The sequence below is a fragment of the Salegentibacter salegens genome, assembly GCF_900142975.1.
GTDB classification, from domain to species: Bacteria; Bacteroidota; Bacteroidia; order Flavobacteriales; family Flavobacteriaceae; genus Salegentibacter; species Salegentibacter salegens.
Genome location: NZ_LT670848.1, coordinates 1,382,237 through 1,439,907, shown reverse-complemented (window position 1 = coordinate 1,439,907; position 57,671 = coordinate 1,382,237). Strand labels below are relative to the sequence as shown.

The following is a 57,671-nucleotide window of genomic DNA, read 5'->3' as shown; positions in this document are numbered from 1 at the left end:
ACGGGGAGATCGTGGGTATGTTAGACGATGTAGCCTACCAGTCCAATACCCAGGAATTCTGGAATTCCTGTTCTAAAATTTGTGACGAAAGCGATTATCGTATGTTCGGATCTTTCTTTGACGGAAAAGGCCAGCCTTCTCAGGTTAGCGCTGTTTCCCATGGAAGTTCAACCTCCAGATTTGATGGCGTAAACGTGATCAATACGGGTAGAAGTGTTTAATAACTAACTGGTTTACTAAAAAGAAATATAGAAATGGCAATATATACAAAAGAAGAAGCCAGGCAAATTATGGAAAAAGCATTGAGCTTTTCTACTGCAGATGCCTGCGTAATTAATATGGGTGGCAGCGAGAGCGGAAATATTCGTTATGCTCGTAATACGGTTTCCACTTCAGGACACCGTTCTAACCAAACATTGGCAGTTGAAGCTAGCTTCGGAAAAAAATCTGGAACGGCTACTGTAGATGAATTTGATGATGAATCTTTGGAAAGTGTGGTGAAAAGAGCCGAAGAATTGGCACAACTCGCCCCGGAGAATCCTGAATTTATGGCGCCACTTGGCCCGCAAACTTATGATGAGTCGGTAAGTTTCGTTGAATCTACAGCGAATATCACTCCGGAATATAGGGCTGAGGTTGCCGCTAAAAGTATTAACCCTGCGTCTGAAAAAGACGTGACCGCTGCCGGTTTTCTTAATGATTCTAACGGATTTAGCGCGATGTTAAATTCCAGCGGACTTTTTGCCTACAACCAATCTACCGATGTTGATTTTACGGTTACTATGCGAACTAATGACGGCACTGGCTCAGGTTGGGTTTCCCGCGATTTTAACGATGTCAAAAAATTTGATCCTGAAGAAGCCGCAAAAGTAGCTATAGATAAAGCAGTAATGTCTCGGGAAGCCAGGGCGATAGAACCGGGGAAATACACGGTAATTTTAGAACCCGCAGCTTCTGTAGATTTACTGCGGAATATGTCTCGTGCATTTAATGCCCGTACTGCCGATGAAGGCCGAAGCTTTATGTCTAAAGATGATGGCACCAAAATGGGCGAAAAGATCGTAGACGAACGCGTAAATATTTGGAGCGATCCTCTACATCCCGATGTGCCAACTTCAACCTGGAATGGCGAAGGAATGCCGCTTAAAAAGATGAACTGGATTGAGAACGGTGTGGTTAAAAACCTGGCTTATAGTAGATATTGGGCAGAACAAAAGGGCGTGGACCCTGTGCCTTATCCATCTAATTTCATTATGGAAGGTGGCGATGCCTCTCGTGAAGAACTTATAAAAAGTACCAAAAGAGGAATCTTGGTAACCAGGTTATGGTATATTAGAAGTGTAGATCCGCAAACTTTACTTTATACCGGACTTACCCGCGACGGAACTTTTTACATAGAAAACGGGGAAATAAGATATCCGGTTAAAAACTTCAGGTTTAATGAAAGTCCGATAATTATGCTGAATAACCTGGAAACCCTTGGAGAACAGGTGAGAATAAACGGAAATTTAATTCCGTATATGAAAGTAAGGGACTTTACTTTTACCAGCCTTTCAGACGCAGTTTAAAACGTATAGATCTTTAAAAACTGGTTGTAGTGGAATTTTCATTACAGCCAGTTTTATTTTTTTGAAATTTATAAAATACAAAAGGTTTAGGTTTGTTTGTAGACCTACAAGGTTTCTAAAACCTTGCAGGAGGATAAAGTCGAATTGCCAAATAAATTGAAATCTATTTTTTACTTTTTGAGAGATGCGGAGTCTAATTTTAAAAGTGATTTCGATGTGCGGAATTTATTGAAACAAGATTGATCTTACGTAATTACTAAATATCCCGTCAGTTCGACTAGGGTTTTTAAGCGAAAGCTATAAAAAACCGTATCGAGAACATTTGAAACCTTTAACACACTTCTCGATACATCCCTATAAAGATCGGGACACTCGAAGTGACGATTTCCATTACTGGCACAATAGCATATATTTGTAAATCAAGATTAGTGAATTCGTGGCAACAAAAAATTATACACTATACAATCTACATTATACAATAAAAAATGAATAGTTTTTTCTTTACCAGGCTTCAATATGAATCGGGAGATTGGGATGTGGATCAAAGGATGCCCTCCAATTTGCTGAATTCCCTGGTGGAGTATACCACGCTGGAAGTAGATACCCGGGAGAATATTGTTCCGCTAAGTAGCGATGAGATTTTTAAATGCCCGTTTTGTTATATTTCAGGACATAAATTGGTACAGTTCACGGCTAAGGAAAAAGAGAATTTTGAAAAATATGTGAAAAATGGAGGTTTCGTTTTTGCCGATGATTGCAACCACGATATCGACGGACTTTTTGCTAAATCTTTCGAAAGGCAAATGGAAGAGATCTTTGGTCCGGGAGAATTGGACAAGATCCCAAACAATCACGAAATTTATAATGTGTTTTTTGAGTTTGAAAACGGTCCGCCAACTACTTCCCAGGAATTAAACGGTTGGGGAGACGATCTGGTGCACGAATATTTAAAGGCAATTGTTATAAACGGAAGAATTGGCGTGCTTTATAGCAACAAAGATTACGGTTGCGAGTGGGATTATGATTTTAGAAACAAACGATTTTATAAAATAGATAATACCCGTTTTGGGGTGAATATCGTGATGTATGCCCTTACATCTTAACCAGCAGGCTGCTGGACACAATATTAGCAATATTGAAGGGCAATGATTATAAAACCTATTACAAGTTCACCCTTTGAGTAAACTACCTCGGAACAAGCCCACAAGGCATAAAGTGGAAAGTTTTTGATTCGAGACAAGCCTCGGAATATTTAAATCTCGATTATCGAGTAAATTTAAAATAAGATGAAAATATGGATCAGCAATTAGCCGATTTAGACCAGGAAGTAAAAATCCTTACCGGGAAACTTAAAGACCTAAAAACCGAGATCGCTAAGGTAATTATTGGGCAGGAAGAAACCGTAGACCAGTTACTTATTACATTTTTGGCAGGTGGGCATGCGCTTTTAGAAGGTGTTCCCGGTTTGGCCAAAACTTTAATGATAAGAACGCTTTCCCAGGCAATAGATTTAAAATTCAAGAGAATTCAGTTTACGCCAGATCTAATGCCTTCCGATATTATTGGGACTGAAATTCTCGAGGAAGACCATACCACGGGGAAGAAATTCTTTGAATTCAATAAAGGACCGATTTTCGCAAATATTATTTTAGCCGATGAGATTAACCGAACCCCACCAAAAACCCAGGCGGCGCTTTTGGAGGCGATGCAGGAGTTTGAAGTGACTTATTCCGGGAAAACCTACGAACTAGAGCGTCCGTTCTTTATTTTGGCAACGCAAAACCCGATAGAACAATCGGGAACCTTTCCTTTACCGGAAGCGCAACAGGACAGGTTCCTTTTTTATATTAAAATCGGCTATCCTACAGAACTTGAAGAAAACCAAATTTTAAAACATACCACGGGATCTAAGAAGACGACGATAAACCCAATTCTTAGTGGCGCTGAAATCTTAAGACTGCAGCAATTGGTGCGGGAAGTTCCTATAAGTGATGAGTTGATTTCCTATGTTAATAAACTTATTCGGGCCACTCGTCCTGAAACCAGCAGCAACGAATTTGTAAAAGAATGGGTGAACTGGGGGGCAGGACCAAGAGCAGGGCAGGCGATGATCCTCACTGCGAAAGCCAGGGCTTTACAACAAGGCAGATTGGCTGTAACTCCCGAAGATCTGGAACATTGTGCTTACCCGGTTTTGCGCCATAGGGTGATTGTGAATTTTAAAGCGGAAGCCGAAGGAATAACTTCAGATGAGGTGACCGCCGAATTACTAAAATCAATAATACCGGCAGAAAAAGCAAGAAAATAAAATCAAGAACCTCGGGCAAGTCCACGAGGTATGAGTCGGAAAATTATTCTTTTATTCGAGGCAAGCTTTGGAGCATTTAAATCTCGATTATCGAGTAAACTGCCTCACAGCAAGCTCAAGAGACATTTATAGTGAAGAATTGTTTAATTTTCGAGGCAAGCCTCGGAGCTCCCGATAGTAATCGGGATAAATCTCGATTATCGAGTGAAGCAGGATTATCAGCAGTTATTAAAACCAGAGATCATCAACAGCGTGAGTGGTTTAGCACTTATCGCCAGGGTGACGGTAGACGGCTATCTTTCTGGCCTAAACCATAGCCGAAGGCTGGGACCCGGAATGGAATTTAGCCAGTATCGCGGTTACGAGCCGGGAGATGATATGCGATTGCTGGACTGGAAAATGCTGGCTCGTTCGGGTCGATATTACATCAAACAATCTGAAGTAGAAACCAATATTTCGATAAAATTTATTCTCGATTCCAGCAGGTCTATGCAACACGAGGAAGATGGAATAACCAAAATGGACTATGTTCGGGTTTTGGTCGCTTCTTTGGCCTGGTTGGCGCAGGGACAGGGAGATGCTGTTGGGCTCTTTGCATTGAACGATCACCAATTGCACGCCCTTTATCCACAAGTTCAGAAAAAGCATTTTAATAGGTTATTGCTGGAATTGATCAACATTAAAACTGAAGGGAAATGGCCTAAAAATCCGAAAGCCGCTGAAAAACTTAACGATAGGAGACACAAAGAACTTATATTTTTTATTTCAGATCTACACGAAGAAACTTCAGAATTAACTAATGTTATCACCAAGTTGAAAACACCCAGAAATGAAGTGGTGGTTTTACATCTTCTGGGAAAAAATGAATTGGAATTTAATCATAAAGGTTCGCTTACTTTTGAAGACCTGGAAACCGGTGCGCGAATGAAGATAGATGCCAAAGAAGCCCGGAAGCAATACCTGGATTCCCTGGAGAAATCGATTAAAACAACTAAAGAAATTATGCTGGCCAATGCTATTACCTATCAACTTTTTCGGCTTGATGAACCGATTGGAGAGGCGCTTCAATTGTTACTGAAAAAACGTAATAATTTAATGTAGTATGTTTTTTCTAAATCCTTCATTTTTATGGGCTTTACTGGGACTCGTCGTTCCGGTAGCGATTCATTTATGGAGTAAAAAAGAAGGAAAAACCATTAAAGTTGGGAGTATAAAATTCCTACAGGAATCTGATTCCCAAAAAAGCAGTAGCATTAAACTGAACGAATTCTGGTTGTTGTTGCTAAGAATGTTGCTCATCACGATTTTGGTGTTTATCCTGGCCGAACCACGTTTACATTATAAAACCGAAAATTCACCGATCACCTATTTGGTTGAAAAATCTTTGCTTTCTTCTTCGGAAGTAAAAACGCTAACAGATAGTTTAAACAATACCGTTGAGGTTCGGTTTTTAGAAACCGATTTTCCGGAATATGAACCTGAAATTGTAAAGGATACTTTTTCTGAAACCCCGAATTACTGGAAACTCGCCAGGGAAGCGGAAACTTTAAAAACCGATAGTATAGTGGTTTTTACCAATGCTTTTGTTAGCGGAATTAAAGGAAAACGTCCTGAAATTAGCAAAAATATTCATTGGATTAACCTGAATCCGGGAACTGTAAAAACCAATTTGGTGGGGGCGATTAAAAGAGGAGAAGAAATCGAACGCATTTCAGTGATTAGCGATACTGAAGAATTTAAATTTCAGAAGGAAAAGCAAAATTTAAGCACTTCAGAAATAGAAACTGAATTCGTAAATATTCCGGTGGTGGAATTGGATACTTTGCGGGTACAAATATATTCCGAAGAAGAATTTCGGTCGGAAAATAAGTATATCAAAGCTTCGTTTTTGGCTTTGGGAAAGTACCTGGAACAGCCTATTGAAATTATAAATTTTGAAGAAGAAAATTTTAATTCAAATTCCGGAGAAATATTGATCTGGTTGAGTGAAGAACCTTCACCAAAAACTGAAGGAAAAGTTGTGAAGTTCCGAAGGGATTCTTTGGCAAATTCAATTATTGAGCCTGGAAACTTCGAAAATGAATATCATTTAACCGGCCAACTAAATTCAGAAAATATTGTTGAAGAACATCTCGCCGAACAGCTTTTGGAAATGTTCAACCTCTATACCGAAATTAATAAAGAAGCTGAAAAGTATGATTTTCGGGTGATGAATTTGGCACTTTTAAAGCCAAATTTTGGAGAAGCTTCAGAATCGACAAAAAACCGGAATGGCAGAGATATTTCTAAATATTTATGGATATTATTAAGCATACTAATCTTATCAGAAAGAGCCTTGTCGCGATATAGAAAACAATGAGCAAAACCGGAAAAGACATATTAATCAGGTTTCAAAAGCGCTGGCAACTATTACTTTGGCTGGAGGTATTTCTCTATGCTACTGTTGCTGCGGTTTTTATCTGGTTCTTTTCTTTCAATTTACTCATCTGTATTTTTAGTTTCGGAATTGTTTTTATTGTGGCTGCTTTTCTCAAAAGGCCGTGGAAAATCGATTTGCAGAAAGTCAGCAGTTTTATTGATCGCAAATCCAATAAACTGGAATATAGCAGCGGATTATTACTAAAACCAACCGAGGAGCTGTCTGGTTTAGCAAAACTTCAGCAGCAAAAAGTAGCAAAAGAAGTCGAAGCCGAGAGCAAAAAAATTCAGCCTGAGCATAAACTGGGAAAAGCCGCAATTACTTCTGTAGTAATGATTACTATTGGTTTTTTTGCGTTTTATTTCGGGTTAACTGAAAATTATTTTTCAAAGGAAAATGAAATTCCGAAGGAAGAAATTATAGTTTTTCGGCCTACAGATTCTACTGAAGTGAAATCTAAAGCGCCGATTTTAAAAGAGCAGCAACTAACAATCAATTATCCCGGGTATACCGGTCTTGCAAATTCCACGTCATCCAAAATGGACATTAAAGCCGTAGAAAGTTCCCGGGTAACCTGGAAGCTTGGTTTTGAAGGCGCAGTAGATAGCGTAAGCCTGGAAAGTATGGGCAGGCGCCGGCCGATGAAAGAAAATAATGGAACATACACAGGAACTTCGGTTTTGGAAAATTCAGGTTTCTATAATTTTAGGTTTACCGATAAGGCTGGCGCGAGTTATGTTTCAGATCTTTATGCGATTGAAGTCACTAAAGACAAAGCACCGGTGATTATTTTGGAGGGTTTAAAGCAATTCAATTCTTTTAATTATGATGATGAAAAACGCATCAATTTTAGCGCTTCCATAACCGACGATTTTGGACTTGCAAATGCTTATATTATCGCTACAGTAAGTAGGGGAACCGGGGAATCGGTAAAATTTAGGGAAGAAAAATTGAGTTTTGATAATGCTGTTGAAAGTGGAAATAAAAGCCTGAATTTGACCAAAAATATAGATTTGGATAAAATGGAAATGGAGCCAGGGGACGAGCTTTATTTTTATGTAGAAGCCAGCGACCTTAAACAGCCCCAAGCCAACATTGCCCGTAGCGAAACGCATTTTGCGGTAATAAAAGACACGGTAGATTACGGCCCCGGCGTAGATGGCGGATTCGGGGTAGACCTGATGCCCGATTATTTCAGAAGTCAGCGGCAATTGATTATCGACACCGAAAAACTAATTAGTGAGCGCGGAAAACTTTCTAAAGAAGAATTTAATAAAACCAGTAATGATCTTGGTTTTGATCAAAAAGCGCTTCGGTTAAAATATGGTCAGTTTATGGGGGATGAAGCTGAAGGGGGAATGGAAACCGGGGGTGAGACTTCAGGAGAAAATCACGATCCCGACGAAGATCCTTTAGCAGATTATACCCACGATCACGATGGCGACAATGAGCATAATTTGGTAGAAGAAGAACATAATCACGAAGCCGAAGATGGCGAGGAAGAAGATCCCCTGGCAGAATATTTACACAACCACAGCGATCCTGAATCTTCAACTTTATTTACCGATAATTTAAAAGCGAAGTTACGGCAGGCCTTAAATATCATGTGGGATGCCGAGTTGCATTTACGACTTTACGAGCCCGAAAAATCGCTACCTTTTCAATATGAGGCCCTGGAGCTTATCCAGGAAATCAAGAACAGCGCGAGAATTTATGTGCATCGTATCGGGTTTGATCCACCGCCAATTAAGGAAGATAAAAGGCTTACGGGAGAGCTTGACGAGGTGGGCAATTACCGGAAAAATGAAGAAATTAAGGAAAATGATGAATATCTTTTTATGCGGAAAAGTGTCTTAAGATTAGAAGAATTAAAAACTTCAAATTCAAAAATTACAGAAAGCGATCGGGAGTTGTTTGAAAAGGCGGGAAATGAACTTGCCGAAAAAGCCATAGCTGAACCCGGTAGGTATCTAAAGGTTTTACAGCAATTAAAACAACTTTCTGAAGAGCAACAAATCGCAAAAGAAATTATAATTGAAACACAAAAAGGCTTGTTGAAGGCACTGCCAAAAGCTAATGCTAAACCGCAAAAAAGGACCGGTTTTAGCGGAAAAATCAACGATTTATTATTGAAAGAACTGGAATTGAATGAGCAATAATCTCACTTTTTTAAATGCTTCATGGTTCTGGCCGGTACTTGTCTGCTGCCTTATTTTACTGTTGATTTTTCTTTGGAAAGAATGGTCACAAGCTGGAAAAAAACGTTTTTTTTTCAAAATTTTCCTGGCAATTTTAGCGGTTTCTTCTTTGGCGCTTATTGCTATAAAACCGGCAATTCCTCAGGAAGTTAGGGAAGGGAATGTTTTAATTCTTACTCAAGGTTATAAACAAAATCAGTTAGATAGTCTGAAAAAGGAATATCGAAAAATAAAAGTAATTGATTATCGAAAAGACGAGGTTTTGCCTGAATTGAAAACTTCAAAACAAATCTTTGTATTGGGCCAGGGAATTAGCGCCTATGACTTAAATCAATTTAAAGAGCTACCCGTCACTTATTTGCCGGGTGATACTGTTGCAGGAATTGTAAAGCTCAATTATAATCCGAAAAATCAGGTTGGAAATAAAATTAAGGTTCAGGGGAGATTTTTAAAAACAAAATTAGGAAATCGCCTGGTTTTAGAGGATGCCGGGGGAACTGCGGTGGATTCGATTGTTTTTACTTCAAAAGAAAATAAGAACTTTAACCTGGAAACCGAATTAAAAGTTGCCGGGAATTATGTTTTTAATATCACTTTAAAGGATTCTTTAGGAGAAATTTTAAGCAACAATGCCTTGCCGGTAAAAGTAACTAAAGAAGAAGCTTTACGAATTCTTATTTTGAATAGTTTCCCAACTTTTGAGATCAAATACCTAAAAAACTTTTTAGCCGAATCTGGACACGAACTGGTGGTGAAAAACCGGATTACTACCGGACGATTTAAATTCGAATTTTTTAATACCGAAAACACGAGTTTAGGAAATTTAAACGCAGGAATTTCAGAAGATTTTGATCTGCTTATTTCAGATTCCGGAGCTATTCGTAATCTCTCTTCCGCAGAAAATAGTGCGCTGCAAAATTCAATTCGGGAAACCGGTTTGGGGCTTTTTATATTGGGAGAAGCTAATACGCTGAATTCCTTAGGTGATTTTTCAGTTTTTGAATTAGAACGGGTTTCAGCTACAGAAACTGAGTTGGATAATCTTTCAGAAACTACTACTGCTAAACAACCTTTTCAGCTAAAAGATGAATTTGGTCTGGAAAAAATTCATAGTTCAAATTCGTCAATTTTAAGTGGCTATAAACGATTAGGGCAGGGCAGGATCGGTACCACTTTGTTAGAAAATACCTGGCAATTACAACTGGAAGGTAAACAGGAAGCTTATCAACTGGTTTGGTCTCAGCTGATGGAACAAATAAGTAAGAGAACTTCGGCCACGGCATCCTGGAAAGCGAAAACCGATTTCGCATTTAAAGATCAAGCTTTTGAGTTTCAGATAAGGACTTCAGTAGAAAATCTAAGAGTAAGCAATGAAAATGGACATTTAATTCCGTTAAAGCAGGATTTAAATAATCAGGAATTATGGAGCGGTAAAACCTATCCGCAGAAAGCAGGATGGCAGGAATTAAAAATGGAACAAGATTCTACTTCGGTTTTTAAATATTTTGTTCATCAAGCTAAGGACTGGCAGGCTTTAAAATCTTACCAAACCTCACAGGAAAATAATAGATTTTTTCAGCAGGAAATCTTAGAAGAAGAGTCGGTGAAAATGCCAATTGCCATTAATCCGTTGTGGTTTTTTGGAATATTTCTTATTTCGATGGGCGGTTTATGGCTGGAGCCTAAGTTATGAAATTATTTATTCTTTCTGGAAGGTCTGTAATTTTTAATCTTCTTCATTTTTTCACTTTTCGAAACCACAGCCAGGCTTAAAGAGACCAATACAGAAATAGCTGCAGTAGTACCCAAAGCGCCGCCATAACCTTTAAAAAACGGACTCGCATTTAGGTAGATAATAGAAAAGATAAATCCTGAAAAACCTACCAATAAATAGCTGGGAAGTATTTTGGAAGAAACCATTCCTATAAAAGTAGCGCCAATAAAAACTATAGGGATGTTTTTGGTTAAATATGGATTAAAAATATCAGGAAAAGAATAGAAAAATAAACCCACCAAAAGCGAGAGGCTTGCTGAAGCACGAACAGCACCCTGCTTGTACTTGTTATTAACTACATAAGTTAGGATGGCAGAAATAATACCGGTGAGAAAAAGAATGCTTATTTCCATTAAAACAGGGTATATAAAATGGCTGAAGTGATGGCAATACTACCAAAAGCGATAGTTCCCAGTTTACCACCAAATCCGTTAAAAATATTTTTAGAAAGAATAAGAATGCTACCTGCGATAATACCGGCCAGTAGAATAAATTTTAAATTGGGCGCTACACTGGCTGAAGTCATTCCCACAAAAGCACCGCAGTAAATGGCGGGTGGCGCTTCTTTTAAAAGATTTGATTTTCTGTTTATTGACGGCACAAAAGAAGCCAGGGTTCCTATAAAGCCAGCGGCAAGTACCGGGCCAAATTTAAGTTCAATATTTATAAAAAATGTGCTTAGGGCACCGGTCACCGCAAAAAGAATAAGATAAAGATCTTTTATAAAATACCTTTCTTCTTGCCGTGGCGCTTTAAAATAAGCAAGACTTATTAATACCGAAATTATCCCCAAAAATAAAAGTACGAGGGGAGCATTCATCTTATCAAAAAATATAGCGAACAAAAATGCAAACTGCATCATGATTAGAATAAAGAAAGATAATCTTCTGAATATTTTCGTCATACTTCAGGCTTGGTACTTTTAAGTCGGCAAAACTACTAAAACTATAAACTTTAGGCTGTTAGATTTTAATAATAAAAGGGCTTTTATTTTGACTTTTTCAGAATAATCAAGCCGAAAAATTCTTTTCAAAATTTAACGAGGCAGAATAATTTTGAGTTCAAATATTTTATAATTTTGGAAAATATCCTATAAAAAGGAAATAATCCAAATATGAAGAATAAGTCTATTTTACATCTGGATCTCGATGCATTTTTTGTTTCGGTAGAACGTAAGCAAAATTCTGAATTGAATGGTAAACCACTTATCGTAGGTGGAATGGGAGATCGTGGGGTAGTGGCGGCCTGTAGTTATGAAACGAGAAAATTTGGAGTACACTCCGGGATGGCAATGAAAGTAGCCCGGCAGCTTTGTCCGCAAGCTACGGTAATTAAAGGAAATGCCAGTACTTACACCAAGCATTCACACGTGGTGACTGAAATCATCAAAAGCCAGGTGCCCAGTTTTGAAAAAGCCAGTGTTGATGAGTTTTATGCCGATTTGAGTGGGATGGATAAATTTTTCGGCATCAATCAATTTGCCAGTGAGTTGAGACAGACAATTATAAAGGAAAGCGGCTTGCCAATTTCTTTCGGATTATCACAAAATAAAGTGGTTTCCAAGATCGCTACGGGAGAAGCTAAACCTAATGCAGAAATTGTAATTCCACATGGAAATGAGAAGATTTTTCTCGCTCCTTTAAGTGTGAATAAGATCCCGATGGTTGGGAATAAGACTTTTCAAAAACTTCTGAATTTAGGCGTTAGAGAGATAAAGACCATCCAGGAAATGCCGGTGGAAATGTTGGAAAGCGTTTTAGGAAAAGCCGGAAGAACTATTTGGAAACGTGCTAACGGTCTTGATGATACGCCAATTATCCCGTATCACGAAAGAAAATCTATTTCTACCGAGCGCACTTTTGGGCGAGATACTATAGATATGGTACGCCTGCACGCCACTTTGGTAGCAATGGCAGAGAGCCTGGCTTATCAGCTACGGCGGGGTAATAAGCTCACCAGTGTGGTAAGTGTGAAGATCAGGTATTCAGATTATCAAACACATTCTAAACAGGTGAAAATCTCATATACCAGTGCCGATCATATTCTTATTCCTAAAGTTGAAATGCTCTTTAAGCAACTCTATTCGCGTCGGTTGTTGATTAGGTTAATCGGTGTGAAATTCAGCGGACTTGTAGGTGGAAATTACCAGATTAACCTGTTTGATGATTCTGAAGAAATGCTGAATTTATATAATTCTATAGATAAAATTAAAGAGCGTTTTGGAGAACATAGCGTGATGCGCGCGGTGACAATGGGAACAAAAACCATTGGCCGCATGGGAAATCCGTTTAACGGTGAACCGCCAATTGTGTTGGCGCATAGAAAACAATAATGATCTATTTAAACTGCCATACCTGGTATTCGCTGCGCTACGGGACTTTTTCGGTAGAAAAACTCTGTGAACTCGCCCGGGAATTTAAAGTTGAAGCTTTAGCGCTTACCGATATTAATAATACTTCGGCTTGCTTAAATTTTATAAAGATAGCTTCGGAATATGGGTTAAAACCAAAAGTGGGAATTGATTTTAGAAATGGAGCCGAGCAACAATATGTAGGACTTGCGAAAAATAATGAAGGTTTCAGGCAGTTGAACGAGCATTTATCACAGCAGCTTCATTCAAAAAAAGATTTTAAACCTGAAGCTCCAGAATTACCTGATTGTTTTATTATTTATCCTTTCGAAAAAGTAGTAGCACACAAAAAGACGAATTTCAGAAACGATGAATTCATTGGAATTTCTGTAGAAAGCCTGCGGAAACTTAAATTTTCAAAATACCTGGAATTTAAGGAGAAACTGGTCTTGCAACAAAGCGTGAGTTTCAGAAATAAGCGCGATTATAACGCACACCGGTTGTTGCGGGCCATAGATAATAATGTTTTACTTAGTCAGCTTCCCGAAAGCGAGCAGGGTTCTTTTTCTCATCAAATGTTGTCTTCAGAAATTATCGCTTCGGAATTTGAAGATTATCCGCATATTTTAGAAAATACCCGACAGTTGGTAAAATCCTGCCGGGTAGATTTCAAATTCGGGAAAACCCAAAACCGAAATTTACTGGTATCAGGAAAAACTCCCGAAGCTGATGAGGAACGATTAAAGAAATTATGCGATGAAAATCTAGCAAAACGTTATCCCAAGATAAGTGAAAAGGTTTTGGAACGGGTAGAAAAAGAGTTGAATGCCATTATCAAACTTGGATTTGTTTCTTACTTTTTGATCAATTATGATATTGTGAGTTATGCGCGCACTAAGAATTTTCCGTTTATAGGGCGGGGGAGTGGCGCCAATTCTATTATTGCTTACATTATTGGAATCACCAATGTAGATCCCATTGAGCTGGACCTTTATTTTGAACGTTTTATCAATGAAAGTCGAAGTTCTCCCCCCGATTTTGATATCGATTTCTCCTGGAAAGACCGCAACGAGGTAACCGATTTTATTTTCAAAAAATACGAGTTTACCGCTTTAATGGGAACTTACGTAACCTTTAAACGCCGTGCGGTTGCCCGGGAATTAGGGAAGGTTTTTGGTTTGCCCAAAGAAAATATCGATAAACTTTCGGCAGGATTTTTTAGTATAAATGAGCTGGATAAACTGGAGAAGTTGGTGTTGCGTTATAGTGCTTTAATTGAAGGGTTTCCTAATTATTTAAGCGTGCATTCCGGCGGGATTTTGATTCTGAATGATAGCGTTTATAATTATGCCGCTACTTTTTTACCGCCCAAAGGTTTTGAAACCATCCAGATAGATATGAATATAGCGGAAGAAGTTGGGATTCATAAATTTGATATTCTTGCCCAACGCGGACTTTCGAAAATCACTGATGCGATTGAAATTGTAAAGGAAAATCAACCAAATGCTGAAATTAAGGATATTGAAAATATTAAACTTTTTAAAAAAGACCCGGAAATCAATAATCTCTTGAGAACCGGGGATTGCTTGGGGGTTTTTTATGTAGAATCTCCGGCAATGCGCGGCCTGCTCACCAAACTGCAAACCGATAATTATTTGAATTTAGTGGCTGCGAGTTCTATAATCAGGCCCGGTATTTCCAGCGGTGGGATGAAAGAAGAATACATAAAACGGCATCGTGATCCCGCACGAAGAAAACAGGCTCATCCCGTGATGTTGGAAATTATGGAAGACACGTACGGAGTTATGGTGTATCAGGAAGACGTGATGAAAGTAGCCCATAAATTCGCCGGACTTAGTTTTGAAGATGCCGATGTGTTGCGCCGGGGAATGAGCGGTAAGAAAACCTCTAAAGGCCAGATGCAGCGAATTGAAGCGAAATTCAGGGAAAATTGCAGGCAAAAAAATTATAGCGATAAGATTATTGATGAGGTTTGGGAGCAAATTTCTTCTTTTGCCGGCTATGCATTTCCAAAGGGGCATTCGGCTTCTTATGCGGTGGAGAGTTACCAGAGTTTATATTTAAAGAAATATTTTCCGCTGGAATTTATGGTAGCTGCGCTTAATAATGGTGGCGGATTTTATGGTGTAGAAACTTATATCCAGGAAATTAGAAAATGCGGTGGAAAGGTATATCCACCCTGTATCAATAAAAGCGATCATCCCAACAGTATTTTTGGAAAAGATATTTATTTAGGATTAGGCTATATCAAAGAATTGGAGACTAAAACCGTGCAGCAAATTCTGGAAAACCGGCAGTTTTTTGGAGCTTTCAAGTCGTTTGATGATTTTATAGATCGCGCTTCTATTTCTATAGAACAACTAAGTATTTTGCTGAAAATAGATGCTTTTAGATTCACACAAATAGATAAACATCATTTACTATGGAAAGCTCATTTTAAACTGAATGCCTCCAAACCGGTAGCTAAACAGGAAAAGTTATTTAATACCGCTCACCGGGATTTTGAACTTCCGCAGTTTCAATATTCAGCATTAATAGAAGCTTTTGACCAGATGGAATTATTGGGTTTTCCGCTTTGTTCGCATTTTAAATTGCTTAAAAGTCCTATTAAAAAATCGGTAAGAGCAAAAGATCTAAAACATTATGTGGGAAAGGAAATATTGATCTATGGCGCCCTTATCACCGCCAAAAAAACCGGAACTTCTAACGGAAAATATATGTATTTTGGGACTTTTTTTGATGAGAAGGGTGATGTCTTCGATACTGTGCAATTCCCCGTAACCGCAGAAAAATATCCGTTACGAAGCAAAGGAATTTACAAATGCTACGGCAGGGTAAATAATGAGCTGGATTATATTTCTATTAGCATACAATGGCTGCAACGCCAGGATACCCTAACCGATCCCCGGTTGGTTGGATACCAGTTTTCTTAGGGGTTAGTAATAAAAACCTCTTAACCGTCAATCTGAACTTGTTTCAGGATCTAAGATGTTAGAATCTGAAACAAGTTCAGATTGACGTAATTATGAGCTTTAAAACTCTTATTTCAAATACTCCAGTACATTCTTTTCAATACGCGTTTCAATATTACTGATATCACTTTTCACAAAAGCTTCTCCGGTAATTTTCTCGTATAATTCAATATAACGCTCAGAAACCGATTCGATATATTCATCGCTCATTTCTGGTAGAATTTGACCGTCTTTTCCCTGGAAGTTATTTTCAATAAGCCATTGTCTCACAAACTCTTTAGATAGTTGTTTTTGTGGCTCATCGTTGTCCTGTCTTTCCCGGTAACCATCGGCATAAAAATATCGAGAAGAATCGGGAGTATGAATTTCATCTATTAAAACAATTTCCCCATCAGCATTTTTACCAAATTCATATTTGGTATCAACTAAAATTAATCCTCTCTTTGCGGCAATTTCGGTTCCGCGTTTAAAAAGATTTCGGGTGTATTTTTCAAGAATTTCGTAATCTTCTTTAGAAACAATAGCACGTTTTAGAATTTCCTCTTTAGCAATATCTTCATCGTGATCGCCCTGTTCAGCTTTGGTTGCAGGAGTAATAATTGGCTCCGGGAATTTATCATTCTCCTTCATTCCGTTAGGCATTTCTACCCCACACAGCATACGTTTCCCGGCTTTGTATTCCCGGGCAGCGTGGCCGGCAAGATAACCGCGAATTACCATTTCAATTTTAAAAGGCTCGCAAGCCTGGCCAACCGCAACATTAGGATCTGGAGTGGCTTCCAGCCAGTTGGGTACAAGGTCGCGTGTGGCTTCCATCATTTTTGTGGCAATTTGATTAAGGATCTGGCCTTTGTAAGGTATACCCTTTGGCATTACCACATCAAAAGCCGAAAGCCTATCAGTTGCTACAATTACGAGTTTATTATTTTTTAAAGTATAAACATCCCGCACTTTACCTTTGTAAATATCGGTTTGGCCTGGAAAATTGAAATCGGTTTTTATAATGGTATTGTTCATTAGAATCTATTCTGAATTTTGGAAACTGAATTTTATAAAAAATTGAAATAGGATTTTACTCGATAATCGAGATTTAAATGTTCCGGGACTTTTCCCGAGATGTAAATTATTTATTCTTAATGCTTCCCGGATTTATCCGGAAGTAACTTATTCTGTATGTTCAATTTCTTTATAGGCTGAAATAATCTTTTTCACCAATCTATGGCGAATCACATCTTTATCGTCAAGGTAAATTATTCCTACGCCTTTTACTTCTTTAAGCACGAGTAAAGCTTCTTTTAGACCTGAAATTACCCTGCGCGGCAAATCTATTTGCCCGGGATCTCCGGTGATCATAAACTTGGCGCTTTTCCCCATTCTGGTAAGAAACATCTTCATTTGTGCGTGCGTGGTATTTTGGGCTTCATCCAAAATCACGAAGGCATTATCTAAGGTTCGGCCACGCATAAAAGCAAGTGGTGCAATTTGTATTACTCCTTTTTCTATAAATGAATCCAATCTTTCCTGGGGAATCATATCCCGAAGTGCATCGTAAAGCGGCTGCATATAAGGGTCTAGTTTTTCCTTAAGATCGCCGGGAAGAAAACCCAGGTTTTCACCAGCCTCAACTGCGGGACGGGTAAGGATAATTCTGCGAACCTGTTTTTCTTTTAAAGCTTTAACGGCAAGTGCAACACCGGTATAGGTTTTCCCGGTTCCGGCTGGGCCAATGGCAAAAACCATATCGTTTTTACGCATCAGTTCCACCAGCTTTCTTTGGTTTGCGGTTTGGGGTTTTACCAAACGACCGCCAACCCCGTGAACCAAAACTTCGCCGCTCTCATCTGAGGTTTGATAATCTGAACTTTTCTCGCTGGTAAGCACTCTTTCAATCACATTTTCGTCCAGTTTATTATACTTTCCGAAGTGCTCCATAAGCATCGTGATGCGTACATCAAATTCTTCCAGCATTTCCTCGTCACCAAAAACCTTAATTTTGTTTCCGCGGGCTACAATTTTCAGCTTAGGAAAGTATTTTTTAAGAAGTTCAATATTCTCGTTTTGTTGCCCAAAAAATTCGCGGGGATTAATTTCTGAAAGTTCAATTACAATTTCGTTCAAAGGCTTATGGTTTTAGTTGAAAAACAATGTCAAAATATTTTTATTTATAGTTATTCTTTATTTGTTGCTACTAAGTTTTAATGCTAATTTTGGCAGTCCAAAAGATAAGTTCATGTGCTTGACTTTCTTTTTCGAAAAACCAATAAAACTTAACTTCGCGTACTATACAAACTTACATAAAATAAGCGCTTACAAGTTAAAAAAATATTAACAATCACCTATGGCTATCATTACTTTAACCACCGATTTTGGCGAGAAAGATTACTTTGTGGGAGCGGTTAAGGGAGCTATTTACAGCGAATTAAAAGATGTTAGAATTGTTGATATTTCACATTCGGTTTCCCCATTTCATATTAGTGAAGCCGCTTACATTATAAAAAACGCGTACAATAGTTTTCCCAAAGGCAGTATTCATATCATTGGGATCGATTCAGAGTTTACTCCAGAGAATAAACATTTGGCTGTTTTACTGGACGATCATTATTTTATTTGTGCCAACAACGGGATTTTATCTTTGCTTGCTTCAGAAATAAAGCCTGAAAAAATTGTGGAAATCAATATTCACGATGCTATTGAAACCAATTTTCCTGTTTTAGATGTTTTTGTAAAAGTAGCCTGCCATTTAGCCCGGGGCGGCACCCTTGAAGTTATTGGGAAAAATATTAATGAAATAAAGTACCTGAAACAGTTTGAACCCACTATTAATTCGGAAAAAAACCAGATCGTTGGGCACGTGCTTTATATTGATAACTACGGAAATGTGGTGACCAATATTAGTCGGAAGCTTTTTGATAATGTAGGGAAAGGAAGAAATTATTTAATTAGTGCAAGAATGGTTACTTTTCCGAAGATTTATGAAGCTTATTCCGACTGGATTAATTTTGAAGTTGAAAAAGAAAACAGGGGAGAGGAAGATGGTAAAAAACTCGCCTTATTTAATTCTGCAGGATATATAGAACTGGCAATTTATAAGAGTAATCCTTCTACCGTTGGAAGTGCATCTACACTTTTTGGACTGGAGAACAGGGATACTGTAACTATTAAATTTGAAGAAAAATGATAAACAGAATTGTAAAAATGGAATTTGACCCTGAAAAAGTTGAAAAATTCCTTTCTAATTTTGAAGAAAATAAAAAGAAAATTAGGGCGTTTGGTGGTTGTTATAAGCTACAGTTATTACAGGACCAGCACAATACAAATATTTTTTTTACGTATAGTTACTGGGTAGATGAGCCCTCTTTAGAACGTTACCGCAATTCAGAATTATTTAAAGGAGTATGGGAAAAAACCAAAGTGCTTTTTAACGCAAAACCGGTAGCCTGGAGTACTACAGTAGTGAGTAGTGAAGGGTGAAAAGTGAGGAGTGAAGTGGGAAGGAAATGTCATTAGAATTTCGATTAAAAAAAAGTTTCAGCAGAAAACACACCAAACCAAATACCGATAACTCACAACCGACAACTCACAACTGATAACTGATAACCGAAATTAATGCTGGCCATTTTAAACAAAGAAATAAACTCATTTTTTTCATCACCGATCGGTTACCTTGTCATTGGGATCTTTTTGGTGGTTTGTGGCTTGTTTTTATTTGTGTTTACCGGGGATTACAATATCCTGGATAATGGTTTTTCCGATGTAAAACCTTTCTTCAACCTGGCGCCCTGGATTTTTATTTTTCTTATTCCTGCAATTACCATGAAGAGTTTTTCTGAAGAAAAAAAACAGGGAACAATGGAGCTTTTGCTTACCCGCCCTATTGGTTTTACACAACTTATTCTTGGAAAATATTTTGGTGCTTTAATCCTTGTGCTTTTGGCGATTTTACCCAGTATTTTATACGTAATTACCATTCATCAACTGGGAAATCCGGTTGGGAATTTTGATTTTGGAGCAAGCCTTGGTTCTTACCTCGGCTTAATTTTTCTTGGAGGCTGTTATACTGCTATTGGTATTTTTGCTTCTTCGCTTTCTCAAAACCAGATCATCGCATTTATTATCGCAGTTTTTTTATGTTTTCTAAGCTTTTTTGCTTTTGAAGGACTGGGAAATCTAAACCTTTTTGGAAGCACAAATTATGGTGCAGAATACCTGGGAATAAGTTTTCATTACCAAAGTATAAGCAGAGGTGTGATAGACACCCGGGATATTATTTATTTTTTAAGTTTTATAATTTTCTTTCTAAAACTTACACAGTTAAGGTTAATATCAATTCAGAAAAATTCTTAGGCTGTGAAACATCAAAACACATATAAAGCTGTTTTTTGGTTAATCATTGCGCTGGTTGCTATAAATTTATTAGCTGCCAACTTTTTTGAGCGCATAGATCTCACCCGAGATCAACGTTATACCCTTTCTCCCGCTGCACGGGAAATTGTTTCAGATGCTGATTCTCCAATCATTATTGAAGTTTTTTTAGAAGGAAATTTTCCTGCGGAATTTAGACGACTTCGGAATGAAACCAGGCAAATGCTGGAAGAGTTTTCAGCTTATAACAGTAATATAAAATTCACTTTTACCAATCCGTTAGAAGAAAGTAATGATGCTGAAGCTACTGCACAGGATTTTTACCAGAGAGGGATGCCGCCTGCAAGAGTAAGTGTTCAGGAAAACGGTAAAAGTTCTGAAGCTTTGGTTTTTCCCTGGGCCGTGGCCAGGCTTGGTGAAAAAGAAGTGCAAATTCCTCTATTAAAAAATAAACTTGGCGCTACCGATGAAGAGCGGGTTTCCAGCTCGGTACAGCAACTGGAATATGCTATTGCTAATGCCTTAAACAAACTGATTTACCCACGCAAAAAGAAAATTGCAGTGATGCGTGGTAACGGGGAATTGCCCGATGCGCGCATAGCTAGTTTTATAAAAACCCTGCAGGAATATTATTTTATGGCACCGTTTACTTTAGATTCGGCTGCTGTAAATCCTCAAAAAACGCTTCAACAATTAAAAGAATACGATTTGATTCTTGAGGCAAAACCTACCCAGGCTTTTAGCGAAAACGAAAAATTTGTTTTAGATCAATACACGATGAGTGGTGGAAAATCGCTTTGGCTCACTGAAGCTGTAGCGATGGAAACCGATAGTTTGCTGAATCCTTCAGGTAGAGCTTTTGCTTTGCCACGCGATCTAAACTTGGGCGATTTCTTCTTTTCCTACGGAATTAGAATTAACCCGGTTTTAATCAACGATATCTATTCAGCGCCTATTATTCTGGCTTCAGGGCAGGGAAATAATACGCGGTTTAATCCGTATCCCTGGTTTTACAGTCCGTTAACCACTTCGCCCAACGGCCACCCGATAATCAATAATATTGAAGCGGTGAAATTTGAATATGCCAATCAAATTGATACGCTTCAGAATAAGCTTGATAAAACAATTTTATTAAGCAGTTCGCCTCAAACCAGGCTGGAAGGTACGCCTCGTGAAATTAGCCTTGATATGGTAAGTAGGGAGCCAGATTTGGCTTCCTATGCAGATGGTGAGCAACCGCTGGCTGTTTTGCTTGAAGGTAATTTTACTTCGGTTTATAAAAACCGGATTAAACCATTCGAAATTCAAAATCCTCGAGATGAAAGTCCGGAAACTAAAATGCTGGTAATTGCCGATGGAGATGTGATTAAAAACGATGTTCAACGAGGTGAACCGCTGGAACTTGGTTTTGAACGCTATACCGGGAATACTTACGGAAATAAAGAATTTCTTTTGAATGCTGTAAATTATATGCTGGACGATAGCGGACTTATAGATATTCGTAGCAAGGAAATAAATATCGCATTTCTGGACGATCAAAAAGCTGCTGAAGAGCGGGAAAAATGGCAGGTAATTAATATTCTGGTTCCGTTGATTATCCTGGGACTTTTCGCTTTCGGATTTAATTATTTTAGAAAAAGGAAATACCTAAAATAGCTTTTTCAATGTTTACTTTTCTTAAATTAAAATCAACATATTAACAATTATAAATTTATTATATGCTTTAAATATTTGTTATTCAGATTATTACTTCATATTATAATGTTTTTGATGTTAATAAAAACTCGCCGGTACAAGCTCAATTTTTAATAGATTAAAATATATTTGTACTGATTTCTAATTAATCACAAAGCCGATGAAATTTATTGTATCCAGCAGTTACTTGCTGAAACAGCTTCAGATATTGGGTGGGGTTATTAACAACACCAACACCCTTCCAATTTTAGACAACTTTTTATTCGATCTTAAGCAGGACGAGCTTACGGTTTCTGCCTCAGACCTTGAAACTACAATGTCTGCAAAACTTAAGGTAGAATCAGATTCCGAAGGAAAAATAGCAGTGCCTGCCAAGTTACTTTTAGATACGCTTAAGACTTTTCCCGAGCAGCCCTTAACTTTTGTTGCTGAAGATAATAACACGATAGAATTAAGCTCTAACCACGGTAAATACGCCCTTGCGTATGCCGATGGAGAGGAATTTCCGAATCCGGTGGAATTGGAAGAGCCAAGTAGCACTGTTATAGAAGGAGATATTCTGGCAACTGCAATTAGCAAAACTATTTTCGCTTCAGGAAACGACGATCTTCGTCCTGTGATGAGCGGGGTTTTCTTTCAGTTTACTACCGAAGGGCTGACTTTTGTTGCGACTGATGCACATAAATTGGTGAAATACCAACGTGAAGATGTTTCTGCTTCCCAGGCTTCAGATTTTATTATGCCTAAAAAGCCATTAAATCTTTTAAAAGGAATTTTGGCGGGTAGCGAAAGTGAAGTACTTATAGAATACAACGATTCTAACGCGAAATTCACTTTTGATGATACGCAATTAGTTTGCCGTTTAATTGATGGAAAGTATCCAAATTACGAAGCGGTAATTCCAAAGGAAAATCCGAATAAATTAACCATAGAGCGCAACCAGTTTTTGAGTTCTGTGCGTAGGGTTTCTATTTTCTCTAATAAAACGACGCACCAGGTGAGATTAAAAATTGCAGGTGCCGAATTAAATATTTCTGCAGAAGACGTAGATTACAGCAATAAGGCAGAAGAGCGTTTAACTTGTTCTTACCAGGGCGACGATATGCAAATTGGTTTCAACTCCCGTTTTCTGACTGAAATGTTGAATAATTTAACTTCAGATGATGTTCAATTGGAAATGAGTTTACCAAACCGCGCAGGAATTTTAACACCTGTAGATGGTTTAGACCCGGGAGAAAAAATCACGATGCTGGTTATGCCGGTGATGCTTAATAATTAGTATTGAGTGCTGAGTACTGAGTAGAGAGAATTGAGTAGATAGTAGAGATTGTCTGAAAAGTTTTTTAACTCGTCATTCTGAATTCATTTCAGAATCTAAGATGTGGATAATCAAAACATATTAGAAGCTGAAACAAGTTCAGCTTGACGAAATCATACTTTTCAGACTAAAAAAAACCTCACAGGTTTCAAAATCTGTGAGGTTTTTGATGTTATAGATTTATTTTATAATCTCAATAGATAAGGGATAATGCGGGATTTCCCCGTTGCTTACTTTAATGGCATTTATTATCGGTAGAATAATCATAATGATGGCAATACCTATAAGAGCGATAATTCCAAGTCCGAATAAAAAGATAAGTGGAATACATAATAAGCTGTATATAAACATACTTATTTGGAAATTGATGATCATTTTTCCGTGAAAATCCATCCCTGCAACTTTATCTTTTTGGGTAAGCCATAGGATAAGTGGAACTATAAAGCCGCCAATTCCTGTAACTAAATCCAGCAACTGACTTAAGTGGGTGATGACGAGCATTTGGTTGTCTTCTCTCATTTATTTGGTATCGAGTAATTAGTATTAAGTATTGAGCTGATTAGAACTCCCATAAATAAGACGATAAATTTTAAAAAATGTTACATTTTTTAGCTTTTCGGTTTTTATGGCTTTACAAAGATTTTAAGGGATAATATTTCTTTAAAGAAATACTGCGAACTAAAAACTGCGAACTGCAAACTGATTTTTTATCTTTGCGCTATGAAATTAAACGATACTATTGTAGCGCTTGCCACGCCTTCTGGAGCGGGTGCTATTGCCATTATTAGGGTTTCCGGCCCCGAATCTCTTGCTATTGTTTCGCCACTTTTTAAAGCAAAAAGCAGGAAAAAACTTGAAGACCAGCCCAGTCATACCTTGCATTTGGGAAATTTATTGGATGGTGATCGTACTTTAGATGAGGTTTTAATTTCAGTATTTAAAGGTTCGAAATCCTATACCGGGGAAGAAACTATCGAAATTTCCTGTCACGGGAGTCCATATATTCAGCAGGAGATTATTCAGTTAATGATTAGAAAAGGTTGTCGCTCTGCTGAAGCCGGGGAATTTACAATGCGTGCTTTTCTTAACGGAAAAATGGATCTTAGTCAGGCAGAGGCCGTAGCCGATCTAATTTCTTCTGAAAATCAGGCCTCTCACCAAATGGCACTGCAACAAATGCGCGGCGGATTTTCTAATGAAATTCATCGGTTACGCCAGGAGTTATTAGATTTTGCTTCTTTAATTGAATTAGAATTAGATTTTTCCGAAGAAGATGTGGAGTTCGCTAATCGCGGTCAATTTAAAGAACTTGTAGCCAGGATTCAGCAGGTTTTAAAACGTTTAATAGATTCTTTCGCAACTGGAAATGTGCTTAAAAACGGAATTCCGGTGGCGATTGTAGGTGAGCCAAACGTAGGGAAGTCTACTCTATTGAATTCCCTTTTAAATGAAGAACGTGCCATTGTTTCTGAAGTTGCCGGTACCACCCGGGATTCTATTGAGGACGAAATGAGTATTGGTGGAGTTGGGTTTAGATTTATTGATACCGCTGGAATCAGGGAAACCGAAGATGTTGTGGAAAGCATCGGAATAAAGCGAACTTTTGAAAAGATTAGTCAGGCGCAGGTAGTTGTTTATCTTTTAAATGCAGAAAAGTTTAAAGCCCAAAGTTCAAAATTCAAGGTTGAAATTAAAAAAATCCACAATCAATTTCCTCAAAAACCACTTGTAGTTATCGCTAATAAAGTAGATCAACTTACAGAAAAGGAGAAAGAGAATTTATTTGAAAATTTAAACGAACTGGAAGGTGCAAGTTTGCAGTTAATTTCTGCCAAAACAGGCGAAGGTGTAGAGGAATTAAAAAGTAAATTACTGGAATTTGTAAACACCGGTGCGCTTAGAAATAATAATACGATAGTAACCAACAGCCGTCACTACAATGCACTTTTAAAAGCACTAGAAGAAATAAATAAAGTAGAGGAAGGCTTGAACAGCGATTTGTCCGGAGATCTATTGGCTATAGATATACGAGAAGCTTTGGAATACTTTGGCGAAATCACTGGGCAGGTCACTAATGATGAGCTACTTGGTAATATCTTTTCAAACTTCTGCATCGGCAAATAATTAAGCAATCTTATTGTAAGAGCGGACGGAAAATGCTATAAGTATAATACCATTAAAAGTGCCCCGTTAAAAACGGTCTCCCCAAAGGAGAATGATAGTTTGAGTAAAATTTTTCAAGAGCTGACTTTAGACCAGGCACCATCCAAAGGATTTAGAGTGGATAAATATTTTTAAAATATTCGCAAACTATTATCATTTCCTCATTGAAATCTTCAGGATATGAGGCCATCTCTCTTTTGTAATATGCTTTGTGAACTCTTCTCCAATACGTCAGGGATTTATCGCCTTCTCCTTCAATTGCTGCAAATTCTTTAGTAATTTTATTGAAAGGAACCTGCTCTATCTTTATGGTTTCGACGATAGCTTTGGCGTTTCCATTCCAATCTGTGACAATTTGTTGATTTCCAATTTTGGGCAAAGATTCGTTATTCTTCTTAAACCACCATAAAGACGTAGCAGTAGCTTGTTTTATACCCCTGCCTACCAATTCTGCACACTCGTTCGCGTCTTTTTGATTATCACAGAAATAAAAAGAAATTGGTATCTCTTTTAATTTATTCTGAGGTTTTTGAATAAGAAAATCATTCCATAGATTTTCTACAGATTTAAATTTTTCTCTTTCTCTATTCATAGTTTTTGTTTTTATCAGCAGTTTTGGTGGCTCCTGGAAGACTTGAGTTTTTCTTCCGTTGGTGGTTATTCCAGTTTTAAATAACGCTGCTCTAATAGATCAGAGTATTTTTGCTTGTATTCATTTGATAAGAAGGAGCTTTCTAAAAGTGAGAGTGCCATCTTTTTATTATTAATGAATCTTTTAAATACTCCATCAATTTGCTTTTTGTTCAATTCCAGTTTTTCTCCCAGACTCACAAAATGTTCTTTTGCTAACTTTTTCCGCTTTCCTTCAAGAGTGAGTGCCAGCTCTTCATCATCTTCTGGGTTAACTATAGCCACATTTAAAAGATCATAGGCAGGGGACAAGACCCATTCTCTGCTTCGCTTTATTAAAGAAAAGTTTTTCAGGTGCATATCGTTATTCCCCGTGAGAAAACTAAATACAGCTATTTCAAAAAAATAAAGTTTATCGAGTAAGGTGTTGGAGGAATAATTCCCTATTGCCTTGCCTACTTTCTCCATCGAGCCTTTGTATTTGTCAAAGGCCTCCAGGATCTGGAACATATCGAGCATATGAATTTTTTCATTGCTAAGTGTTCGATCTATTCTCTTTGTGATATAAGCTAACTCTCCAGATTTTAATCTTATTAAACTTGAAGGAACCGTTCTTATTCCAAAGCCTTCTGCCATTCGCATGGTGAAATGTTCGTTTTGGGGCATTTCAGCAAAAGCCTCAGAGGGTGGTTTTAAAATATAATTACCTCCGAGCGCTCCTACCACTGTTAACCTGTTATTTTCCGATGCTAGTGCGTTATCGATGAAGGATAAGGAAAGTTTAGGTTGTACCCCAGGAACTGCTATTCTTCTTTCCACCACATTTTTTGCCAGATCTACCATTTGATCCAGGGAATATTCTAGCTGAGGCGGAATTTCAGTACCAAAAAAATTTACACTGCAATTTGTGTGAAAATCTTTCAGGTCTGTATCTGCCAGTTCCCTATAACAATATAAACATCTATTCTGCATTTTCTGTAACTATTGGGTGAACACTGACCGCACCTATACAATTTTTGCAACAAGCTAAAAGTAGTCCCATTCGGTCATTACGGTTAATTTTCCAGTTTTTTGAGGCTATATCAAGAAGCCATCCTTCCGGAATAAGGCCTTCAAAAAAAGGAAAAAGCCGTTTTTCTACATAGGTTTCTTTTCTAACCGGCATCGTAAACGTGATAAATTGATCTGGATATTTATTAGCGTAATCAATTTCATATTGAAATTGATACTCCCCGTCATCGGTTTCGGTTAAAATACCTGCTAGCACCTCCTGGTAATTAATTTTTGCCTGTCTCATAAATTAAGTTTGAGAAATATCATTTTGGTCTACCGGAGCCAGCACGTGTCCAAACATCTTTAGCACCTGATTTACCTTTTCCATATTCAGATTTTCTTTTCCCTGTTCTATTTTTCTTACTACGGTTAAAGCCACACCAGCCCTTTCGGCAAATTCTTCCTGGGTGAGTTGGTTTTCTTTTCGCTTTTGTTTTAAAAACTCTGAGAGATTATTCATTATATGTAATTGAATATAATTAATACAAATATACTTTAATTATATGTTTAAACGTATATTTTTGAAGGTAATTATAAATTTATATTTTTTTGCATATAAAAATTTGATTGGAATTAATCAGATTCAATTAAACTGATTTTTCATACTTAAAAAAAGAAGTCATACAAGGTATAAATAGTATGACTTTCTTATCATTTCTGATCTTAGTTTAGCTTCAGAATTCGAATAACAAAAGCGCTTTTGTTCATTTTTTAACTTAAAATTTTTCAAAATGAACGAACTAAAAATTTTAGAGCAACTGGGACCGTATAGAAAAATTAGTCCGTGCTCAAAAAGCCGTATTGACCTTTGATCAGGCCTGTGATTATACAGGGATATCAAGAAGTTACATGTACAAACTTACCGCCAGGGGAGAAATTCCATTCTCTAAACCCAGAGGTAAATTGATCTTCTTCTCTCGTGAGAAACTGGATAACTGGTTATTGAATAATAGTCATTCCTCTAAAGATGAAATTAAACGGGGAGCAGTAGAATATACTTTTAGGAATAAAAGGTTTTAAAGCTGGGAGCTATGAAGAAAGTTGAATCCATACTATATCATGTTTCCGAACAAAAGAAAAAAACCATCTATGACTTTGTGGATGAGTATGTGTCTGAGAAATATGATATCCGGTTTAATGAAATATCCCACGAATTTCAGATCTCCATTAAAGAGTCAAACACCTGGGAAGATTTTGAAGTGAATTCTCTGCTTATAGAATTAGCCAAATCAAACATTGAGATCAATCCGGGTAAGTTGGATATTTATCTGCGATCTAACCTGATTTCAAGATTTAACCCGATTGCGGAATACTTTGAAAAACTTCCGAAGTGGGTAGGTGGGGATCATATAAGGAATCTCGCTTCATTTCTTCCCACCAAAGAGCCTGAGCAATTTCTTTATCATTTAAGGAAATGGTTGGTTAGAACAGTTAAGGGTGCACTGGAAAAAAATTATTTCAATAAGCAATGTTTGGTGCTGGTGCATTCGGAACAAAATTCAGGAAAATCTACTTGGTGCCGTTTCCTATGCCCCCCTGCCCTATCCAGGTATTTTGCTGAAGATATGAACACAGATAAAGATGCCAGGAGTCAGCTTACCAGAAACTTCATCATTAATTTAGACGAATTATCTGTGCTGGCTAGAAGAGAAATAAATGCGCTTAAAGCTTATTTCTCTAAAACAATGATCAATGAAAGACTGCCTTATGATCGTAAAAACTCAATCCTGAGAAGGACCTGCAGTTTTATTGGTTCTACAAACAGGGCAACATTTCTAAATGATGAAACCGGTTCTGTGCGTTGGTTATGCTTTGAGCTTATTGGTAAAATTGACTTCGCTTATTCCCGGGAAATAGATATCGATAAAGTATGGGCTCAGGCTTATTACCTGGCATATGTAGATGAACAATTCTGCCCGGAATTGACCCTGGAGGATATTGTTGCAAATGATGAAAGGAACAAGACCTATCGGGAAGCAAGTATGGAGGAAGAATTGCTTGCTAAATATTATCTCAGAAGTTCAGATCCTGCCGATTTTAAAACGGCATCAGATATCGTGCTACAACTCAATTGTATCAATCCACGATTGAACATGTATTATATGGGAAGAGCGCTAAAAGCTCTGAACTATGAAAGGGTAAAACAACGTCAAGGTGGGATATATGGCTACCTGATCAAACCCAGGTTTAAGACCTCTCCTTTAGAAATTTAATAAAAACTATTTACCTAACTACCCTTGAGTCTGGAAGAAGCCATTGGCAGAGGAACGAATAGAGGTAAATAGCCATCTAAAAGTATTTACCCAATCTACCCAGGTAATTAAGGTAGATACAAAAAACAGCAAAAAATGAATTAAAAGCCTTGGTTTTACTGGCCTGGGTAAATAGGTAACTAAAAAATTAAGAAATGAACTTAAATAACTTATCGTGTAAAAGTGCCCGTAATATTTGCATCGTAAAAACGCTTGCAAAATTAGGGCACTTTCCCACCAGAACAACGGAAAAAGAAGCTTGGTTTCTGAGTCCCCTGCGGTCAGAAACGCAAGCCTCTTTTAGCGTCTCTTTAATTAAAAACTTATGGTTTGACTTTGGGTTGGGAAGAGGAGGGAATACCATAGATCTTATTATGCTTATGAAATCCTGGTCAGTAAGGGAGGTCCTGGAATATTTAAAAAATGATTTGGAGTCTTTTTCTTTTAGCCCGCCAAAAACTGAACATCTTTTAAAACAAGCAGAAATTCGAATACTGGACGTTGAATTTATTTACCTGCAGGGATTAATTGATTATTTGAAATCCCGGAATATACCTTTTGAGATCGGAAGAAAATACTGCAGGCAGGTTTGGTATGGCTGTAAAGGAAAACGGTTTTTTGCGATCGGACTTGAAAACCATAAAGGAGGTTGGGAACTGAGAAATAAATACTTTAAGACCTCCAGCAGCCCTAAAACCTATTCTCTGATTGAAAGGGAATCTAAGCATCTGTTGATTACAGAAGGGATGTTTGATTTTCTATCACTGGCAACTATTGATGAAGATCTGGTGGAGCGTTCAGATTGTCTCATTTTAAATTCCCTGGCTTTTTTGAACAGGATTAAAATGCTCCTCCCTAACTATGATAAGGTCTCACTTTATTTAGACAATGACCTCGCAGGAAAAAAAGCAGCCGATTCACTATTAAGGCTTTTTGATAATATCACCGATTGGAGCAATTCCTATAATGGATATAAAGATCTAAATGAAAAATTGACGAGCGGGAAATCCTCGGGTAAATAAGTTTTACTATAAAAATTAAGTTGTATAAATAGAGGCTTACTGCTCAATCTTAGTCACAATATTTAGGAAAGGAAGACAGGAAAGTGGAGTTGGTAAATAGGGAACCCCTATCGGAGAATTTCAGTTGAAAGGGGAAGCAAGATGTGTCATTGTAATGACAATCTTGCTTTGCGCCCGATGGTTGCAAAGGTTTTAAAAAGAAAAAAATGAAAAGGGAATACATCCAGATCCGTTGCTCGATCTACGAGAAGAAGCTGCTCCAAAGAAGAGCGGTCAGGGCAGGAATTTCCCTTTCAGAATATATCCGCGCTTCTGCCTTTCAAAGAAATATTGTGGAACGAATCACCCCGGAACAACTGGAAGCTTATAAAATGTTAATTCAATACAAGAATAATTTCACCCGTATTGGGAATATGTTTAAGAAGCGGGATCCAAAGCTGGCCAGGAATGTAGAAGATCTGGCTAAGGAAATCAGGACACATTTAAAAAACTTTAAAAAATGATAGGGAAAGGACACGCTATAGCTAGCACCAGGGCTTCTATCGACTATGGGTGGAACCAGGAGAAAGAGGCTGCAATTGTATTGAAGGAACATGTGGCAGGCGATACTCCCGCTGAAATAGCGGAGGAGTTTAAGATCATCCAGTCGCAAAATGAACGCTGCATTAGAAATACCTTGAGCTTTATCCTAAGCCCAACGATTGAAGATGGAAAAGACTTAAGCAAAAAAAACCTGGAAGAAATCGCTAAAAGGTTTTTAAAGGAAATGAACCTGCAAAACAATCAATCTATTGCTTTTGTCCACCGGGATAAGGCGCATACTCACGTTCATGTCTATACCAATAGAATAGGCTTTGATGGCAAAGCATACAATGACAGCTTTATTGGAAAACGAAGCCAGGTAGCAGCCGATAATGTGGCCAAGGAATTAGGGCTTACCAGGGTTCGGGAAGTTCAAAAGGAAAAGCTTCACGAACTAAAAGGCTTAAGACAGGGAATCAAAAATATAAATGACCGGGTACTTCAAACCAGACCAAAATCGATTGATGAGTATATCAGCAAAATGAAAGCTCTTAAAGTAGATGTGATCCCAACGATCAATAAAGCCAACCAGCTGCAAGGCTTCCGTATAGCATATAAAGGGGTAAGCCTAAAGGCCAGTGAAGTGGACCGGTCAATGAGCGGGAATAGGTTAATTCCCCAGATATCCCAAAACCGGAGTTATACACGGCTAATGGAAGCGCCAAAAAACATCATGGTCTTAAATAAATCGGTGCAGCTAAGCAGTAACCTGTCAACCAAGATAGCCAAAGAGCTGATAAAAGGAATAGTAAAAACAGTAAGAGATACTGGTATAGGATATGGATATTAAACACTTGAGTTATGAAAAAACTAGACGAAATTATGGAACTGATGGCAGATGAAATGGAGGATTTTAAAGCTGCTGTCCTGGAGCTTAAAAAGCTTTCGGGACAACTGGCTAAGATGAGTATCCCCATTAGCACTGAAGCTTTGGAGAAGAACCTAAGCAGATTCCTGCAAAAGCAGGAAGCGGAAAAGGAAATAACAGATGAAATTCTGAAGGAAATTGATCGAAAATTAAAACGTGCCAGGATTATACCCAATTACCTGCTGATCCTTTTTGGAATTTCAGGGATTATTGCCCTGGGTTCAGTGGGTTATTTTGGATATACCTCAAATGAAAAAGTAGAAAACAATTTTGAGGTCTACCGAACGATTATGGAATCACAAAATAAGTCATACGAAGATTATTTTGCAGCATATCCGGAAATCCAGGAGGCTTATTGTGAGTGGCTAGAGGATGGATACTTGGGTTTGTAATGACAAATGCGCTGGTGCAAAAATTAGTAAAATTGCGTCAAATGCCCTGAAACCCCCAGTAAAATCGTTGAAATTTGCGTCAAAAATTTAGTAAAAAATTTCAGCAAGTTTTTAAATCAGTGGATAATGGGTGGATATTCCAGTAAATGGGCTAAAAGGCCCTGATAACAGGTTGAAATTTACTGGTTTTATAAATATAAGTGTTGCGCCCTATGCTGTTTTTACTTTACGCTTAACTTCCCGTACACTATAAAAACAGCATAGGATCCAGCGCAGTTAAGTTATGGTAGATTTGGGGGCTTGGGTAAAAAAGCAATTCACTATTTATATACTATTATCCTTAATTGAAGATTTCAAGGGAAAGGTTAATATTTATTTTTTCGTAGAAGGATTTATTTCCAAACCATTAAAAATTAATAATCTATAAGATATTCATAAGTCTTAAACGTGTTAAATATTTATATTTGCATACTTAAATATTTAAATTTTTGCTTGAGATATACTTCTATTTTTAATCTATCAGTAACATTCCCAGGTTGTTTATTTATCCCAAATCTTAGCCTATACCATGCCTAATAATAACACGAATACTGAGGGTAGTATCTCCAAAATTTCCCTTGAACAAATTGCGAGAGAATTTAAATTTGTAATAGACCTAATGCCGCATATGGTTTGGGCTACCAGGCCTGATGGCTATCATGACTTTTATAATCAACGATGGTATGACTTTACGGGTCTAACTTATGAAAAAACTAAAGATAAAGGTTGGTCACTTGTGCTTCATCCAGATGATTACAAACGTTCTTGGGAAATATGGCAAAATTCGTTGGATACGGGAAATCCTTACGAAATCGAATATAGGATGAGAAAGTTCGATGGGACTTACAGTTGGTTTCTAGCCCGAGCTGAAGCACTTAAAGATGAAAATGGAAAAATTCTGAAATGGTTTGGCACCTGTACGGATATTCAGGAGCAGAAAGAAATTCTAGAAGAACGAGAAAAAACTAAAGAAGAACTTAGAATCTCAAATAATGAGTTAAACAAATCTTTTGAAGAATTAAGTCGCATTAACCTTGAGCTGGATAACTTTGTTTATTCTGCATCTCACGACCTTAAAACTCCATTAAATAATTTGGAAGGTCTTATTGCCCTCTTAAAACCTACCGAAAATGGTAAAGAAGACCAGGGAGAGTTACTTAACTTAATTGATAAAACGGTGAAGCGTTTTAAGGAGGTCGTGAACGATATGACTTTAATTGCTCAAACAGCTAAAGGAAACAATGGAATGCATAATATAAATTTCCCTGTTTTATTAGATGAAATTGAGAATGACTTAAGTCACATAATAAAATCAACAGGAACCATTATAAGATCTGAAATACAGGTAAAAGATTTTCAGTATCCTAGAAAGGAAATCAGGAGTATTTTGTTTAACCTTATTTCTAATGGGATAAAATATGGGCACCCCCATAGGTCACCTGTTATAACGGTGCGTACAAAGGAAAGTTCTAAAGAAATAATTCTCGAAGTTGAAGATAATAGTAGCGGAATAGCGGCAGAATATCTTCCGGATTTATTCGATAAATACTTTAGAATAAACCATGATGTTGAAGGATCGGGATTAGGGCTATTTATAGTTAAACGGATGGTTGAGAACCGAGGGGGAAAAATAGAAGTGACAAGTAAAGTGGGAAAAGGTTCTGTTTTTTCGGTTTTTCTTAAACCTCAGATATAGTATCAGGAACTGGACGTTTAAGTTTCCGTAAAGTAGGAGTATAAAAAATTCATGTACAAATATTCCAAAAGTTTAATTTAATTCTAAATCAGGAAATCACTCCATTTGTCACTAAATTTGGGATAAAGGACGCGCTATATGGTAGAGGCAATTGATCATAGAAAAGAAAGAGAAACTGTAGCAAAATGGCTGGACCTCAAATCACTTTTTTTGAATAAAGGAAATTCAGCTTTTGTATACCTGAAAGTTTTAAGGGAAGGATCAGCCTATTCGAAAATAAAAAATACCCAGACCTGTGATACTCAATTCGCGAATTGAGTTATTACCTAAACAGTATACTCTAAGTATTCAATGGAAAACGGCATTCGTAATCACATTATAATGTGGATTATAATATATTTTAGGGGGCATAATATAATTACTTTGATTTTCACATTAAAGTGTGTATTTTAATGTAATTTTGATTCCAACTATATTTATGATATTGAATTCCACAGTATAATGTGGGTCTAGAGGTGAAAAATAAAAGAAACTATGGCAGCGATACAAAAGATTGGTCAGCTAATTCAGCAACGCCGCGATAATATGCTGATTACCCAGAAACAATTAGCCGAGATGGCTGATATAGGGATCAATACGTTGTATAAGATCGAGACAGGCAAGGCTAATCCTACCCTGGAATCTTTACAAAGAATAACAGATGTCCTTGGAATGGAGATCACACTGCAGGTCAAAAAAGTATAGATATAAATGAGGCAAGCGACTATATGCTATAAGGGAAAGGAAGCTGGTATTTTGAAACAGCATGACGACGGCAGTTTTACTTTCCGGTATCTTGAAGCCTGGTTGACTGATTCGGAAAATCCATCTATTAGTCTAACCCTGCCAAGATCACAACCGGAATATCACGCTGAATACTTATTCCCTTTTTTCTACAATATGCTTCCGGAAGGGACAAATAGACAAACGGTATGTAAGGCTAACCGATTGGATTCTGATGATTACTTTGGAATTCTTATGACTACCGCTCGTTATGATACTGTGGGTGCAATTACTGTCAAAAAAAATAAAGAGGTTAAATGAAAATAGATCACTGCCCAGGAACTTTAGCAGAAGAATTTAGCACTTATAGCAGAACATGTTTAAAGCGTGTTTTCGATGGACGTAAAGTCTTGCACGTGCTACCATATGAGGCGCCAAACGCTAATCTTAAAACCGATAAACTTTTTGAAGACAATCAAAAACGGATCTCTATTTCCGGGGTACAGGAAAAATTTTCGATCCTGCTGGAAAAAAATAAGTTACGTCTCATCAAGGAAGAGGAGCAAGGCACTCATATACTAAAACCGATTCCCAGAGTCGGCAAGAAGAATTATGAAATGCCAGCCAATGAGCATTTAACCATGCAGATCGCACGCCAGGTATACAATATTGAAACTGCCGAAAATGCGCTTATTTTTTTTGAAAATGGAGCTCCAGCCTATATAACGAAACGTTTTGATGTAAGCCCGGACGGTTCCAAGAAAGCAAAAGAAGATTTTGCCACCCTTGCCGGTAAAACTCCCCAGACACACGGTGAACATTATAAATACGAAGGGAATTATCTCGAATTATTTCAGTTGATGAAAAAATTCCTGCCGGCTTATCGTGTGGAAATCCCTAAATTATTTAAACTACTGCTATTCAATTTTTTGTTCTCTAACGGTGATGCCCACCTGAAAAACTTCGCCATTTTGGAAACCCCTTTTGGAGATCACCGGTTAAGCCCAGCTTATGATTTACTGAATACTCGTATCCATGTAGATGATAGCGATTTTGCTTTGGATGAAGGCTTGTTGCCAAAAAGTATGGGGCAAACCATAACTGCAGGGCAGTTTAAAATTTTGGCTGAACAGGTAGAGCTAAAGCCAAAACAATTTGATCAGATAATGGCAGATATGATGAAGCATTCGGAAGAAGTTATCCAATTAACCCATGCATCTTTTTTAAAGGAGGCTACCCAGCGAAACTATATCCAGGACTATCAATACCGGTTGAAGCAACTGCAGAAAATAAATTCGTAACTGGGATTCTTAAAGCTCGATTAATTAATATTCAAAAGTAAACCAATAAAATTTAAAAAGATAAAGCCAGGCCAACCCCCTGATGGTTCCCTATGAAATTAAAGGTGACCTGGAGGGGGTTGGGCGGTGAAGAATTAACCCGGTTGATTCTTTCTGTTGCTTCAAGCGCCTGATTATTTGACCTTATAGAAATAGGTATGGCTACCCCAATAAAAGCTGCGCCGACGCCTGCTAGTACCCAAGGGGCATCTTGATTAGAAGCCGCGATTCCTATTGGAATACCTACAAAACTAACTCCGATACTTCCTAAAATGGTTGAGATGGTATTATTAGTTCTAGCTTTTTTTATCAAACGTGTAGCTTCCTTGTCCGCGATCATTAATTTTTTCATTGCTTTAAGGTCAAGCCTTTGATTGTTCAAGGTAAACTTATAGCCCAGAAAAACCTTTTCAGATTCGATTTGCTGAGCAGATAATGAAGTGATACTTAAAAATAGTAGAAGTAATAGACTAAGCGCTTTCATTGTAGAGGGGAATTAAATAGAAATCAGTAATTAGTTGCCAATGATCGCAAAATGTTACGTTTTGGTATTTATTTTTTTGTGAATAGGAGTTTATTTAATCGCGCCCTTATAAACCAACATGGCAACATTAGTTTACTGCTTTTTATCATTGTATTATTAATTTCTTATTCGGAATATCAATAGTGATTATTTCACCAATCCAATTGATGCCCAGAATTCCTTCATAAATTAAATCGTCAATAAAAGTGGCTTTAAAAAATCGAGATTTTAGCAATTTTCAATTATGAGTTTTAACTGTTCAATAGGGTTTGTGAGATTCGAGATGGCCCTTTTACCAATATAAAATGGATGAGTGTTTAACTGGTGGACATAGCATTTACAGGCATATTTTTCAGGCTACCGTTTTCAGCTTTTCTATACTCCAGGGTGTAAAAATGAGAATTCTGAAAACCTATGGTTTTTTTATCGTTATTGGTGGGATAAAACTGTAGTTTCCCAATTAGGTGACGTATTTTTTCTAAAGTAATAGCTATACCGTAGAAACGAATTTGGATTTGTAAGGAAGACTCAAAAATTTCATTAATCTCAATGAGATCTTTTGCTTTTATATCGGTAAGAATTACAGAATACTTCGTTTTAGCATTAGTTGCAAGCCAACACTTTCTTCGCTCTACATAGAAAAGGTTTACATTCCAGGCACCTAATTTTCCGGTTTCTATTTTTTCAATACTAGCATCGGTCATTAATCCGCTAATATGTTTTTCTAGTTTTTTGGATGTATAAAGAGGCGTGATCATTTATTTTAATTCTGTCTGTCTTAAAATTTTAGAAATATGGTCTAAATGGCGCTTTTTACGAGATAGAAAAGATGGGTTAATCAAAACATTCCGCACAATCAGGTTCCCCGGTCAGCTGTCCATTTTTATTAATTTCATACTTACAGCATTCATTGAACCTTTGTTTTAAGAGCGATTTAGCGCGCCTAATCCTTGCTTTTACATTTGCCAGACTTATTTTTAGAACTTGAGCAGCTTCTATTTGGGTCTTTCCATCAATATAGACCAATTTTATTACAGATTTATAATGTTCGGGCAATTCTTCAATAAATCGGTTGAAACAGCATATATCTTGATATTTCTCAGCTCCTTTATCTTCTTCACCTTTTAACCTGACCGAATATTTAGCTTCCCGTTTAAAATAATCGGCTATTTCATTCCTGGCAATTTGAAAAACCCAGGATCTTATTTTGATGAGGTCTTCTATTTGATTCAGGTTCTTATGGGTATTATAAAAGGTATTCTGTAAGATGTCACTTGCTGCCTCGGTATCCTTTACCCGTTTAAGAATAAAAAAGTATACTTCTTCACTATGTGCTCTCCATATTTCCTGGGTATCCATATTCAAATTTAAGATATTATAAATAAAAAAGCCGCCTATTTAAAGGCAGCTCTTATTAAGATTTAGTTACAGCAGCTGCAGGTATCACATTCGCATGTGCTACAAGGACAGTTGTTTTCCTGGCAATTGGTACAATTACATTTAGTACAACTACAATTGGTGCATTTACAATTATTCATAATATAAAGATTTTATGGTTTATAGAGTAGACTGGAAAAAGTCTAAAAAGATACTCCTAAACTGAAAAAACTCAGATTTTGATTTGCAAATTATAGTAGGTGAAGGGATATCAATAGCTACGACTAAGCTTTTGCTAATATTATAAAATTTCTTGTACGAAGTAGATCCATTTATCTTTAGAGTTCAATATTTGACTCCAGTGTCTTTTTTATCCCTTTTTATGGTTTGATTTTAACCCAAAAAAAAGACATATATGAAAACACTCACAAAATAAAAGATGTTTAAATTAAGTTTACCAGAAGGTAACTGATAAATAAAATTATACTAAGTTAGAAGATGCGGTTGATGGGCCGGATACCAGTAGCCAACTTGAAAATAATACTATTTAGCATTATTTAGACAACAAAAAAAGACCGTCTTTTCAGACAGCCTCTTTAAGAATTTTTTTATCTGTAAAAGATAAATATAATTTAGAATTAGTCTATAACTTCTACGTCAATAGCATTTAATCCTTTTTTTCCTTGTTCAGTATTATACTGTACCTTGTCATCTTCTCTAATATCATCTTTTAAACCAGAATTATGTACGAAAATGTCTTCGCCTGTTTCTGATGATTTAATAAATCCGAATCCTTTTGAACTGTTGAAAAATTTTACTGTGCCTTCTTGCATTTTTACTTAATTTTAAGTTACTAATTATTTTTTCACAATAAAAATATCCTAGTTATGAAAAGTATACTAAAGAATTATTATAATTAAATTGTAAAAACAATTTATTAACTTAAAAAACTATTGAAAAAGTAATTGGAAAATAAAATTGGAAAGAAGAGAAAACTCTTAAAAACTAATTGTACTATCTACTACATTAAAACTCTATAGGTATCTTTATTGTGTTGCAAATATAATATATTTATGCATTGCTCTCGAGGGTGTAATCTCAAGTCTGTCTAGACTTTGAAAATTAAATTAAAATTTTTAGACTAGATTATGACACAAGAAGAGATTAAGGAATTAAAGGAAAAAGCATTAAAACAATTTTTATCAGGAGAATCCCTAACCGGCAAAAACGGCGCTTTTGCTCCAATGCTTAGGGAGTTTATGGAAGAGGCCCTGGAAGCAGAAATGTCTTCGCACCTTTCCGATGAAGAAAAAGGCTCAAAAGCAGGTAATAAGCGTAATGGCAAAGGCAAAAAGACCCTAAAGAGCAGCCAAGGGGACGTCACCATTAACACGCCCCAGGATCGTAACAGTACCTTTGAGCCGGAGATCGTAGCGAAACGCCAGCGTATCCTGGCCGATAATTTAGAAAAGCAGATTATAGGCATGTACGGGATGGGCAATAGCCTGCGGGATATCTCAGCTCATATAGAGGAAATGTATGATTCCAAGATATCCACACACGTTCTAAGTGATATTACGGACCGGGTGATTCCCAAGGTTAAGGAATGGCAGGATCGCCCCTTGGAGCCGGTATATTGCATCCTATGGCTCGACGCGATGCACTTCAAGGTACGCGAAGAAGGCAAAGTAAAGCACAAGGCCTTGTATAATATTTTAGGAATAAATAAAGCTGGAAGAAAGGAAGTGCTGGGTATGTATATCTCGGAAAGTGAAGGGGCCAATTTTTGGCTTCAGGTGCTGACCCAATTAAACAACCGTGGCTTAAAAGATATTCTGATTGCCTGTACGGATAATCTTACGGGCTTTAGTGAAGCCATTCATTCTGTTTATCCCAAGACTGATATTCAGCTATGTATTGTCCACCAGATCCGCAATAGTATGAAGTATGTGGCCAGTAAGGATCAAAAAGATTTTATGAAAGACCTTAAACTGGTGTACAAGGCTGACACCAAAGACCAGGCTGAATCGGCTTTACTGGATCTGGAAGAAAAATGGGGCAAAAGATATCCCATAGTGATCCGTTCCTGGAATGATAACTGGGACCGATTGAGTGCTTATTTTGAATATACCGCACCCATTAGAAAACTCATATACACCACAAATGCCGTAGAGGCTTTTCACCGGCAGGTAAGAAAAGTAACCAAGACCAAAGGCGCTTTTACCAATGATATGGCACTATTGAAGCTGGTTTACCTAGCTACCAGAAGAATTGAAAAGAAATGGAACGCCCCACTGCAGAACTGGGGTTTGGTAGTTCAACAATTAGCTATTAAATTTGAAGGTCGGCTAGAGTTGGACTTAGCCACCAATGAAACGAAAAACTAAAATTTTCTTCTCCCGGGGGTACCCCCGGGAGAAGAAGCAGACAGAGTTGAGCTAACACTCCCTTGCTCTCTAATAATTTGAAAAAAAATATTTTACATCCATCCTTTTGGAGTAATCACATTCATTTTTAGCTTTTACCTGGCCGGTAAATTATAGTATTTTGCAAACAACTCTAGATCATTTTTTAGTTTCAGATCAATTACACTTTATTAATAGATCTACGGGGCCAAATATAGGTTCTGACCATTTACCGATTAATATGATAATTGGAATAAATTAAACGGGGCAAAAAGAATGTTTAGGCCTAGTTCCAACTGAAACCTCCAGCTCGCCTGCAATTCCATATTTAATTTGAGTATATCAAGCTATATAGATTACACTTATATATAATTGCTTGGAAAGAACATTCAATAATATGATGTAGAATGAATACTCTTTTCAACAATGTTCAAATATTGATGAGCTCACCGGAGAAATCATTAGTGGATCGCACAGGCGAGAATTATAGCAGAGAACTCTGGTGAGCTCAACTTCTAGGTAAAAGTATTGCATCAGCTAACTGGTGAAATAACCGGTGAGCTCACCAAATATGAATTATAAGTTGATAAGTTTCAAATGTTAAAAATAGGGTTTGTACCTATTTTACACCTCATATCCTCGGACTACCAGTGTTTGAGGGATTTGAAAACTTCTGTATTGGAAAATAACCAGAAATATTATTACAAAAAATGGGAATGCTCATAGTTCAAAAATTCAGTTTAATAAGGACAGTGCAAGCTGCAGGGAGTTTTACTACTATTTCATTCAGATATTTTTCGAAAATTATTTAACGATGAAAAAATCTTTGAATCTCTTAATAAAAACACCATAAAGACGTAGCAGTAGCCTGTCTTATATCCTTAACTACTAACTCTGCACATTCGCGTTTTTTTAGATCTTCATCATTTTCGGGGTTAACGATAACAACATTTACAAGATGATAGAATAAGAAAAATCTAGGACACCAGTGTCAAAAACTTTAAAACCAGCATTTAGGAGATTTTCATTAACTTAGAGTCTTATAAAGACTTTAAAATTACGCCTACAGAATTAAGGGTTCTGGTTAATTTCCCCCTCCCCAGAATATATTACTAAGATATTTCAATTACACCCCATCTTTCTTAACCTGCACAGCGCCCTTCTATTTTTTAGATAGCCTCTAAAAATGGAAGAAAAATGCTGTATTCAATTTTTGAAAAAATTATACCTCATATCAAATCTGGGAGGAATTAAATACAAGTGGTAAAATGATCCAACCTATACAAATATTAATAGTTGAGGATGAAATGATTATTGCGGCAAATATTTCGCTGCAGCTTACAGAAATGGGGTATGAAGTTTCAGGTATTATTCCCAGGGGTGAAGACGCTTTGACGCATATAAAAAATAATCTTCCCGATATTGTTTTGATTGATATTCAACTTAAAGGTGAATTGGATGGAATTGAAACTGCGCATAAAATGCTCAAAATTCATAGTAATTTGGCTATTATTTATCTTACCGCCAATGCTGATGAGGCCAATTTCAACAGGGCTAAAGTAACCCATCCTTATGCTTTTATCTCCAAACCATTTAAGAAACTAGACTTACAACGCAGTATTGAGCTTACTATAAATCAGTTAAAATGTAATATCGCGGTTGAAAAAAATGGCACTAAAACAGAAAATTCAACTTTTGTTTTAAAAGAATGCCTTTTTATACGCCACCAGGAAACTATGGTGAAAGTAGATATTAAAGCCATTAGATATATAGAAGCCGATCGCAACTACTGCCGGGTATTTTCTACCGATAAAGAATATTTGCTGGTAACAACCCTTAAGGATATGGATAAAAAACTGCCTCAAAGGCATTTTTTCAGGATACATAGATCTTACATCATCAACCTCTCCAGGATAGACGAAATAGCCGGTACCCACGTTGTAATTGCAAAAAAAGCAATTCCCATGGCTAAAGGCATGCGACCGGAGCTTTTAAAAAGACTGCAAACTATTTAAGTCCCGGTAAATATAATCTCCTTTAGGACAGTATTCTATCCTATTCGTCCTAACCCGCTTGTTTTCAGTTATTTCCTGATGTAAATTGACTTAACAATTAATTTTAAATCAGGAAATTATGAAAAATCTAAAGTTTATCACCTTGCTCTTCACAATTTTATTATTGCAAACCACCAACCTCTTTGCTCAAAATGTTAATCAGGCTTTCTGGATACATGAAGACCAGGTTAAACCTTCTATGCTAAAAGAATATGAAACCGTTACCAAAGATTTTATTAAAGCCTGCAAAGAAAATGATCTTAAAGATGCAGACTGGGCTACGGCAAGCATTAGTGACGGAACCTATTTAAGTATTTCTCCTATTAATAGTATGGCCGATTTTGATAAAAATCCAATGGCACCTTTAGCTGAAAAAATGGGAGAAGAAAACTTCAGGGCGATATTTACTCGTTTTGATAAATGCTACGATACCCACCGCAATTATATGGTGCATTTAATAGACGATATGTCTTATATGCCCAATGGCCTTACCACAAATACTGAAGGAGAAGATTACAGGAAATGGCATTTCTTCCACGTTACACCACAAAATGTTGCAAATCTTAGAAACAAGATGAAGGAGGTTAAATCCCTTTACGAAACAAAAGGTGCTAAACAACATTTCAGGATTTATCGTAATGGTTTTGGAAGTAATGGAGATTATTACCTCGTGGTAATTTCAGCAAAAGATGCACAATCTTACGCAAAAACTTCTGAAGAAACAGACAAACTTCTGGGAGAAGAAGGTGAGAAATTATTTGATGATTTAATGCAATACGTTCATAAATATGAATCTAAAACAGGCCGTATGCGTCCAGATCTAGCTTACACCACCAATTAATTAAAAGAGCAGCTATGAAAATCTTACACCTATATTTCATCCCATTACTTACTGTATTGTTTAATTCAAACTACTTGCAGGGGCAAGAAAATATTGATCAAGATATGGTAAAAGAGCTATATGAAGTTTTGCAAAATAAGAATGCAACTTCAAATGAAATTGCAGCATTAACAAACAGTATAAATTGGGATGAAATAGAAAGTGTAAAGAAAACCAATGACAATATTACGCTTAGCGCGATTATAAAAAATGAATGGCAAAGCATTCTATTTAAAAATCTCAATTTTCAGCTATCAGATAAAAATAAGGTATTAGTTACCGGGATAGTCAAGGGTCGCAAAGCAACAGAATGTGAATACATCTCCACGAGATTTAAGCATTACTGGTCTTTAAAAAATGGTAAAATAATAGGTTTCTTAGAATAACATAAAAAATAAAAGTCATGAAAGAATTAATGTCATTAGGAATTGCAATAGTCATATTTATAGCCTGTAACCAACAAAGCAAACGCTACACCCAGCAATCACCCGAAATAGAAACTTACAAGCAGGTACTGGAAGATTATGAAGATAGGGATTGGGAAGCAATGGTAGCACATTATAGCGACACCGCTAAAATAATGAACAACGTAACGGAAGAAGACGGGAAAAACCTGACGCAATTCTTAGCTGAAAATAAGAAAGATGCCTCTCAATTTTCTCGCTGGGATTTTGTAGACGATGAATCTGAATATGAAATGATCGTAAACGATAAAGGCGAAACCTGGGTGAACTTTTGGGGCCTTTGGGAAGGTACTTTTAAAACAAACAATAAAGTGTATCAAATTCCCACCCATATTACTGCCCAATTTGTTAACGGAAAAATTGTACGGGAATTCGGTTACTGGGATGTTTCAAAAATAATAAGGGATATCCAGCAGGCAGATGAATTAAGTTCTTCAGAAGAAAGGACAGGGAATTAGCTGTTAATACAGTAATGACTTACTAAAATGCTATGATGATGAAAACGGTAGGAATTATAGGCGGTTCGGGCTTTATTGGAAGCTACATAACCAGGAAATTTTTGGAAGAAGGCTACGAGGTAAAAGTCTCGGTCACCAATATTCATAAAAGCGAAAAATATCAGCATCTTTTTGATCTTCAAAATTCAGAAAACCTCAACATCAGGGCATTCAAGCTGGAAGATCTGGATCCTTTAAAAGATTTTATAAAGGATTGTGACATCGTAATCCACAGTGGAACCCCGTTTCAACTGGATGTTAAAGACCCACAGGCTGAACTTTTTGATCCCACCATAAAAGGAACCCAAAATTTTCTCGAAGCCATAAGCGAGGCTTCGAATATTGAAAAAGTGGTTTTTATCGCTTCGGTTGCAGCCTGGAATACCAATTTCCCTATGCCTGCGGGTGGCAAAAGTTTCACCGATACTTTTGATGAAAAAGAGGACAGGTACACCAGTGAAGATAGTCATCCATACTCTCAAGCCAAATTTATTGCCAACCAGGTCGTAGAGGAATTTATTGCAAATAACCCGGAACTACCATTTGAAATTTGTTCTGTTTCCCCCGTCATGGTTATGGGTAAATCTTTGTCTAATAGAGAAGACTCGACCTCTAACGGCCTGCAATTTCTTATAAAAAACAAGATAGCGCCAGATGATTTTATTCAAAGGCTCTACGATAATAATGTTCCTTTTGCCGTGGTAGATGTTGAAGATGTGGCTAATGCCACGTACCAGGCGGCCACGAAAAAGGGTTTACACTGCAAGGATTACCTTTTAACGAGTGAAACCTATAAAGTATGGGATATTCATCAAATGTTGAATCATAAAGAACCCAAAGAAAAAGCACAAATCGTCTATAAAAACGATCTCGCGAAAACGGATTTAGGAATTCAGTTCAGGCCTGTAAGAGAAACCCTAAGGGGTTACTCTAAATGAAAAATTACCGAATTTAAAACATATTAATCATGAAAAAGTTACTAATTATTATGGCATTGATGCTGGTTAGCAATACCGGTATAGCCCAGGACAAACTTTATTTAATTTTCGAATTTATGAAAGTAGATAATGAGCAGGAACAAGCTTATATGGAAACCGAAGCATTCTGGGAAGAAATTCACGTACAACGCGTTAAAAATGGAGATATTCTGGGCTGGGACCTTTGGAGTTTACAGCCCGGAGGTGAAGATCAGGGCTATCAATACCTAACGGTAAGCATTTATAACGATCCGTTAAAAATGATGAGCAGTGCCGGAGATTTTGAGGCCGCTTTAAATGCAGCTTATCCAGACATGCCAGAAGATGATCTAAATGAAAAATTCTACAACACCGGAAAATCAAGAGATCTGGCAAAGCGAATATATCTAGAACAAATAGCGGTCACAAAAGGGGATTTTGAAATGCCCCTGGGAACAGTTGCAGCAATTAATTTAATGAAAGTCTCACAGGAGAATTACAGCATCTTTGAGCAAAATGAATCAGAACTTTTCCTGCCCTTGCATCAAAAAGAAGTGGATGATGGCTTCAGGGCAAATTGGGATTTACTGCGTTATATGTTGCCTGCGGGAAGTGATGTTTATGCAACCCATATCACCGTAGATATGTATGAAAATTACGAACAACTTTTTAGCTCCTGGGCTAATCAGGGACCAGCTTTATCTGAAGAACAGATGGGAAAAATTGAAAAAGCATTGACGCTGCGTGATCTAAAATATAGATACATGGCTACGCTTCAAAGAAAGGTGCGATAGAAATGAAAACATCTATTATTCAATGAATTTTAATTATGGAAAAGTCAAACCAAAAATCTGAATATTTTTTGCTCAGGCCGGAAGTAGAAAAATCCTATGGCTATTCACACGCAATGAACTACCTCGGGGGAAGCTCACGAGGCATTTTATAAGAAAAACATTTTGATTCGAGACAAATCTCGGAGCATTCAAATCTCGATTATCGAGTAAAAATTGGGAACAGCATAAAAATTTCCGGTGCCGTGAGTATGGACAATGAAGGCAATCCAACCGCTGTAGGTGATTTTGAACAACAAATGAAAAACTGCTATTCCGATTTGGAGAAAGTGCTGAAACACTATAACTCCAGCTTTGACGATGTGGTTTGGTTGTAGAAAACATATTCACCACCAATATGCCCAAATTTCTGGAATTTTGCAGGTTATAGAACTAAAATTTACAAAAAGCATTTCCCCACCGGATCCTGGCTTGGCGTAAAAGAACTGGCGCTCCCCGAATTTTTAATTGAAATAGAATTGGAAGCGCATTTAGAACAGTAAAAAGTTTAAAAAATAAATTATGAAAACACTTAAAAACCAGGCTATTTTCTTGGCCGTATTTTTTGTGACCATTACCACTTTTGGACAGGAATATGAAGAAAGTCAAAAAATAGATTATAAAACAGGAAACCCGGCTAATTGGCCTGCTGAACTGGATGCCGTTATAGCTGCTCCAAATAATCATAAAATATTATTAGAGAATGACCAGGTAAGGGTACTTGAAGTTTATTTGGCTCCGGAAGAAAAAGAACCGCTTCACCATCACAAATGGCCAAGCGTTTTATATATTCAGGAAGCCGGTGATTTTATTGATTATGACAGCAACGATAGTGTTATTTTTGATACCCAAAAACTTCCAGAACCATTAAGCTTTCCGCTCACCATGAACAAGGAACCGGAAGCACCACATTCTGTCGTGAATCTTAGCAAGACTAAACCACTACGCCTCATTAGGGTGGAGATGAAACCTGAAAGTACCAATCAAAATACAGGCATTATTGAAGGGCTTTACAATTCATTTGCCCAGGGTGATATTCCTTCTGTTCTCGAAGCAATGGACGAAGAAATTATATGGAACGAAGCCGAAGGTAACGCCTATGCCGATGGTAATCCATACATAGGTCCAGAAGCGATTCTAAACGGAGTCCTCGCAAGAATTGGAGCGGAACACGAGTATTTTAAACTGGAAGACATTAAGCTGCACGAAACGAATAACAATCAAATAATGGCGACACTTCGCTATGATGCTAAAGTTAAAGAAACGGGTAAAACTTATAATGCACAAGTTGCTCACCTATGGACTTTAAAAGATGGAAAAGTTAGTGCCTTTCAGCAATATGTAGATACCAAAAAAATAAATGATGCAATGAGCAAATAGTAAAACTCAGCAAAACTTGTTCATATTAAATTACTGCGAAGTAAGCTCAGGAGGCATTTAGAAAGGAAAGAATATTTAAATCTCGATTATCGAATAAATTCAAACGAGATGAAATTTTCCTATGCTTTCCTTAAAATTCATCCCAGGCTGTATAATCTTTCTATCTTTATTTTTTAAAAAAGAGCAAGCCTTTATGCGCATCATTAATGCCCACCAAAATAATCTTAAAAACATAAATATTAACATACCGGAGAACCAATTAATTGTGGTGACCGGGTTATCGGGTTCAGGGAAATCATCCCTTGCTATGGATGTTATTGCTAATGAAGGCTACCGCTATTTTTTAGAAAGCCTCCCTGCATATAATCAACAAAATGCGCAATTAATTCCCACCGCTGAAGTAGATGATATAGAATCCTTACCGCCGGTAATTAAGGTGGAGCAATCTAAACGTTTCCAGTCTATTAATGCCACTTTTGGGACACTTTCAGAGCTTGCTGCGGTCTTCAGAATTTTATTTGCTCGTTATTCGGCTTCGGAAACTATGAGCAAGTCGCTCTTTTCTTTTAATCACCCAAAAGGAGCTTGCGAACATTGTCACGGTCTTGGCGAGGCGGAATATATAGATCTTGAAAAACTGATTGGCGATGAAAACAAAACCCTGAGGGAAGGAGCTATAACCACTACCTTACCTAATGGCTACATCGTATATTCCCAGATCACAGTAGATGAATTAAATAGAGTCTGCCAGGCGCATGGTTTTAGTGTAGATATTCCCTGGGTAGAACTTACCGATAAGCAAAAAGATGTGGTATTAAATGGAAGTGACCGACTAAAAGTTTTTTATGGGAAACATACTTTAGAATCTAGATTAAAATGGGAAGGTTTTAAGGCGAAACCCAGGGAAGAGGGTTTTTATAAAGGCATGCTTCCAATAATGAAAAATATTCTAAGGCTAGACCGTAATCCAAATATTATAAAATTTGCTAGTTCCGAAACCTGTCCCAGTTGTAACGGCGCACGGATTAAAGCTGAACACCTAAAATATCAATGGAAAGGACTAAACTTTCAGGAATGGATGGAACTTCCTTTAAACGATTTATACAATAAGCTGAATAGTAATAATTTAACAGTCGGTGAACGAGTTTTGGTTGATAAGATTTGTACTCAATTGTTTGACCTCATAAGACTCGGAATGGAGGAATACCGACTAAGTACACCAAGTCCCGATATTTCTTCTGGAGACGCGCAACGTATAAAATTGATCAAACAGGTAAACAGTAGTCTGCAAGGAATTCTGTATGTTTTTGATGAACCTTCTATAGGCTTATCTGAGGACTACCAAAACTATTTACGTCATATTCTTAAGCGGTTAATAAGGCGTGGCAATACAGTGATGGTGGTAGAACATGATTTAAATTTTATAAGATCTGCCGATTGGATAATTGAATTAGGTCCGGCTGCCGGCGCTTACGGAGGAGAAATCATTTTTAACGGACCGATCCGCAAATTTTTTAATACGGAAGGTTTATCCAGCCCTACTTTAGCTGAATTCCAAAAAGAAACTTCCAATCCTGATTCTGAAACGGGCCAAGTATCTGCAGATTTTTTTCAGCCTAAAAGTGGAGAATTGACTATCGTAAGCAGAAAAACACCTCAAATACTGCAAAAGCTTTCCGCATATTCTGAAAAGGAGGACTTAAAGCTGCTTAGGGTATCTGATCAACCTATTGGCAAAACCCCCAGAAGTAACCCCGCCACTTATACCGGCCTGGCCGATAAAATACGGGATCTCCTGGCAAAATCTCGGGAAGCGAAAGCTCTGAAGCTTGCTAAAGGAGCTTTTTCTTTTAATAACAAGAGCGGAAGATGTGAAGCCTGTGAAGGGGCTGGGGTAATTAGCCTTTCTATGAATGTGATGGGCACCATTAACCAGGTTTGTCCCACCTGTAATGGAAAGCGTTTTAAGCCGGAGGTACTGAAAATACACTGGAACAATAAAAATATTTCGGAAATCTATGATTTAAGTATAGAAGAAGCTTTTGATTTCTTTTCCGAAGAGAAGAAGATCACCAAAATAATCTCGTTAATGCTGCAGCTTGGCCTGGGTTATATCAAACTTGGCCAGCCATCTAACACCTTGTCGGGCGGTGAAGCACAACGAATTAAACTCACTAAACACTTTGCAAAACAATCAAAGAAGACGCTTTTATTGCTGGAAGAACCCAGTATTGGATTGCATCAGCAAAATGTGAGGCAACTGCTAAAAGCTTTGCACAGGCTCAAGAAACAAACCGCAGGCATAATTTGTTTTGAGAATCATCCGCTTTTTCAATCCTCGGCTAATGTGTTGGTAAATAACACTATAAAAGCCCAGGCACCAGATTTGAAAGAACCGCCAGATCAGCGTAGGGATACGATATTTTTAAAGGGAGCGCGAACGCATTATCTTAAAGATCTGGATGTAAATCTTCCAAAGAATCAATTATCGGTAATCACTGGAATTTCAGGCTCGGGAAAATCTTCTTTGGTGATTGACACTCTCCATGGCTATGGATTACAGGAAATGACGAAACAGTTTTCGAGTTATCAACAGTCCAGGGTAGGGGTGAATTTTCAATTTGAAGTTGACCATATTGAAGGGCTTAGTCCAACTATTTGCGTTACCCGTAAAGAAAAAAGTTTTACAGACCGCTCCGACATTGCCAAACAAACCGGAATAGATAAGATTTTACGCTTTGCCTTTTCCCGAAAAGCGCAGTACGAAGGAGCCGATTTATCTGCCAGTCATTTTTCTAATAATCACGAACTTGGGAAATGTGCCATCTGCGATGGTATGGGGCAGGAATTGTTGCCCGATTTGGATAAAATAGTCCTGGATCAAAACAAGAGTATTGCCGGCGGCCTCTTTGACCACAACAAACCCCTGGCTTATTATGGTCAAGCGAGCAGTCAGTATATGGCGATCGTGAAAGAGCTGGGTGCCACGTATGGATTTAGCCTGGAAACTTCCTTTAAGGAGTTAACCGACAAACAAAAAGATATTTTATTTCACGGGGCGGGGAACACCGTATGGAAAACTAACTGGCTATTCAAAACTAAAACCAGGGAAGGAATTCAGGAGGTAAGTATGAAATGGGAAGGCCTTTTTCATTACTTAAAAGAAGAATATTATAAGACCCGAAAGAATAAAAATATTGAAAAACTTAAGGCACTTTTCTCCCTTGAAGAATGCAGCCATTGTTTTGGAAGTGGATTAAAACCGGAACGCTTAGCTTTCCAAATTGGGGGAAAATCTATTCACGAAATACGATCATTGGATTTTAAAGCTTTGGAAAATTGGCTTTTGGCCGATTCCAATCAAGAGGTGATGGATAAAAAACTCATTTCCAACATTCAGCCTCATCTAATCAATACCATCAAGCGGGCAAAGCAATTGCATATTGATCACCTGCAATTAAACCGTAAATCGAACACGCTTTCTGGCGGAGAAAATCAACGGGTAACACTTATAAAACAATTAAACTCTCCGCTTAAAGGCATTACCTATTTGTTAGATGAGCCTTCCGCAGGATTATCTAATGACAATATTCCCGACCTGATCAATATTCTGAAGGAACTTATTGAAAAAGGAAATACGGTGATCGTGATTGAACATAATAAAGAGATTATTCTGAAGGCTGATCGATTGGTTCAGCTTGGCCCACAGGCGGGTAAGTTGGGTGGATATATTACTTTTCAAGGAAGTCCGCAGGATTATTTGAAACAAGAAGATTGTCATCCTTTTTTGAAAGAACCTTCTAAAGCAATTGAATTAAAAGGAGCAAAGGAGTCCATTTCTATCCAAAAACTCTCCAAACATACTTTAGTGAAAGTAGCCCTGGAAGTTCCAGTTGGGGGAATTACAGCTATTAGTGGTAAATCGGGAATAGGGAAAACCACCTTAGTAAAAGATATTTTGATCCCGAGCATTGAGACAGGAATGCCGGTGAATTGTGAGCGTATAAAGTTTCCAAAAAAGTATGCAGTTGCGCATTATTTTGAGTCTAAAAAACTAAGGTCCCATGCCAATACCTTATTAGTATCTTATTTGGATTTGCTGAAGGAAACAAGCAAGATCTTTGCGAACGAAACAGGCCTCAAGCCTCGTGACTTTTCATATAAAACAAAAACAAGTCAGTGTTCAAACTGCAAGGGCAAAGGCTATATGGAAACCAGCCTTGATGTAGCTGCCAATGCCATTGAAAAATGTGAAGTTTGTAAAGGGCAGCGCTATCAGCCGCACATTCTGCGACATACCGTTAATTCGAAAAATATTGCTAAGGTACTCGCCTTGAATTTAAACGAATTAAAAGAATGGTTAACGAACACTCAGGTTTCTGATAAAACTTTCCAATTCTTAAATCAGCTGGAGGAGATTGGGTTGGCCCATCTTCGCCTGGATCAAGCTGTGCAATCTCTTTCTTCGGGGGAGAAGCAGCGTTTGCTATTATTAAATTGGCTTCAGGACCAAACTACCAACGCGCTTTATATTTTAGATGAACCCAGCACTGGATTGCATTATGCTGATATTGATTTGCTGTATGCGATACTACAAAAACTTAGTGAAGCCAATGATATTCTGATTATTGATCATAATCCGTATTTGTTGGAAAAAATAGGAATTGGGGTAGTTTTAAAATAAGTGTTTTTTAGAAAATATTTTCCTTTTCTCCTAAATTTTAGAAATTTACTTATTTTTAAAATCTCTTTAATAAACTTCTGTGAACTGTAAATGCTACTCATTAAATATACACCGCTATGTGCGCTTTTAAAATTCCTCATCAATGAGCAAATTAATAGTAAATAGGAGATCTGAATGGGCAAATAGGGGCAGAGAAATCGGGTTACACCTTAATAATCAAATATATAGGTAACGGAGAATCAAAAGGATTTGATTTAGAACCCGGTAATTATAAATTGAAAGCAAAAATTGATTGGTGCGGTAGCCCGGTACATGCTATTGAAATTAAAGAGAATGAGCTAACAAAATTTGAACTCACAGGGTTTCCAAAAAATAAATGGATACTGCCGGTATTGCTTTTAGTTCAAATAAGTTTGCTTGTGTTATCTTACATAATTGAAATCAATGATGTTTTAATGAGTGGTTTCTCCGCAGTTCTTTTAATATATATCTTCTATCCAATAAGCTTCGGTAGAAATCATTATTTAAAATTTTATATAATTGAATAAGTGTTCAACATTCAAGAGATCCCAAGGGTCTTTCAAACTTTAAAAAATTATGAATAAAGTAAGAATTATCGGTTTAGTATTATTAGCAATTGGAGTTTTTTTATTTCCCTTAGTCGAAGGAGATTTAGCCGATATAGCTGCTGGTTTATTAGCAGGTCTGGGTATAGGTTTATTGGTAACCGGTCGTCTAAGATTCCAAAAATAAGAGACCACATTTAAGTTTCCTCAAAATTAAAAATAGCTTCTATAGGTAACTTAAAGAGTTTTGAAATTCTAAAAGCTGTGGGCAAACTAGGGTCAAATTTCTCTTTTTCTATGGCATTAATTGTTTGCCGGGAGACCCCAATAATATCTGCTAAATCTTCCTGGGTATAACTATGTTCGGCCCGAAGTACTTTTAATTTATTTTTCATGTGTACCTTCTGGTATTTATGGTGACCAAAACTAAATAAGTTAAGCCTATAAATATTACAAGCTTGCTTATTTCTGCATCATATTTAATTAGATTGGTAGCGTCAAGTAAAGAATAAGACAGTCCCACTACAACTGCTAATCCCAATGTTAAAGCCAAAGATTCCAAATGGATTTTACGCTCCAGCTCATCAAAATTATTAAACATTCTTCGGTTAGCGAAAATCATTAAAATTCCGTGAATAAAGTTGACTGATACTGCCAATGTGGTTAAAACAGTGTGATCATCCCAAATGTACTTTGGTCCAAAGGCGGCAATTGCCATGGTAGCCACCCAGCTCCAGGTCCATACGGCAAGGGTGTAAAGGTTCTTTTTTCGTTCTTTTTTCATTTTAAATGTAATTAATAGTTTACTATATGTAATGTTTACTTTACAAAAATAAACAAATATTTTAAATGTAAAGTTTTATTTACATAAATTCTTAAAAATTTTAATATTAAGAAAACAGGAGGTTATATAAATACCTTAATTTGTAAAACCGAATCCTCGAGATTTATATTTAAAATTATAAGACAAATGAAAAGAATACTTCAAATTCTAATTATGTTCTTAGCAGTAACCACTATAGGACAGAATTCCGAAAAAACCAATGAAGATCAAATCAAAGATCTCATTGAAAATTCCTTTCAAAAAATATTTTCAGATATGGACACCCAGGCGTTGGAGACCTATTGTACTCCCGATTTCCTGCTCCTGGAGACCGGTGAAGTTTGGGATATGGAAAAGATGAGGAATTATATTAAAAAAGCCAGTGAACAAAATACACAGGTAAAAAGGATAAATTCTTTTGATTTTATAGAGATAAAGATCGAAGGTAAAATGGCCTGGATAGCTTATCGGAATAAAGCTGAATTCAAATCGGGAGACAGGATTGTTAGGGAAATAAATTGGCTGGAAAGCGCCTCGGCAATTCTCACTGAAGAGGGTTGGAAACTACAATTGTTACATTCTACTATAGTTAAGGAGTAATATAGGTCTTTGCCCAATTGATGGTTGATTTAACCTTTATAATTGAAAAGTAAATTTTTTTAGAGGAAATTAATTAAAAATCTATTAGGTTGTAAATAATACTTTTCAAAGCTTTCTTTCACTATCTTTACCGGGTTAATGTTAAACTATTTAGAAATTATGCCTAAAGAAAAATCACCTTCAAAGAATTCGGCTAGAAAAGAACCGGTATTGAGTTTAAAGGAAAAACGCGCGGCGAAAGCAGCGAAGAAAAAGAACAGGACTTAATTAGATATTTTATTTAAAACAAACAAGGCTGTCCAAGACAGCCTTTTTTATATAATTGCAGTAAATTTTCGATAATCGAGATTTAAAACTCCGGGGTGGTTTACTTTTTCTTAGGTTCAAATACCGGTAGCAACTGGCTACTTACTTCACCAAAACCAATTCTGCGACCTTTGCTTTCGCAATAACCACGCATAATTACCGTATCGTGATCTTCAATAAACTTACGTTCGCTTCCGTCTTTAAGTTTAATTGGTTTTTCACCTTTCCAGGAAAGCTCTAACATAGAACCATAACTATCGGGTGTTTTCCCTGAAATTGTTCCCGAAGCCATCATATCTCCAGAATTCACCGGGCAACCATTTACGGTATGATGCGCCAGTTGTTGACTCATATTCCAGTACATATGCTTGAAATTCGTTTTTGCCAACGGGGTTTCTTCAGAATTTTCAGGTTTAAGGGAAACTTCAAGGTTAATATCAAAGCTTTTCTTACCTGAGCTTTGTAAATATGGAAATAATTCTACTTCAGGTTTAGGTCCTTCAGTTCTAAAAGGCTCTAAAGCATCTAAAGTAACAATCCATGGAGAAATTGAAGAAGCGAAATTTTTGGCAAGGAATGGCCCTAAAGGCACATATTCCCATACTTGGATATCTCTTGCACTCCAGTCGTTAAATAAGACCATTCCAAAGATATATTCTTCGGCTTCGTCTATTGGGATTGGTTCTCCTAAAGGATTTGCATCTGTGGTGATAAAGGCCATTTCAACTTCAAAATCTACTCTTTTTGACGGGCCAAAAACAGGAGTGTCAGAATCTTTTGGTTTGGTTTGTCCTTGTGGCCTGTGAACAGGGATTCCACTCGGGATTATAGAAGAACTTCTTCCGTGGTAACCAACGGGAATGTGCAGCCAGTTTGGCAATAAGGCGTTATCTGGATCTCGAAACATTGTTCCAACATTAGTCGCGTGTTCCTTGCTTGAGTAGAAATCGGTGTAATCACCAACCTGAACCGGCATTTGCATTTCAATTTCATCTAGCGTAAAAAGCACACGGCTTCTATGCTCTTCATTATCCCTTAATTTCTCATTATTTGCGTCAAAAATATCGGCAATTCGGTTACGAACCAGTCGCCAGGTCTTTTTTCCGTCAGAAATAAAATCGTTAAGGGTGTCCTGTAAAAATATATCATCGGTTAACGGAATTCCTTCAAAATAGCCCAACTGATGCAAAGCACCAAGATCTATCGCAAAGTCTCCAATACGGGAGCCTATGGTAATTACATCGTCCCGGGTTAGGAATACCCCAAAAGGAATATTCTGAATAGGGAAATCGGTGGTTTCCGAGGTTTCCAACCAGGTTTTTCTATTTGGGTCGTTAGCTGTAATAGGCATATAATTTTTTGTTTTTATTAAGAAATCTAATGTTTCCAAATATATTATTTTCCTGTTATTAACCGAATGTATTTCTTACTTTTGAGGAATATTTAACGTAAACTTTTGAGATGCAACGAGACACCGAAATTTTTAATTTAATTGCGGAAGAAAAAGAACGCCAACTAAATGGACTTGAGTTAATTGCCAGCGAAAACTTTGTGAGTGAGCAGGTTTTAGAAGCTGCAGGCTCTGTTCTTACCAATAAATATGCTGAAGGTTACCCGGGCAAGCGCTATTACGGCGGTTGCGAAGTGGTAGATAAAGTAGAACAACTGGCTATAGATCGTTTAAAAGAATTATTTAATGCTGAATATGCTAATGTGCAACCCCATTCGGGTTCACAGGCAAATACAGCTGTATTTCATACCTGCCTAAATCCGGGAGATAAATTTTTAGGATTTGATCTTTCTCACGGTGGGCATTTAACGCACGGTTCTCCAGTAAATTTCTCTGGAAAACTTTACAATCCGGTATTTTACGGGGTAGATAAAGAAACGGGACTTATAGATTACGACCAGGTTGCTGAAATTGCAAAAAAAGAAAAACCTAAAATGATTATTGCCGGGGCTTCGGCATATTCACGAGAAATAGATTATAAAAGATTTAGAGAAATTGCCGATAGTGTAGGAGCAATTTTGTTTGCAGATATCGCTCATCCTGCCGGCCTAATCGCCAAAGGTTTAATTAGCGACCCGATGCCACATTGCCATATTGTAACTTCAACGACGCATAAAACCCTTCGTGGGCCTCGTGGCGGAATTATAATGATGGGTAAAGATTTTGATAATCCTTTTGGACAAAAACTTAAGAACGGAAAGCTTAAAAAAATGTCTACTTTGCTTAACAGCGGAATTTTCCCCGGAAACCAGGGTGGGCCGTTAGAGCACATAATCGCTGCAAAAGCGGTGGCTTTTGGAGAAGCTTTAACCGACGAATTTCTACATTACACCGTTCAGGTAAAAAAGAATGCGGCGAAACTGGCTGAAGCTTTTATGGATAAAGGATATGAAGTTATTTCCGGCGGCACCGATAATCACTGTATGCTTATAGATCTTAGAAATAAAGATGTAAGCGGAAAAGAAGCAGAGGAGGCCTTAAGTAAAGCCGAAATTACTGTGAATAAAAATATGGTGCCTTTTGACGATAAATCACCATTTGTGACTTCAGGAATTAGAATAGGTACTGCCGCAGTTACAACCCGCGGACTTATAGAAGCTGATATGCCTAAAATTGTAGATTTTATTGAGCGTGTGATCACTAATATTGAAAATGATAGTGAATTGGAAGCCGTGAAAAATGAGGTAAAAGCGATGATGAAGGGAAAACCACTTTTTAAAGTGTAATCCCTTTTAAAACAGAATATATTAAAGCTTATTTGAGGAGCCCAACGTCATCCTGAACTTGTTTCAGGATCTAAGATGAGCAAATTCAAATAAGCTTTTTTGTGCTTTCTACTGAAGTCAGGTTGAATTTATTGCTGAAAGACCTTTTTTAAATCCTCTGAAATTTTAATAGGTTTTTTCTTTTCCTGGTCCATAAGTGCCCAGGTGGTTTTGGCTTCTACCAAAACTTTTTCGGTTTCAGCATTTTTTATAATCACGTGCCGAACAGATTTTACGTGAGAAGTCTCGCCAACATAAGTTTGTAACAAGATCTTATCGCCCAAAAAAGCCTGTTGTTTATAGCTGATTTCGTGGGTTACCACGATCCAGAAATACTTTTCATTCTGTTCTTTAGTTGCCCGGGCATCCCAGTGCGCCCTGGCCACATCCTGCACCCATTGCACATATTGCACGTTATTTACGTGGTTTTGCTCGTCTAAATGTTTTTCTTCAACTAAAAAACTCTGCTGAAATATTTCGGGAGTAGTAGCCATTATTTTTCTATTATTTCTACCTCAAAGATCTTATCCCAGTTTTTCCCGGTTACGTATAGTTTTTTGGTATTTTGATTATAAGCAATGCCATTTAAAACGTGGTTTTGAGAATCCAGATCCTGAAGATTAGATAAACGTTCCCGTAATCCTCTAAAATCTATAACGCCTTCTATTGCGCCATTTTCAGGATTAATAATAGTAACGCTGGGAAATTGATAAGTATTGGCATAAATCTTTCCGTTAACCCATTCCAACTCATTGAATTTTGAATAG

Annotated in this window: 56 protein-coding genes and 1 pseudogene (2 of these 57 running past the window's edge); 39 read left to right on the top strand and 18 right to left on the bottom strand. The window is 37.2% G+C overall.

From position 1 onward, the window contains the following. From B5488_RS06545 to B5488_RS06510, 8 genes are all read left to right on the top strand, one after another. Window positions 1–221: the final stretch of a TldD/PmbA family protein gene (locus B5488_RS06545; protein WP_079734529.1), read on the top strand. Its footprint begins 1,420 nt before the window's first position; 221 of the gene's 1,641 nt are visible here — the last part of the coding sequence; its start codon lies off the left edge, out of view; the stop codon is at window positions 219–221. Window positions 222–254: 33 nt separating this feature from the next. Beyond that, window positions 255–1,568: a TldD/PmbA family protein gene (locus tag B5488_RS06540; protein WP_079734528.1), complete on the top strand. Its 1,314-nt coding sequence runs from the start codon at window positions 255–257 to the stop codon at window positions 1,566–1,568. A gap of 485 nt (window positions 1,569–2,053) precedes the next feature. Beyond that, on the top strand, window positions 2,054–2,671 hold the full coding sequence (locus B5488_RS06535; protein ID WP_079734527.1) for a DUF4159 domain-containing protein: 618 nt from the start codon (window positions 2,054–2,056) through the stop codon (window positions 2,669–2,671). Between the two features lie 191 nt (window positions 2,672–2,862). Next, window positions 2,863–3,876 (top strand): AAA family ATPase, encoded by a 1,014-nt coding sequence (locus tag B5488_RS06530; protein ID WP_079734526.1) that lies wholly within the window; start codon window positions 2,863–2,865, stop codon window positions 3,874–3,876. Between the two features lie 204 nt (window positions 3,877–4,080). Beyond that, window positions 4,081–4,977, top strand: a complete 897-nt coding sequence (locus tag B5488_RS06525; protein ID WP_079734525.1) for a DUF58 domain-containing protein — start codon at window positions 4,081–4,083, stop codon at window positions 4,975–4,977. A 1-nt stretch (window position 4,978) separates the two neighbouring features. After that, entirely contained in the window at window positions 4,979–6,235 is a 1,257-nt protein-coding gene (locus tag B5488_RS06520; RefSeq protein ID WP_079734524.1) for a BatA domain-containing protein, read from the top strand. Further along, entirely contained in the window at window positions 6,232–8,454 is a 2,223-nt protein-coding gene (locus B5488_RS06515; protein ID WP_079734523.1) for a tryptophan-rich sensory protein, read from the top strand. Before B5488_RS06520 ends, B5488_RS06515 begins: the two co-directional genes overlap by 4 nt. Then, window positions 8,444–10,186: a hypothetical protein gene (locus B5488_RS06510; protein WP_079734522.1), complete on the top strand. Its 1,743-nt coding sequence runs from the start codon at window positions 8,444–8,446 to the stop codon at window positions 10,184–10,186. Before B5488_RS06515 ends, B5488_RS06510 begins: the two co-directional genes overlap by 11 nt. 2 nt (window positions 10,187–10,188) lie before the next feature. Here B5488_RS06510 and B5488_RS06505 read toward each other — a convergent pair whose 3' ends face one another. Next, window positions 10,189–10,620: a hypothetical protein gene (locus tag B5488_RS06505; protein ID WP_079734521.1), complete on the bottom strand. Its 432-nt coding sequence runs from the start codon at window positions 10,618–10,620 to the stop codon at window positions 10,189–10,191. Continuing rightward, window positions 10,620–11,171: a hypothetical protein gene (locus B5488_RS06500; protein WP_146128759.1), complete on the bottom strand. Its 552-nt coding sequence runs from the start codon at window positions 11,169–11,171 to the stop codon at window positions 10,620–10,622. The genes B5488_RS06505 and B5488_RS06500 overlap by 1 nt, the downstream gene beginning before the upstream one ends. A 210-nt stretch (window positions 11,172–11,381) precedes the next feature. Here B5488_RS06500 and dinB point away from each other — a divergent pair, with 210 nt between their 5' ends. Together dinB and B5488_RS06490 are read left to right on the top strand one after the other, a co-directional pair. Next, window positions 11,382–12,599: a DNA polymerase IV gene (gene dinB, locus B5488_RS06495; protein WP_079734519.1), complete on the top strand. Its 1,218-nt coding sequence runs from the start codon at window positions 11,382–11,384 to the stop codon at window positions 12,597–12,599. Next, window positions 12,599–15,571, top strand: a complete 2,973-nt coding sequence (locus tag B5488_RS06490) for a DNA polymerase III subunit alpha (RefSeq protein ID WP_079734518.1) — start codon at window positions 12,599–12,601, stop codon at window positions 15,569–15,571. Before dinB ends, B5488_RS06490 begins: the two co-directional genes overlap by 1 nt. 108 nt (window positions 15,572–15,679) lie before the next feature. Here B5488_RS06490 and B5488_RS06485 read toward each other — a convergent pair whose 3' ends face one another. Further along, window positions 15,680–16,627: a phosphoribosylaminoimidazolesuccinocarboxamide synthase gene (locus tag B5488_RS06485; protein ID WP_079734517.1), complete on the bottom strand. Its 948-nt coding sequence runs from the start codon at window positions 16,625–16,627 to the stop codon at window positions 15,680–15,682. Window positions 16,628–16,774: 147 nt separating this feature from the next. After that, complete coding sequence (locus tag B5488_RS06480) at window positions 16,775–17,728, bottom strand: PhoH family protein (RefSeq protein ID WP_079734516.1); 954 nt, start codon at window positions 17,726–17,728, stop codon at window positions 16,775–16,777. Window positions 17,729–17,948: 220 nt separating this feature from the next. On the opposite strand from B5488_RS06480, the gene B5488_RS06475 reads away from it, so the two are divergent. The 5 genes from B5488_RS06475 (at window position 17,949) to dnaN (ending at window position 22,946) form a co-directional block, all read left to right on the top strand. Then, window positions 17,949–18,788: an SAM hydrolase/SAM-dependent halogenase family protein gene (locus B5488_RS06475; RefSeq protein ID WP_079734515.1), complete on the top strand. Its 840-nt coding sequence runs from the start codon at window positions 17,949–17,951 to the stop codon at window positions 18,786–18,788. Next, a complete protein-coding gene (locus B5488_RS06470; RefSeq protein WP_079734514.1) occupies window positions 18,785–19,081 on the top strand; it encodes a putative quinol monooxygenase in 297 nt (98 codons plus the stop codon). Before B5488_RS06475 ends, B5488_RS06470 begins: the two co-directional genes overlap by 4 nt. 135 nt (window positions 19,082–19,216) lie before the next feature. After that, complete coding sequence (gene gldF / locus B5488_RS18150; protein WP_170065296.1) at window positions 19,217–19,954, top strand: gliding motility-associated ABC transporter permease subunit GldF; 738 nt, start codon at window positions 19,217–19,219, stop codon at window positions 19,952–19,954. A 3-nt stretch (window positions 19,955–19,957) separates the two neighbouring features. Beyond that, entirely contained in the window at window positions 19,958–21,628 is a 1,671-nt protein-coding gene (gene gldG, locus B5488_RS06465; RefSeq protein ID WP_170065297.1) for a gliding motility-associated ABC transporter substrate-binding protein GldG, read from the top strand. 199 nt (window positions 21,629–21,827) lie between these two features. Next, entirely contained in the window at window positions 21,828–22,946 is a 1,119-nt protein-coding gene (gene dnaN, locus B5488_RS06460; protein ID WP_079734513.1) for a DNA polymerase III subunit beta, read from the top strand. A gap of 219 nt (window positions 22,947–23,165) precedes the next feature. On the opposite strand, the gene B5488_RS06455 is transcribed toward dnaN, so the two are convergent. Next, the gene (locus B5488_RS06455) at window positions 23,166–23,504 is read right to left on the bottom strand and encodes a DUF4870 domain-containing protein (protein WP_079734512.1); all 339 of its coding nucleotides are present in this window, start codon (window positions 23,502–23,504) and stop codon (window positions 23,166–23,168) included. A 201-nt stretch (window positions 23,505–23,705) separates the two neighbouring features. Between B5488_RS06455 and mnmE the strand changes: the two genes are divergently transcribed. After that, entirely contained in the window at window positions 23,706–25,109 is a 1,404-nt protein-coding gene (gene mnmE, locus B5488_RS06450) for a tRNA uridine-5-carboxymethylaminomethyl(34) synthesis GTPase MnmE (RefSeq protein ID WP_079734511.1), read from the top strand. 151 nt (window positions 25,110–25,260) lie between these two features. Here the strand turns inward: mnmE and B5488_RS06445 are convergent, their stop codons facing one another. From B5488_RS06445 to B5488_RS06430, 4 genes are all read right to left on the bottom strand, one after another. Continuing rightward, window positions 25,261–25,740, bottom strand: a complete 480-nt coding sequence (locus B5488_RS06445; protein WP_079734510.1) for an ASCH domain-containing protein — start codon at window positions 25,738–25,740, stop codon at window positions 25,261–25,263. Window positions 25,741–25,805: 65 nt separating this feature from the next. After that, window positions 25,806–26,750 (bottom strand): HipA domain-containing protein, encoded by a 945-nt coding sequence (locus B5488_RS06440; protein WP_079734509.1) that lies wholly within the window; start codon window positions 26,748–26,750, stop codon window positions 25,806–25,808. After that, window positions 26,740–27,075 carry a HipA N-terminal domain-containing protein gene (locus B5488_RS06435; RefSeq protein ID WP_079734508.1) on the bottom strand — a complete coding sequence of 112 codons (336 nt, stop codon included), beginning with the start codon at window positions 27,073–27,075 and terminating at the stop codon, window positions 26,740–26,742. Before B5488_RS06435 ends, B5488_RS06440 begins: the two co-directional genes overlap by 11 nt. 3 nt (window positions 27,076–27,078) lie before the next feature. Next, complete coding sequence (locus tag B5488_RS06430; protein WP_079734507.1) at window positions 27,079–27,291, bottom strand: type II toxin-antitoxin system Y4mF family antitoxin; 213 nt, start codon at window positions 27,289–27,291, stop codon at window positions 27,079–27,081. Between the two features lie 341 nt (window positions 27,292–27,632). Here B5488_RS06430 and B5488_RS06425 point away from each other — a divergent pair, with 341 nt between their 5' ends. From B5488_RS06425 to B5488_RS06375, 10 genes are all read left to right on the top strand, one after another. Further along, entirely contained in the window at window positions 27,633–27,851 is a 219-nt protein-coding gene (locus B5488_RS06425) for a helix-turn-helix domain-containing protein (RefSeq protein ID WP_317041969.1), read from the top strand. 11 nt (window positions 27,852–27,862) lie between these two features. Then, complete coding sequence (locus B5488_RS06420) at window positions 27,863–29,044, top strand: VapE domain-containing protein (RefSeq protein WP_079734506.1); 1,182 nt, start codon at window positions 27,863–27,865, stop codon at window positions 29,042–29,044. 194 nt (window positions 29,045–29,238) lie between these two features. Continuing rightward, the gene (locus tag B5488_RS06415; protein WP_079734505.1) at window positions 29,239–30,105 is read left to right on the top strand and encodes a toprim domain-containing protein; all 867 of its coding nucleotides are present in this window, start codon (window positions 29,239–29,241) and stop codon (window positions 30,103–30,105) included. 206 nt (window positions 30,106–30,311) lie between these two features. Further along, window positions 30,312–30,608 carry a mobilization protein MbpA gene (gene mbpA, locus B5488_RS06410; protein WP_079734504.1) on the top strand — a complete coding sequence of 99 codons (297 nt, stop codon included), beginning with the start codon at window positions 30,312–30,314 and terminating at the stop codon, window positions 30,606–30,608. Next, a complete protein-coding gene (locus B5488_RS06405; protein ID WP_079734503.1) occupies window positions 30,605–31,477 on the top strand; it encodes a relaxase/mobilization nuclease domain-containing protein in 873 nt (290 codons plus the stop codon). Before mbpA ends, B5488_RS06405 begins: the two co-directional genes overlap by 4 nt. A gap of 11 nt (window positions 31,478–31,488) precedes the next feature. Further along, window positions 31,489–31,947 carry a DUF6730 family protein gene (locus tag B5488_RS06400; RefSeq protein ID WP_079734502.1) on the top strand — a complete coding sequence of 153 codons (459 nt, stop codon included), beginning with the start codon at window positions 31,489–31,491 and terminating at the stop codon, window positions 31,945–31,947. Window positions 31,948–32,515: 568 nt separating this feature from the next. Next, window positions 32,516–33,682 carry a sensor histidine kinase gene (locus B5488_RS06395; protein WP_079734501.1) on the top strand — a complete coding sequence of 389 codons (1,167 nt, stop codon included), beginning with the start codon at window positions 32,516–32,518 and terminating at the stop codon, window positions 33,680–33,682. Window positions 33,683–34,216: 534 nt separating this feature from the next. Then, the gene (locus B5488_RS06385; RefSeq protein WP_079734499.1) at window positions 34,217–34,426 is read left to right on the top strand and encodes a helix-turn-helix domain-containing protein; all 210 of its coding nucleotides are present in this window, start codon (window positions 34,217–34,219) and stop codon (window positions 34,424–34,426) included. Window positions 34,427–34,432: 6 nt separating this feature from the next. Further along, on the top strand, window positions 34,433–34,765 hold the full coding sequence (locus B5488_RS06380; RefSeq protein ID WP_079734498.1) for a HipA N-terminal domain-containing protein: 333 nt from the start codon (window positions 34,433–34,435) through the stop codon (window positions 34,763–34,765). Continuing rightward, window positions 34,762–35,745, top strand: a complete 984-nt coding sequence (locus B5488_RS06375; RefSeq protein ID WP_079734497.1) for a type II toxin-antitoxin system HipA family toxin — start codon at window positions 34,762–34,764, stop codon at window positions 35,743–35,745. Before B5488_RS06380 ends, B5488_RS06375 begins: the two co-directional genes overlap by 4 nt. A 52-nt stretch (window positions 35,746–35,797) precedes the next feature. Here the strand turns inward: B5488_RS06375 and B5488_RS06370 are convergent, their stop codons facing one another. The 4 genes from B5488_RS06370 to B5488_RS06355 form a co-directional block, all read right to left on the bottom strand. Next, window positions 35,798–36,268 carry a hypothetical protein gene (locus B5488_RS06370; protein ID WP_079734496.1) on the bottom strand — a complete coding sequence of 157 codons (471 nt, stop codon included), beginning with the start codon at window positions 36,266–36,268 and terminating at the stop codon, window positions 35,798–35,800. A gap of 356 nt (window positions 36,269–36,624) precedes the next feature. Then, window positions 36,625–37,065: a DUF6933 domain-containing protein gene (locus tag B5488_RS06365; RefSeq protein WP_079734495.1), complete on the bottom strand. Its 441-nt coding sequence runs from the start codon at window positions 37,063–37,065 to the stop codon at window positions 36,625–36,627. 76 nt (window positions 37,066–37,141) lie between these two features. Further along, the gene (locus B5488_RS06360) at window positions 37,142–37,666 is read right to left on the bottom strand and encodes a sigma-70 family RNA polymerase sigma factor (protein WP_079719509.1); all 525 of its coding nucleotides are present in this window, start codon (window positions 37,664–37,666) and stop codon (window positions 37,142–37,144) included. Between the two features lie 656 nt (window positions 37,667–38,322). Next, a complete protein-coding gene (locus tag B5488_RS06355; protein ID WP_079734494.1) occupies window positions 38,323–38,517 on the bottom strand; it encodes a cold-shock protein in 195 nt (64 codons plus the stop codon). A 315-nt stretch (window positions 38,518–38,832) separates the two neighbouring features. Between B5488_RS06355 and B5488_RS06350 the strand changes: the two genes are divergently transcribed. From B5488_RS06350 to B5488_RS17850, 11 genes and pseudogenes are all read left to right on the top strand, one after another. Beyond that, window positions 38,833–40,071, top strand: coding sequence for an IS256 family transposase (locus tag B5488_RS06350; RefSeq protein WP_079733433.1), 1,239 nt, complete (start codon window positions 38,833–38,835; stop codon window positions 40,069–40,071). Window positions 40,072–41,357: 1,286 nt separating this feature from the next. Further along, entirely contained in the window at window positions 41,358–42,104 is a 747-nt protein-coding gene (locus B5488_RS06345) for a LytR/AlgR family response regulator transcription factor (protein ID WP_079734493.1), read from the top strand. A 118-nt stretch (window positions 42,105–42,222) separates the two neighbouring features. After that, complete coding sequence (locus tag B5488_RS06340) at window positions 42,223–42,984, top strand: hypothetical protein (RefSeq protein WP_079734492.1); 762 nt, start codon at window positions 42,223–42,225, stop codon at window positions 42,982–42,984. A gap of 14 nt (window positions 42,985–42,998) precedes the next feature. Beyond that, on the top strand, window positions 42,999–43,409 hold the full coding sequence (locus tag B5488_RS06335; RefSeq protein ID WP_079734491.1) for a hypothetical protein: 411 nt from the start codon (window positions 42,999–43,001) through the stop codon (window positions 43,407–43,409). Between the two features lie 17 nt (window positions 43,410–43,426). Beyond that, window positions 43,427–43,945, top strand: coding sequence for a nuclear transport factor 2-like protein (locus B5488_RS06330; protein WP_079734490.1), 519 nt, complete (start codon window positions 43,427–43,429; stop codon window positions 43,943–43,945). A gap of 32 nt (window positions 43,946–43,977) precedes the next feature. Continuing rightward, window positions 43,978–44,922: an NAD-dependent epimerase/dehydratase family protein gene (locus B5488_RS06325; RefSeq protein ID WP_317041968.1), complete on the top strand. Its 945-nt coding sequence runs from the start codon at window positions 43,978–43,980 to the stop codon at window positions 44,920–44,922. 29 nt (window positions 44,923–44,951) lie between these two features. After that, window positions 44,952–45,734: a hypothetical protein gene (locus B5488_RS06320; protein ID WP_079734488.1), complete on the top strand. Its 783-nt coding sequence runs from the start codon at window positions 44,952–44,954 to the stop codon at window positions 45,732–45,734. Window positions 45,735–45,769: 35 nt separating this feature from the next. Beyond that, a pseudogene (locus B5488_RS18385) lies at window positions 45,770–46,273 on the top strand (RidA family protein). Window positions 46,274–46,292: 19 nt separating this feature from the next. After that, a complete protein-coding gene (locus tag B5488_RS18140; RefSeq protein ID WP_231919810.1) occupies window positions 46,293–47,150 on the top strand; it encodes a nuclear transport factor 2 family protein in 858 nt (285 codons plus the stop codon). Between the two features lie 193 nt (window positions 47,151–47,343). After that, on the top strand, window positions 47,344–51,834 hold the full coding sequence (locus B5488_RS06305; protein WP_079736545.1) for an ATP-binding cassette domain-containing protein: 4,491 nt from the start codon (window positions 47,344–47,346) through the stop codon (window positions 51,832–51,834). A 597-nt stretch (window positions 51,835–52,431) separates the two neighbouring features. Next, window positions 52,432–52,587 carry a hypothetical protein gene (locus B5488_RS17850; RefSeq protein WP_154045345.1) on the top strand — a complete coding sequence of 52 codons (156 nt, stop codon included), beginning with the start codon at window positions 52,432–52,434 and terminating at the stop codon, window positions 52,585–52,587. Window positions 52,588–52,597: 10 nt separating this feature from the next. Here the strand turns inward: B5488_RS17850 and B5488_RS06290 are convergent, their stop codons facing one another. Together B5488_RS06290 and B5488_RS06285 are read right to left on the bottom strand one after the other, a co-directional pair. Continuing rightward, entirely contained in the window at window positions 52,598–52,795 is a 198-nt protein-coding gene (locus B5488_RS06290; RefSeq protein ID WP_079734485.1) for a helix-turn-helix transcriptional regulator, read from the bottom strand. Continuing rightward, window positions 52,792–53,184, bottom strand: a complete 393-nt coding sequence (locus tag B5488_RS06285; RefSeq protein ID WP_079734484.1) for a hypothetical protein — start codon at window positions 53,182–53,184, stop codon at window positions 52,792–52,794. The genes B5488_RS06290 and B5488_RS06285 overlap by 4 nt, the downstream gene beginning before the upstream one ends. A gap of 186 nt (window positions 53,185–53,370) precedes the next feature. Between B5488_RS06285 and B5488_RS06280 the strand changes: the two genes are divergently transcribed. Beyond that, window positions 53,371–53,823: a nuclear transport factor 2 family protein gene (locus B5488_RS06280; protein WP_079734483.1), complete on the top strand. Its 453-nt coding sequence runs from the start codon at window positions 53,371–53,373 to the stop codon at window positions 53,821–53,823. Window positions 53,824–54,190: 367 nt separating this feature from the next. Here B5488_RS06280 and fahA read toward each other — a convergent pair whose 3' ends face one another. Further along, window positions 54,191–55,480 carry a fumarylacetoacetase gene (fahA, locus tag B5488_RS06275; RefSeq protein ID WP_079736544.1) on the bottom strand — a complete coding sequence of 430 codons (1,290 nt, stop codon included), beginning with the start codon at window positions 55,478–55,480 and terminating at the stop codon, window positions 54,191–54,193. Window positions 55,481–55,590: 110 nt separating this feature from the next. Here fahA and B5488_RS06270 point away from each other — a divergent pair, with 110 nt between their 5' ends. Beyond that, window positions 55,591–56,865 (top strand): serine hydroxymethyltransferase, encoded by a 1,275-nt coding sequence (locus B5488_RS06270; protein WP_079734482.1) that lies wholly within the window; start codon window positions 55,591–55,593, stop codon window positions 56,863–56,865. Window positions 56,866–56,993: 128 nt separating this feature from the next. Here B5488_RS06270 and B5488_RS06265 read toward each other — a convergent pair whose 3' ends face one another. Together B5488_RS06265 and B5488_RS06260 are read right to left on the bottom strand one after the other, a co-directional pair. After that, on the bottom strand, window positions 56,994–57,398 hold the full coding sequence (locus tag B5488_RS06265) for an acyl-CoA thioesterase (RefSeq protein WP_079734481.1): 405 nt from the start codon (window positions 57,396–57,398) through the stop codon (window positions 56,994–56,996). After that, window positions 57,398–57,671: the end of a glutaminyl-peptide cyclotransferase gene (locus B5488_RS06260; RefSeq protein WP_079734480.1), read on the bottom strand. 794 nt of this gene lie beyond the right edge of the window; only the last 274 of its 1,068 coding nucleotides appear in the window; the start codon falls outside the window, past its right edge — the gene reads right to left on this strand; its stop codon occupies window positions 57,398–57,400. The genes B5488_RS06265 and B5488_RS06260 overlap by 1 nt, the downstream gene beginning before the upstream one ends.

Coding starts and splice junctions, on each gene's coding strand:
- B5488_RS06500 (WP_146128759.1), bottom strand. CDS start 11,171: ATGACGAAAATATTCAGAAGATTATCTTTCTTTATTCTAATCATGATG.
- B5488_RS06395 (WP_079734501.1), top strand. CDS start 32,516: ATGCCTAATAATAACACGAATACTGAGGGTAGTATCTCCAAAATTTCC.
- B5488_RS06290 (WP_079734485.1), bottom strand. CDS start 52,795: ATGAAAAATAAATTAAAAGTACTTCGGGCCGAACATAGTTATACCCAG.
- dnaN (WP_079734513.1), top strand. CDS start 21,828: ATGAAATTTATTGTATCCAGCAGTTACTTGCTGAAACAGCTTCAGATA.
- B5488_RS18140 (WP_231919810.1), top strand. CDS start 46,293: ATGAAAACACTTAAAAACCAGGCTATTTTCTTGGCCGTATTTTTTGTG.
- B5488_RS06510 (WP_079734522.1), top strand. CDS start 8,444: ATGAGCAATAATCTCACTTTTTTAAATGCTTCATGGTTCTGGCCGGTA.
- B5488_RS06360 (WP_079719509.1), bottom strand. CDS start 37,666: ATGGATACCCAGGAAATATGGAGAGCACATAGTGAAGAAGTATACTTT.
- B5488_RS06430 (WP_079734507.1), bottom strand. CDS start 27,291: ATGAATAATCTCTCAGAGTTTTTAAAACAAAAGCGAAAAGAAAACCAA.
- B5488_RS06490 (WP_079734518.1), top strand. CDS start 12,599: ATGATCTATTTAAACTGCCATACCTGGTATTCGCTGCGCTACGGGACT.
- B5488_RS06325 (WP_317041968.1), top strand. CDS start 43,978: ATGATGATGAAAACGGTAGGAATTATAGGCGGTTCGGGCTTTATTGGA.
- B5488_RS06405 (WP_079734503.1), top strand. CDS start 30,605: ATGATAGGGAAAGGACACGCTATAGCTAGCACCAGGGCTTCTATCGAC.
- B5488_RS06365 (WP_079734495.1), bottom strand. CDS start 37,065: ATGATCACGCCTCTTTATACATCCAAAAAACTAGAAAAACATATTAGC.
- B5488_RS06350 (WP_079733433.1), top strand. CDS start 38,833: ATGACACAAGAAGAGATTAAGGAATTAAAGGAAAAAGCATTAAAACAA.
- gldF (WP_170065296.1), top strand. CDS start 19,217: ATGCTGGCCATTTTAAACAAAGAAATAAACTCATTTTTTTCATCACCG.
- B5488_RS06470 (WP_079734514.1), top strand. CDS start 18,785: ATGATAAACAGAATTGTAAAAATGGAATTTGACCCTGAAAAAGTTGAA.
- B5488_RS06445 (WP_079734510.1), bottom strand. CDS start 25,740: ATGAATAGAGAAAGAGAAAAATTTAAATCTGTAGAAAATCTATGGAAT.
- B5488_RS06280 (WP_079734483.1), top strand. CDS start 53,371: ATGAAAAGAATACTTCAAATTCTAATTATGTTCTTAGCAGTAACCACT.
- B5488_RS06370 (WP_079734496.1), bottom strand. CDS start 36,268: ATGAAAGCGCTTAGTCTATTACTTCTACTATTTTTAAGTATCACTTCA.
- B5488_RS06515 (WP_079734523.1), top strand. CDS start 6,232: ATGAGCAAAACCGGAAAAGACATATTAATCAGGTTTCAAAAGCGCTGG.
- mnmE (WP_079734511.1), top strand. CDS start 23,706: ATGAAATTAAACGATACTATTGTAGCGCTTGCCACGCCTTCTGGAGCG.
- B5488_RS06330 (WP_079734490.1), top strand. CDS start 43,427: ATGAAAGAATTAATGTCATTAGGAATTGCAATAGTCATATTTATAGCC.
- B5488_RS06320 (WP_079734488.1), top strand. CDS start 44,952: ATGAAAAAGTTACTAATTATTATGGCATTGATGCTGGTTAGCAATACC.
- B5488_RS06375 (WP_079734497.1), top strand. CDS start 34,762: ATGAAAATAGATCACTGCCCAGGAACTTTAGCAGAAGAATTTAGCACT.
- B5488_RS06530 (WP_079734526.1), top strand. CDS start 2,863: ATGGATCAGCAATTAGCCGATTTAGACCAGGAAGTAAAAATCCTTACC.
- fahA (WP_079736544.1), bottom strand. CDS start 55,480: ATGCCTATTACAGCTAACGACCCAAATAGAAAAACCTGGTTGGAAACC.
- B5488_RS06505 (WP_079734521.1), bottom strand. CDS start 10,620: ATGGAAATAAGCATTCTTTTTCTCACCGGTATTATTTCTGCCATCCTA.
- B5488_RS06270 (WP_079734482.1), top strand. CDS start 55,591: ATGCAACGAGACACCGAAATTTTTAATTTAATTGCGGAAGAAAAAGAA.
- B5488_RS06340 (WP_079734492.1), top strand. CDS start 42,223: ATGAAAAATCTAAAGTTTATCACCTTGCTCTTCACAATTTTATTATTG.
- B5488_RS06440 (WP_079734509.1), bottom strand. CDS start 26,750: ATGCAGAATAGATGTTTATATTGTTATAGGGAACTGGCAGATACAGAC.
- B5488_RS06485 (WP_079734517.1), bottom strand. CDS start 16,627: ATGAACAATACCATTATAAAAACCGATTTCAATTTTCCAGGCCAAACC.
- mbpA (WP_079734504.1), top strand. CDS start 30,312: ATGAAAAGGGAATACATCCAGATCCGTTGCTCGATCTACGAGAAGAAG.
- B5488_RS06455 (WP_079734512.1), bottom strand. CDS start 23,504: ATGAGAGAAGACAACCAAATGCTCGTCATCACCCACTTAAGTCAGTTG.
- B5488_RS06435 (WP_079734508.1), bottom strand. CDS start 27,075: ATGAGACAGGCAAAAATTAATTACCAGGAGGTGCTAGCAGGTATTTTA.
- dinB (WP_079734519.1), top strand. CDS start 11,382: ATGAAGAATAAGTCTATTTTACATCTGGATCTCGATGCATTTTTTGTT.
- B5488_RS06535 (WP_079734527.1), top strand. CDS start 2,054: ATGAATAGTTTTTTCTTTACCAGGCTTCAATATGAATCGGGAGATTGG.
- B5488_RS06355 (WP_079734494.1), bottom strand. CDS start 38,517: ATGCAAGAAGGCACAGTAAAATTTTTCAACAGTTCAAAAGGATTCGGA.
- B5488_RS06520 (WP_079734524.1), top strand. CDS start 4,979: ATGTTTTTTCTAAATCCTTCATTTTTATGGGCTTTACTGGGACTCGTC.
- B5488_RS06265 (WP_079734481.1), bottom strand. CDS start 57,398: ATGGCTACTACTCCCGAAATATTTCAGCAGAGTTTTTTAGTTGAAGAA.
- B5488_RS06335 (WP_079734491.1), top strand. CDS start 42,999: ATGAAAATCTTACACCTATATTTCATCCCATTACTTACTGTATTGTTT.
- B5488_RS06305 (WP_079736545.1), top strand. CDS start 47,344: ATGCGCATCATTAATGCCCACCAAAATAATCTTAAAAACATAAATATT.
- B5488_RS06415 (WP_079734505.1), top strand. CDS start 29,239: ATGAACTTAAATAACTTATCGTGTAAAAGTGCCCGTAATATTTGCATC.
- B5488_RS06285 (WP_079734484.1), bottom strand. CDS start 53,184: ATGAAAAAAGAACGAAAAAAGAACCTTTACACCCTTGCCGTATGGACC.
- B5488_RS06400 (WP_079734502.1), top strand. CDS start 31,489: ATGAAAAAACTAGACGAAATTATGGAACTGATGGCAGATGAAATGGAG.
- B5488_RS06540 (WP_079734528.1), top strand. CDS start 255: ATGGCAATATATACAAAAGAAGAAGCCAGGCAAATTATGGAAAAAGCA.
- B5488_RS06420 (WP_079734506.1), top strand. CDS start 27,863: ATGAAGAAAGTTGAATCCATACTATATCATGTTTCCGAACAAAAGAAA.
- B5488_RS17850 (WP_154045345.1), top strand. CDS start 52,432: ATGAATAAAGTAAGAATTATCGGTTTAGTATTATTAGCAATTGGAGTT.
- B5488_RS06380 (WP_079734498.1), top strand. CDS start 34,433: ATGAGGCAAGCGACTATATGCTATAAGGGAAAGGAAGCTGGTATTTTG.
- B5488_RS06475 (WP_079734515.1), top strand. CDS start 17,949: ATGGCTATCATTACTTTAACCACCGATTTTGGCGAGAAAGATTACTTT.
- B5488_RS06345 (WP_079734493.1), top strand. CDS start 41,358: ATGATCCAACCTATACAAATATTAATAGTTGAGGATGAAATGATTATT.
- B5488_RS06385 (WP_079734499.1), top strand. CDS start 34,217: ATGGCAGCGATACAAAAGATTGGTCAGCTAATTCAGCAACGCCGCGAT.